Below are 41,394 nucleotides of genomic sequence, written 5' to 3'. Positions count from 1 at the left end.
TTGAAGATGACAACGTTGATAGGCTATAGATGTAAAGGCAGTAATGTCAAAGTCGAGTAGTACTAATAGCCCGTAAGCTTATGTGTATCTCCCTCTACGTTATGTAGAGGGAGGGCAACTTTCTAAATTTAGTTATGTATTTGTTAAGTTATAATATACAATATTAGTTATAGGATCCTTTTGGGAATTTATAACAACCGCTTTAGGGTGGTTATTGCGGCGGGGCTCACCTCTTCCCATTTCGAACAGAGAAGTTAAGCCCGCTAGCGCAGATGGTACTGCCACATGGTGGGAGAGTATGTCGCCGCCCTTCTTTTGAAAGCCTGATTACGCAAGTAGTCAGGCTTTTTTTTTGGTTTACAGTGAGTAGTGAGTGGTGAATAGTGAGTAGTGAATAGTGAGTAGTGAATAGTGAGTAGTGAGTAGTGAATAGTGAATAGTGAGTAGTGAATAGTGAGTAGTGAATAGTGAATAGTGAGTAGTACCACTCACCACTTACCACTCACCACTTACCACTCACCACTTACCACTCACCACACAACAAATAAAAAAAAGCCGTTTAAATCGATTTAAACGGCTTTTTTTATTTTTTAAGCTCTATGGTAGTATAACTGTAGTTATTACTTCAACAGGGTCGCCAGGGTGTAGTTTGGGCACAATAGCGTGATAGGTAACAAATTTTGGTCGCCCACCCCAGTTTTGTAGAAAGTCTACGTGGAGAGTATATCTATTATAGCGATTTCTGGTGTATATATATTTGATGTCCGCTGTGTTTGATTCTACCCAAAACTGGCCAATGATTAAGTCAAAGTTTCTAAAATCAATTTCAGCATTACAACCTTGAACTAGCTTTCTGTAGTCATAAGGGTTATTGATAATTAGAAATTCGTTGTCGCGTAGGCTTGGAACATATAAATTGTCTTTGGTGTTAAAACATCCGTATTGCTCTAAGTTTTCTGTGCGGATTAATACGTCTCGGTCGTAATCATCGGTTAAGGAACAAGCTGCAAAGAGCAGGGAAGATCCTAGGAGTAAACAGTATTTTTTGATCATAGCTTTTTATTTTAATTGTTGGGGAATAATACAAACTGGGATGGGGTTTATTTTGTGCTGGTTGATTCGATTTAATCGTGTATAGATAGCAAATACTTCTCGTGCTCTACCTTGGAAATCTGCTATGGTTTTGCCTTCTTCTGCGGCAAGCATGGCTACTTCTAATTCATCATAGGAAGCTCCTAATTGATCTTCATCCGTGCGATCATCTCCGAATAAACCGTCTGTAGGTTTGGCTTGGATGATGCTGTTGGGTACGTTTAGATATTCGCCGATTAAGCGAACTTGTGATTTTAACAAATCTGCGATGGGACTAATATCAACACCGCCATCGCCGTATTTAGTAAAGAACCCCACACCAAAGTCTTCTATTTTGTTACCTGTCCCCACCACCAAGTATCGATGAATACCTGCATAGTAGTATAGCGTAGTCATGCGCAATCTAGCTCTTGTATTGGCTAAGGTTAGCGCAAGCAGTTGTTGGTCCTCTATAGTTGGCACTTGTTGTTTAAATAGTTCAAATGTCGAGGTTAAATCCGCTGTTGTAGAGGAAACATTCGCATAGTTAGCCTTCAAAAAAGCAAGGTGTTCTTGTGCGCGATCTACTTGTGATGCGGCTTGGTGAATGGGCATCTCTACACAGAGTAAAGGCAATCCTGTTCGCGCGCACAGCGTAGAGGTTACTGCTGAATCTATGCCTCCCGATATTCCGATGGTAAATCCTTCGATGCCACTCGCTAAGGCGTAATTCTTTAGCCATTCAACAATGTGAAGGGTTACTGCTTCGGTTTGAAAGTTTTGATTCATCATAGAAAAATTGTGATTGAGTTGTGGTTCTTCTTTTTATATTTGTAAGGATCAGAAAAATATCAAGTATACTATGTTCAAAATTAGTAAAATATCTTTATCCTGCTTAGCGGTTTCCAGTTTTTTTGTACTGGGTTGTGGCGACTCTAAAAGCAAAGTAAACAAAGAAGTGGCACAAATCCCTATGGAAGTAACTGTAGCGCGCTTTGATCAGGATTTTTATACAGGAAAAGACGAAGACTTTCAGCTGTTAAAGGCTAAATATCCTTATATGTTTCCCGCTGGCGTTCCGGATGCTGCTTGGCTTGAGAAAAAGCATGACACTATTTTTAAGGAGCTCTATCAAGAAGTCAACAAAAAATATGCCGATCTGAAATCGCTACCAGAAGATTTAAAGAACTTATTTCAGTACATCAAATACTATTATCCGGAGGAATCCGATCACAAAAAGATTATAACGGTCCTATCGGAAGTTGATGTAGCGGCCAAAGCGATTTATGCCGATACGTTGGCGTTGGTTAGTTTGGATACGTATTTAGGTAAAGATCACCATTTTTATAAAAGTTTTGCAGCTTATACGCGAACAACATTCGAACCTGTGCAGATTTTGCCCGATATGGCGGAGAGCTTTATCATTCAAAAGTTGCCCAAAACAACTGATCGTACGTTTTTAGGGGCAATGGTTCAGCAAGGGAAATTGGTATATGCAAAAGAGATGTTGTTGCCAAATGCACCTAAAGAGACCCTGATGACTTACAACAAAGAACAGTTGGATTGGTGCTTAGCGAATGAATCTCAAGTTTGGCGCTATATCATCGACAACCAATTGTTGTTTGATACGGATGTCAAATTAAGTGCACGCTTTATTGATCCTGCACCTTTTAGCAAATTTTATCTCGATATTGACGGCGAATCACCTGGACGTGTTGGGGTTTGGATGGGATGGCAAATTGTTCGTTCATTTATGGAAAATAATAACGTAACTTTGCAGGAACTTTTTGCAATGGATGCGAAAGATATTTTCGAAAAATCAAAATATAAACCGAAGAAGTAATGAGTAAAAAGCACATTTCTGATATCAATATTAGAGTAGAGTTAGATGAGAATCGCGTTCCGGATAAATTGACGTGGACAGCAAAAGACGGCGGTGTAGATCGCGCTAAGTCTAAAGCAATGTTACTCTCTATTTGGGATCATGCGGCACAAGAGACGTTGCGTATTGATTTGTGGACTAAAGATATGCCAGTAGACGAGATGAAGAAATTCTTTCATCAAACTTTAGTCGCTATGGCTGATACCTATGAACGCGCAACAGAAGATGAAAAAATGGCAGCAACTATGCGCGACTTCTGCGATTATTTTGCAGAGAAAACAGAATTGTTAGACAACGAATAGAAAAGGGCGATTTACTCAAATCGCCCTTTTTATATTTATACGACCATGAGGTTACAACCTCGAATGTCCGCCTGATCAAATCGCCCTAAAATTTCAAAGCTTCCATCTTCGTATTTCTTACCTAAATCTTGCGTAGCAATGAAGGAACACGAGTTGATATTCGCTAAATCTATTACATTGACTCCCCCTGCTTTTCCAAAGGTTTCGATGCGTGTAAAAGGATCTTCTGGGTCTCGGATGACAATATCCATCCAGGTTGGGCATTGGAAAATGCCATCTCCTAGAGAATAGGCTTGTGAAAGAAGCTCTGTCATGCCGTATTCTGAGTGAATTTTAGTTACGCCAAATCCTTGGCATAACAACTGGTGTAACTCTTCGCGAATCATTTCTTTTCGTTTGCCTTTCATCCCTCCAGTTTCCATAATTATGGTGTTGTTTAACTCGAATTGGTGTTGCTCAACGATGTCTAATAAAGCATAAGTTACCCCTAGGAGTAGAATGTTTTTTCCTTGTTTGTCTAACGTTTCTAAGTGAGTGATTAGTTCTTGGTAATTGTGTAAATAGAAGCCACTCTCTGGGTGATTTGACTGCTTGATAAAGTCATCAGCCATGTAGATCAGCGAAGATCCTTCTCGTTCTAAATAAGAGGGCAATAACGCTAGAACAACGTAATCTTCAATAGGACCATAGAAGGAAGAAAAACCTTTTCTAAAGCTTGCTTCATAGTATTGCAAATCCGTTACATGATGTTTACTCGTAATTGCACCTGTTGTTCCACTACTGGTAAACGTAGTTTGAATCGGCAGATCACTGCTGAGAACTGTTTTGTTTTTAAAGAATTCAATAGGAAGAAAGGGAACTTGATCAAGGCTGCGAACTTCCGTTGGCGTTTTTCGAATCAAGTCACAAAATTGGCGATACACCGCATTGTGCTCATATTGATAGCGATATACTTTCATCGCTATTTTATGAAATTCTTTTCGGGTCTGTATGCTAATGATATCTTCAGGTGTAAACACAATTCACTTATTTGCTACAAAAATACAATAAAAAAAGCATCATTGTTGAAATGATGCTTTAGATTTATCGGGTACTGATTTGTTACTTCACGATTAATTTACGCGTGGCAGAGGCATTGTTTTCTTTAATTTTAATGATGTAAATTCCTGCTGTTACGCTATTCGGTAAAATTAATTCTTTCGTATTGAGGTTTGTGGAGAATATTTTTTTTCCTACCACATTGTAAATCTCAATTTCTTTGGCTTCATTTGTTTTGGTTTCTATTGTGATCTTCCCATTAATAGTAGCGGGGTTTGGATAAATAGAAAGACCTTCAATTGTTTTAACAACTGTTGCTTTAGTTTGGAATTCGCCCGTTGCAGGAACTTGAGCATAACTCAAGCTAGTAAGCAAGAAGAAAGTTCCAATAAAGAAGAGTTTATAAAAGTAGTTTTTAGTCATCCAAATGAAATTAATACTATAAAAGTAAGGAATATATCTTATATGATAAAAAAAATATTTGCTTTTTTAGGGCAAATATTTTTTCTTAACATAAATTAATGACTTATTATTATATTTAATTCAAAATAATTAAATTCTTATAGTCCTAGAGTCCAACCTTTTGTCCATTCTGGTGCATTCGCATTATTTCCAGCTCCTTGGTTTTCTCCTTCAACAAATACTGCATTTACATCTGCTGCTTCACCTGCTGTGTTTTTACCTTTTGCTTTTTCAGTAACATCAATTAGTTTTACATTACTTACTAATAATGAACCATTGGCCACATTGGCAATTGTTTCGTCATGTTCTACATCAAAGGCTAATTTCCAACCGCTTAACACTACGTTTTTCAGTTGTCCTTTAGTTCCTTCACGTAGTTTCATTGCTGTACCTTCCCCTTTTTTGGCTGCGATTAACGTAATTCCATCAATTGTAGGGTTTGAATACGGTTCTGCTGTTCTAGTTTTAGAATTGTTGTCGGCTTCGAATCCTTTATCTGCAGTACCTGATTGTTTAGCATACCAGAATTTGTTCTCTTGTCCATTCCATCCTTCTGTCCAGTCGAATTGATCATCGTCATTGTGAGAAGAAACTAAGTATTGTGCACTTACTGTTCCACCAAACCACTCAAATCCGTCATCTGAACCTTCGTGAGCTTGTACATATTCAATTTTTGTTCCGCTTCCTACTCCGAATAAAGACAATCCGTTGAATTCTTTTTCGCTGTTAAAGTTAGCTCCTGCATACTCAATTCTCAAGTAACGGATCGATCCTGAGTTGTCATTTGCAACATCTCCACCATAGGTTAAGTCTGATACTTCAGCTGTTGCTGTTTTTGCTTTGTTGATTGGTGCTTTACCACATACAACTAAACCTCCCCAGCTACCTCTTTTCTTTTCCAAAGCAGTCATTACTACTGGATTGGTGTTAGTTCCTTTTACGAATATTTGTCCTCCTTGTGCAACTGCAATATAAGAAGATGTTCCTCCCGTACCAACGATTTCAACTCCTTCTTCAATATTTAAAGTTGCTCCATCTTCTACAACTAGTTTTGTTGATAAGTTGTATTTTTTATTTTTCTCTAACGTTAATGTCTGTCCTTTTTTCAGTGTTTGACCAATGTTTTCTGTTGGGTTTGGACCTCCTCCGTTGTTGTTCGAATTGTCGTCAGATGAACAACTAACGAATAAAACTGATGCTAAAGCAATTGATAACCCTGATTTGAATAATCTTTTCATAAAGTAATTGTGTTATTTTATTTTATCTGTTACAAAGATTGTGTACTAAAATGAACTGATGGTTAGCGCTTTATCATTGAATTGTTATGATAGTTAGGTTGTATATTAATGAATTGTTATGAAAAAGTAGAGATTGAATTGTACACTTCCTTCCTATTTGTTTATGCTGACATCGATCTATTGAGAATTACGTATACAAAATAAATTAAAGTTCTTTATTGCTTAGTATATTCACCTGTTTTGCTTGTTACTCCTCTATTTTAGCTTTTTTTTTCGTCTATTTTTATAAAAAATAAGCGAAAGAAGAGCGATGTGTTATGGAGAGAGAAGTCGTGTTTTTTGAGTTAAATAATTAAAAAAGCCTTTACGGATGCGATGGTGTTCTATGGAATGCAATAGACATATAAGGTACTCTAGCGAGTTTTTAGTTTGAAATAGAAAGTAAAAATAGGAATAGCTTACTACAAACGCACTGGAGGAGCTCTTTGTGCACATGACAGTTGGTTTGGATATTTTAGACCAAAGGGCTATAAAAATAAATTATAATGATAAAAAAATAATGTTGACAGTCCTCATCTTACTGATTTATGGATGCAAGGGACAAGAAAAAGAGATATCAACTGAAAGGAAACAGGATTTAGTTAATCAAGAAAAGGAAAAGGTACATTGGCAAGATTTGCCACAACAGGTATCATATGCTGAGCGAACAGAAGTTAAGGAAATGAGGACAAAAGAAAATCAACAAAAATTAGCAAAAATATGGGATGGATTCTGGAGAATTGAAACAATAGACTGCACCAAAGAATTTCTTACCATGGAAGAAATTAACTTAACTAATGATCTCTATTATCAAGGTTTAAAGTCTCTGGGATTTCGATTTCCAAGTGAAGCGGTATTTGCAAGTCGAATTAAAGAAATTTTCGATGTTGATATTTATGCAGATTACACGGATAATCCTCGAATTATTAAGATGGAAGATTATTTAATTCTTAGGGTAAAAACTTATCCGCTAAAATTTCACAAATTGGTTCCAACCTTAGATTTTGCTTATGATAATTATGTTTTTGACCTCAAAAGACATTTTTTAACGTCCATAGAATCAGCAAATGCATTTAGTAAATTAGAACGAGATGACTTTGATGAACTTTATTATATCTATTTTGGTAGCCCTTATGAATTAGCATTAAATAATTTTATTTTCCATGATAATAAAGCAGCATTTGTGTATTTGAACAAATCGATAATAGAGCGTTTTGACGATGATTTTGGCTATGAGAATTTTTCAATGGAATACGATCATTTTTATCAAGAGATTTTAAGGAATCGTTTGCTCTGGTATAAGTCTACAGTGGAGAATACCCGTGAAGGCTGGGATTACCGCATGTATGATCGCCTGTTTTTTTGTCGCGGATTTGATGGGAAGTTGATTGTCAAGAAAAAGATGCTCGCTGCAGCCGTTGCGTTAGCCAAAGAAGATGAGGCTTATATCCGCGTTCCGTTAGACTACTATTTTACTCAGATGACAACGGAGTATATTCCCAATGAATACGCAGCAGATCAAAGTGAGGTAAGCAATTACTTTAAGGAACGCGAACCCTACTATACCCCCGAAGAACGAGCGATGATCTGGGTGTATACCTCACTTTTAGAGTTGAATCTCCCTCCTAGTGAAACACGACCAGCTCCCTATATGTTTATTGGATTAACGCTGAATTATCCCGAATTAGCTCAAGTGGCAGAACAGCACAACTACTTTGGTGAAGATATGTCAGAAGTATTAAATATACTCGATAGAAACAACGGTTGGTGGTAGGTTGTATTTTGTTTGTTGGGAGCACTCACATGAAATAACACTAAGGATGACATAAAAAAAAGCCTGCACTTGAGGCAGGCTTTTGTGAACAGGAATATTCTTTTTTTTAGAAAGTATATTTGAATCCTAAGCTAAAGTTTTGTCCTAATTTGTACGATTGCACTAAAACATCTTGTGTTAGGTTTTCTTGTTTTCTCTCAATTGCGGGATCCAATAAGTTCTTTGCGTTAAAGCTCATACCAAATCGCTTAGAAAAGTCGTACTTGAAAGCAAAATCCAAGAATCCAAAGGCTTTATCCACTAAGTTTCCACTTTGCTCTGTTCCCAAAGAATACAGCTTGTCAGAAAAGTGTGCATATGAAAGTGTTGCCATTAATTTTTGATCATTTGCCCATTCTTTGATGTAGGAGATGTCCGCGTTTAACAATAAATCAGAGGCTCCAGTGAAACTAGCATTGTCGTGGGTAAACGAAGTGCTTAAATACTTGTTTTCGCTATTTACCTTTTCATTGTCTAATTTCTGGTATGTTTTCATGATTGATGCGTTGATACCACCGGTAATTTTGTTCGTTAGGGCATCGTCAAAGCTGAATAAATTTTTGCGCACTTCGATTTCCAATCCTGTTGCATAACCATAATCGCCCGTATTGGCATAGGTAATATCATTCGAAGAAGAAGCGGATACAATTTCGTTGATTGGGTTTTTGATGTATTTTCCAAAAACAGTAGCAGAGATCACTTCGTCTGTTTGTGGGAAGTACTCCCATTTTAAATCCACGTTGTAATCATCTGAAGCGTATAAATCGGGGTTACCTACTTTAATTTCCGTTACATCTTCATAAATAAAACGTGCTCTTTCTTTGAATTGAGGTAGAGTATAGGTTTTCGACAAAGCAAAACGCAAGTTGTTGTTGTCGTTTACTTCATACTTTAACGATAAGCTTGGTAAGAATGCGTTTTTAGTAAATTTATTACTTGTTTTATCTGAATCTAATTGCGTTTGCCAAGAGACATCTTGTGAAATTGTCTCAAAACGCGCTCCGATGGAACCGGAAAGTTTAGGTGTCAATCGATATTCTACGTTTACAAAACCAGCGTGAATCAAAAGATCTCCATCATAGGTTTGCGGCAACATTGCGTTTGGTGTTCCCGATCCACCACGGAAGGTGTATATATCGAAATATCCTTGTGCAAAATTCGATTGATTAAAGAAGCTATCTAGTGCATTAGGGTTTATATCATTGTTGTAATCGCTGTTGATTTGAAATACAAACTGCGTAGCTTTAAAGTTTCTTTCTTTTTTTCTGAAGTTATATCCAACGGTTAATTTACCGTCGTATAGATTTTCCTCATTCTGAGCAAATTTATAATCAGCAGCAATATTTGCAGCGAATTCATTTTCTTTTAAATCCTCAAAATAGCGGTTGTTGTCTGATCTAGAGTTAATAGAGAAGGCATAGCTGTCGCTGTTTTTTAATTTGTTCAGCGTATATTGTTGTCTATCTGGTGTTTGAGCAGAGATGTTGTTGAATGCTGCACCCCAGTTTACATCAATTTGATCAGTCATTTTGTGGTTACCTAATAGTTGGTTCACCATTAAGCGGTCTTGACGATAGGTTTGTCTATTTACATAAGTATAATCAGAATTGTCAAGTGTAATGTCGCGCATATACCCTGTATAATCCTCATTTTTCTCTTTTGAATCGTTGACAAATAAGAAATTGTATTTGATCGCGTTTGATGCATTGATATCAAAATGAGCATTTACCATTCCCGTAGTATTAGTGCTATATTCGAATGCCTCTAGATTAAGGTCTTTGGTAAAAGAGTTCTGTGCTTGAGCTGTTCTAGTGATTCCTTCTTTGTGTTTGAAGTTATTGCCAAAAGAAGCAGTTGCAAATAAATGTAAGGCTGATTCAGAGCCGAAGAAGAATGATTTTCCTGTATTGATGTTCAATCCAGCTCCCCAAGGACTGCGCGTATCGGTTTGGGTAGAGTTTTTGAAGTTGTACCCATTTAATGCATTTCCTGGTATTTTCTTATCCGAAAAACCGAAGAAGCTGCGATCCGAAAGTGTTTTAAAGTTATCTTGTTTTAATGCGTTTGTATTGACATTAGAACTTAAACCTACTTCTACATAACCTGCTCCTGTGTGATTTTTAGACCTAATATCGATATTTCCTCCTGCAAAATCTCCATAATTACGTGCAAAATACGTTTTGTCAATGGCAATGTATTCTACGATATCTGTAGAGAAAATGTTTAGATCAATATTTTTCTTTTCAGGGTCATTCGAGGCAAGAGGTAATCCGTTTAACAACGTACTGTTGTATCGATCTCCTAGTCCGCGAACAAAGATAGTACCTGATCCTTCTTGTTTGGCTACACCTGTTGTTTTGGCAACGGCACTAGCAACATCACTTACTCCTTTTCTTGAAAGTTCTTGTGAACCGATGTGTTGCTTCATTTCTACCGAACGTTGTTGTTCGATTAATAAGGTTGCTTCTCGCGATTTTGATCGCGTAGCTTGTACTACAACCCCTTCTAATTGTACACTTTCTGAAATTAAGTCAATGGTTACTTCTACAGTTTCATTTGGTTTAACCACGATGGTTTGATCTGCAGAAGTATACCCCACGTAATTAAAGGTCAAGGTTTGTGTTCCTTCTGGTACTTCTATGGTAAAAAAACCATCTAAATCTGTATTTACCCCTTGTGTTGTTCCTTTGATACTAACTGAGGCAAAGGCTAGTGGTTCTTTGGTTGCGGAATCTTGTAAAAGTCCCTTAATAGTTCCATTGGCTGCTCCAACTATCTGGCTAATAAATAATAGAGCGAATAGTAACTTTGATTTCATAATTCTTATTTTATTTAAGCTAGTGCAAAGAACTAGCGCAAATATGTCTTATGTGTTACCGCTACTTTAACACATTTTACAGTAAACGTTATTAAATAGTTACCACATTAAATAATTGTAAACTTTACTTAACATAATGTATTATCTTTATCTTTGAACTGATTTAAAACACACACATACAAAGGATGAAAAATTCTGACATTAGAGTCTTATTAGTTGATGACGAGCAAGATATCATTGAAATCATCAGTTATAATTTGGAGAAAGAAGGGTATCAAGTGAGTACAGCAAGAAATGGGAAAGAGGCCATAGAAAAAGCGAAAAAAGAGCTTCCTCATCTTATTATTTTGGATGTTATGATGCCTGAAATGGATGGGATGGAAGCTTGTGAAAACATTCGTAAGATAGACAGTTTACAAAACGTTATTGTTGCGTTTTTAACAGCGAGAGGCGAGGATTATTCACAAGTAGCGGGATTTGACGCGGGTGCGGATGATTATATCACTAAGCCTGTGAAACCAAAAGTTTTAATGAGTAAGATTAAAGCGTTATTACGTCGATTAAAAACAGTAGAAGAAACGGAAAGTGGCGATGTGATTCAAATTGGAAATATTGAGATTAATCGCGATGAATACAAGATTTTAATCGATGGAGCGGAATTGTCTCTACCGAGAAAGGAATTTGAATTATTGTATTTATTAGCATCCAAACCAGGCAAAGTATTTACAAGAGAGGAAATTCTAGATCGCGTTTGGGGCAATGAAGTGGTTGTTGGTGGGCGAACGATTGATGTACACATCCGCAAGTTAAGAGAAAAAGTTGGAGACGATTGTTTTAAAACAATTAAAGGAGTAGGATATAAATTAGATATGTAGTTCAATGTCCATACGCTTTAAAAAATCGTACAAATTTGCTGTTAAATCAGCGCTATTAATAACTATATGTTCCCTTGTTATTACACTGCCCTTTGTTTTTTTAGTCAAAGAAGGCTTAGGGATACTTTTAGTGATTCACACTATTTTAGTGTATTTCGCTTCTTTTTTTGTGATTCAGTATCGCGTGGAGCATTTTATTTACCGTCGAATCAAAAAAATCTACGACAAAGTATCGCTACTTGAGCATACAGATCTTCGCTCCAGTGCTGTGACCACAGACATGAAAACGCTAACAGAAGAAATTGAGAGATTTGCGACCAATAAAAAGATTGAGATTGAATCCTTACAAGTTAGAGAAGAATACAGACGTGAATTTTTAGGTAATATCTCCCATGAATTAAAAACGCCTTTGTTTATGATTCAGAGCTATTTGGAAACTTTGAGCGATGGTGCAATTGACGATTTAGAGGTACGTGATCGTTATTTGGAGCGCGCAGAACAAGGCGTAGACCGCTTGATCTATATTGTACAAGATTTGGATATGATTGCCAAATTAGAATCAGGTGATCTTCATTTAAATGTTGTGGAATTTGATTTAATTGAGACAATTCAAAATGCCTTTGATTTCTTGGAATACAAAGCCAAAAAGAAGAATATTTCTCTGCTTTTTGACATGGGGTATAAAAAGCCAATTTATGTAGTAGGCGACAAAGAGCGCATCGGACAAGTGATCACTAATTTGATTGAAAATTCCATTAAGTACGGCAACGAAAGAGGAACAACTGAAGTGAGTATTGAAAACCTAGTGAAAAACAAATTGATTGTGCGCATTACAGACAACGGTTTGGGCATTCGGAAGGAGCATATTCCGCGCTTGTTTGAGCGTTTTTACCGCATAGACAAGAGTGGAGCACGCAGTGTTGGTGGATCGGGATTGGGATTGTCTATTGTGAAACACATTGTCGAAGCGCATGACGAACATATATATGTAGAAAGTAGCTACGGCTATGGTTCGGAATTTTCATTTACCTTAGAGAAAGCCGTTGACATACCTACAGAAAATGCAAGTTAATTTGTGATCCCTATAAAAAGGTTTTACTTTCGTTATATTTATTTAATTTTGCGTCGAATTTAAACAAATAACCCTGTGGGAAGTAAAAACAAATTAAAGCGATTTAGAGAAAACGAAACGTTCGGTAATGTTTTCCAACCAACAAGAGAAGAAATGATTGCCAACTTGCCTCAAAAAGGCAAATGGGCATCGGAAGTATTTAAAAACAATAACCCTATTGTTTTGGAATTAGGCTGTGGAAAAGGAGAATATACGGTAGAGTTAGCTCGTCGTTATCCCAATACAAACTTCATTGGTATCGATATCAAAGGTGCCCGTTTTTGGCGAGGTGCTAAAACAGCGGTTGAAGAAGGATTGACCAATGTTGCCTTTTTGCGCACCCAGATTGAATTGATCGAATTTGCCTTTGAACAAGGAGAAGTGAGTGAAATCTGGATTACTTTCCCTGATCCACAAATAAAATATAAACGCACTAAACACCGCTTGACTAATACGGAGTTTTTACAGCGTTATAAAAATATCTTGACTGCAGATGGCGTAGTGAATTTAAAAACAGATAGTGAATTCATGCATGGCTACACTTTAGGTTTATTACACGGTGAAGGACATGAGGTGATTTATGCGAATCACCATGTGTACAAAAATGAAGGTGCCCCATCGGTAGTAACTGAAATTCAAACGTTTTATGAATCCCAGTATTTAGAACAGAATAAGGCCATTACTTATATTCAATTCAGAGTTAAATAAAGAATGGATCATTATTTTATCTTATTAATTATCGGCTTTTTAGCAGCAGTGATTGGTGTTTCCCTTCCGGGATTACTGAATATGACTGCTGTTAAAGTAGCTCAAGAAAGAGGGCGACAGGCCTCCATCATGTATATAGCGGGTGCGTCCTCTATTATATTTGTTCAAACCTATATCGCTATCTTTTTTGCTAAATTAATTGATTCTAGCCCGTTTATTACAGAAATTTTACACGAAATTGGTTTAGTGATCTTTGGATCCTTGACCTTGTATTTTTTAGTGTTTGCTAAGCGAAAAAAGAAGGAGGAAAACCAGGCGGTTAAGCGTTTAAAGCATCCTTATATTTACGGGGCACTCTTGGCGTTAATCAATGTGTTTTCTATTCCGTACTACGTATTTCTTAGTGTGACCTTAGCTGCCTATCACTACCCTATCTTTGATTGGGCGTACACCGTTGTTTTTTCTATCGGTGTTGTTCTAGGCTCTGGGTTGATGTTTTATGCCTATATTTCTGTGTTTAAGAAAGTGGCAAATGAAAATGCCTTTCTCTTGAGAAACATCAATTATGTCATTGGTACAATAACAGGAATCATCTGCTTGATTACGCTTTATAAATTATTGCGATAGTGACGGATTCAGCCAATTTTTTTGAACGAGTGTATGCGGTGGTACGCGAAATCCCTGAAGGGAGAGTAACTACTTATGGGGCCATTGCCAAAGCAATTGGTGCACCTCGATCTGCAAGAATGGTAGGCTATGCCATGAACGCCTCTCATTTTGACGATTCTGTTCCCGCCCATCGCGTTGTCAATCGACTCGGAATGCTTAGTGGAAAGCATCACTTCGATGGTACGAATCTAATGCAACAACTGCTAGAAAGTGAAGGGGTTGTCGTATTGGATAATCAAGTGCAAGACTTTAAAACAATCCTTTGGATTCCCGCCGTCCAATTCTAGTTTATGCAATCGGAAAGTTGATACTAAAATAGGTGGACTCGTCTTTTCGGTTAAAGGTCAAATATCCGTTGTGCATTTCAACGATGTTTTTCGATAAGGGTAAACCAATACCAGCCCCATCTTCACGTGTAGTGTAAAAAGGAATAAAAATCTTCGCTTTAATTTCTTCTGGAATCCCTTTTCCGTTGTCTATTATATCGATCCACAAGCGATTGTTTCGTTCAAATAAATGAATTTCAATCCTTTTTTCCTCCAAATTTTTTACTGCATAAATGGCATTGGTCAAAATGTTGATGAAAACTTGTTCCATTTGCTTTGCATCCCAAAAGAGGGACATTTGTGTGTCAATGCTCGTCTGTAGGGCAATGTTATACTGTTGAAAGAGAGGTTTGAGAATCGCTGCGCTATTGGTAAGGATTTCTGCGCTATTAACCCATGCCTTTTGCGGGCTTGGGAGCATGGTTAATCTGCGGTAGTTATCGATGAATTGACGCAAGTGATCTGTGCGATTTGCAATAGTTTGAATGCTCAACTTTAAATCGTCCATATCATCTGCCGTTAAGTGCTCATCTTCTTCTAATATTTCCAACGTGTTATGCGCTAGGGAGTGTATTGGCGTCAGCGAATTCATTATTTCATGAGAAATGACCTTCATCAAATTTTCCCAAGTGTCTTTTTCTTTTTTATCCAATACTTTTTGAATAGAATCCAACAAAACAATATAGAACTCTTGATTCTGACTCGTCGTGATAGATGTTTGCAGGATAAAGGTTTGTTTTTCCTCTCCTTCGATACGCATATCCAGAGAATTCTTCGACTCTTTAAACTCTAGTTGTTCTAAGTGTTGTGTTAAATTAGGTAGTAAACGCGAAAGGTTGTTCCACGACTTTACTTTGGGAATATCAAATAGTTTAGCAAAGTAATCGTTAATTAAGAAGATATTCCACGTTTCTTTATCGCGTTCAAAAATAACAATTCCCGTTTCTAAGTTGTTCAAAATGTTGAGGTAGACCAATTCCTTGACTTCATTTTGTTCCTGTTCATTTTGTAGCTTTTGGTAGAGGGTTTGCAAGTTGTGAAAGGTTTCATTGGCTTGTTTTTTATTGGATTTAAGAGAAAAATCGTCGTAAATCATTGCCAGAACTAACCGATCGATAATGCTGTAGTATTTGCGTTGATAATTGTAGAGTTCAATTAGACAGCCTATTATAACGAGAATGGAAATAAAAAATGTGTAGCTGTACTGTTGTACAAACAACCAAGTAGCACCCAAAGACAAGCCGAGGATGAGCAAGATGCGCATAAAAACTTTGAAGTGAAACGACTGCATAGGGTTTGTTTTAGTTTTTAATATTATATTTTTCGAGCCTGCGATATAAAGCAGCGCGCGATAATCCCAATTCTTCAGCAGCTTGACTGATATTGCCATTGGATTTCTCCAGTGTTTTGATGATCGTTGTTCTTTCGATATCTTGCAGGGTTGAGTCATCTAGTGGCCCTTCTTTAATAGCCGATGCTGAGATACCAAAATCGTGTAAATGGAGTTCGTTTGCTTCTGTTAGAATTAAGGCGCGTTCTACGCGATTTTGCATTTCTCTAATATTTCCGCGCCATTCATAGTTGCACAGAGACTCCAAGGTATAGGCGTTAATTTTCGGTTTTTCAATTTGATATTTGGCTGCATATTGTTCCATGAAGAAATCCAATAAAGCAGGAATATCTTCTTTGCGTTCTCTTAGTGCAGGTAATGGTAATACGACCGTATTGATTCTATAGTATAAATCCTCGCGGAATTCTTTTTGAGCGACTTCTGTTTCAATATCGGCATTGGTAGCCGTAATTATGCGTACATCAACAGGACGTGGTTGAGATTCACCCAATCGAATAACAGACTTGGATTGGATCACTTGGAGAAGTTTTGCTTGTAAATGTAGAGGTACGTTGCCAATTTCATCCAGGAAAATGGTTCCGCCATCTGCAGCTTCGAAACGACCGGCTGTATCTTGTTTGGCATCGGTAAAGGCCCCTTTGGCATAGCCAAACAACTCACTCTCGAATAGATTAGCATTGAGCGATCCCAAATCGACATGGACAAAAGGTTGATTCTTTCGCGTCGAATTTTGGTGGATGTAGGAGGCAAGCACGTATTTACCTGTTCCATTTTCGCCCAAAATCAACGTGTTGACTTCCGTTTGTGCTACGCGTTGTGCCATGCGATATGTTTTTTGAATCGCTGGAGCACTGCCCTCGAAATAAGGAGGCTCCTTCTGAAGAGTTGCCGTTGATTCTAGTTCTTTCTTGCGCCTCTGTTGAACTGCTCTCTTTACAATGTCAATCAAATGGTCGTTGTCCCACGGTTTTAAAATATAGTCAATCGCCCCAAGTTTTATGCCCTCGACAGCACTCTCCACATGGCCATACGAAGTCATCAAAATGATCTGTGCCTGTGGATAGCTAGATTTGATTTCCTTAAACCAATAAATCCCCTCTTTTCCATCCTCAAAACCCACGCGGTAATTCATGTCTAAAATGATAACATCAACAGGTGTTTCCTGTAGTATTTCGAAGATCTTTTTAGGGTTGTTGTTGGTCAAAACCGATTCGAAATGACGCTTTAAAAGCAGTTTAGCAGCAATTAAAACCTCTGTATTGTCATCTAAAACTAGAATGGTTGCATTTGTTTTTCTCATGGTGATGGGCTGTATTGTTTGAAATCGTACATTTTAGTGTTCAATACCGAACACATTAAAAATAAAACATTTATTAATTTGTTGATTTTCAGCTTAATGATTGTGTTTTCTTTCGTGGCATACTTTTGTTATTCTACTTGTAAAAGAAAGCATTATGGACAAGATTCTGCCCCGTAAAAATAAAAAAAAACAAAAGATTTTACTAATTATCGGTGGAGTCCTCCTCTTGGGGCTGACATCCTATATAACTTTTTTTCAAGATATTGTACTTAATGTGTCTAAAAAGGGAATTCGTATTACGGAGGTGAAAGAAGGGGTTTTTGAAGAGTACATCTCTTTTCAGGGTAAAGTAGAACCGTTGCAGTCTTTGTTAATTAATATTGCTGAAGGTGGGGCAGTTAGTGAGATATTTGTAGAAAATGGGACAGTTATTCAAAAAGGCGATCCTTTGGTACTGTTGCACAATCCCAGTTCTGAACTGGCGTATATGTCACAAGAATCGTCTTTGATTGAGCAAATGAATAATTTGAATGTCAATTTGATGAATATACGCAACCAAGAAATTGGCTTGATGAAAGATTTAATCAGCATCGAATACGAATACAAAAATGCAGAGCTACAATATACGCTGAATAAAAAATTATTTGATCAAGAGATTTTATCTTTGAATGAGTGGAATCAAACGGTTGAAAGTTTTTCCTATCAAAAAAAGAGAAAAGCCTTGATGGAGCAAAGTGTGGAGAAGGAGAAACAATCCAATCAAGTGCAGGTTCGACAAATCAATCAGTCGATTGCTGTAATTCAACGTAGCTTGGACAAACTAAAAGAGAACAAGCAGAATTTTTTGTTGAAAGCGCCGATTTCTGGTCGATTGTCTTCGTTTGAACCTATGCTGGGAAAAACGTATAACGCAGGTGAAAGCATAGGGAAAATCGACGTGTTAGAAGGCTATAAATTAGTGGCTAATGTCGATGAGTTTTACTTAGATCGCGTTGTTGTTGGTCAAAAAGGGCAAGTGGATCTTAAGGGAACAATGGTGACAGTTGAGGTGATTAAGGTTTTACCAGAGATTATCAATGGGCGATTTGAAGTGCAGTTAAACTTTAATAGTGATACAGAATTGAAATTACAAGAGGGCAATAGTATGGGAATCAAGTTGTTTCTTTCAGGAAAAGAGAAACGTTTATTATTGGCTAAGGGGAGTTTTGCTACGGATACAAAAGGAGAATGGGTGTATGTCATCAAAGAGGGAAAAGCAGCAAGACGACAAATAGAAATTGGCCGTGAAAACCCCGCTTACTATGAAGTAATTTCGGGCTTATCTCCGGGAGAACAGGTTATTATATCAAGTTATAAAGATTATCTAAGAGTGAATTATTTACAAATAAAAGAATAAGTATGGTAATATCAATTAAACAATTGTCTCGTATTTTTCAAACGGAAGAAGTAGAGACAACCGCTTTGAATGAAGTATCCTTAGAAGTTAAAAAGGGAGAGTTTATTTCAGTGATGGGACCTTCGGGATGTGGAAAATCAACGTTATTGAATATCATCGGATTATTGGATGATGCCTCTTCAGGGAGTTACCGTTTATTGGAAAAAGAGATGGTAGGTTTAACGGAGAATCAACGCGCTGTAATCCGAAAAGAAAACATCGGGTTTATCTTCCAGAATTTTAATTTAATCGATGAACTTTCAGTTTATGACAATATTGAATTGCCTTTGATTTACAACAAAGTTCCCAGTGGAGAGCGCAAAAAACGCGTGATGGAAATCGCAGAGCGATTGAATATTGTACACCGCTTGAAACACTATCCCCAACAACTTTCGGGTGGTCAACAACAACGTGTGGCTGTTGGTCGAGCGTTGATCAACAATCCCAAAATTATTTTGGCCGATGAGCCAACAGGAAACTTGGATAGTAAGAATGGTGCAGAAGTAATGGAATTGCTAACAGAGCTACACCAACAAGGAGCAACCATTATCATGGTAACGCACTCTCATCACGATGCTTCCTATTCGGAACGCACAATTTTGATGAAGGATGGTATGATTTTATCCGAAAAAATCAATACCAAGATCGTTGATGTATTTACGGTATAAAAATAAAACTATGATACGTTTTTTTCTAAGCTTGCTCTTACTGTTATGTAGTTTGTTGCTACAGGCACAAGCCAAACAAACGCATACCATCACAGGGCAAGTTTCTAAACTAGTGGCAGCTATGCCTATTGAGATTCAGGTTGATGCTACTTCGGATGCAACTACTGTTCGCGTAGAAGGGGCGCAAGAAGATATAGAACACGTTGCTGTAAGACAAGTAGGGACAACCCTTTATGTTGATATGAACACAAAGAAAAACAAAAAAAATGTGTATCTCACTAGAGTGAAGGTATTTATTGCCCAATCCAAGATTGTAGAGTACGACCTTAGTACCACTGTTCGCGTAGAAGTAAAGGGACGTGCACAAGGCAGTAGCGTAGCAATTAAAGGTGATTCAGCTTCTTCTTTAACTGCTGATTTTTCGGCATCGAGCTTGTCGATTAATTTAGACTCTGCTTCCAAATACAAAGGAGATATTACGGCAAAGAACATCAAAGTCAATTTGGACAGTGCTGCAGGAGTAGTTGTTACAGGAGATGTGGAAAATCTGTCGATTAATGTAGATAGCGCCGCAAAATTTGATGGTAAAGGACTCAAGGCAAAATATGTGAAAGTAGAGGCAGATTCGATGGGCAAAGCTGAAGTTTATCCCATCGAAAGTTTAAATGCCTACGCAGATTCCATGGGTAAAGTGGTCTATTACAATACGCCAAAAGAATTAAAAAAATACACCGATTCTATGGGATCTGTAAAATCGAATTAAGCAGGTACTATGTTGTTCAGTTGGTTTACTACATTTAGGAAAAACATCCAAAAATCAATCTTGTTCTTTTGTTGGACCATTTTAGGTTTGGCAATAGGGATAGCGTGTTTGTTGCTATCGCTTTTCTTTTTACAAGACGAATGGAGTTATAATAAATGGATGGCCAATGTAGAACAATACTATGAGGTTAATGTGACGGTTGGCGAAGAGGCTAATGCCATTGTTGTACCCGCTGCCGTAGGTCCCCAATTGCTACAGCAAAAACAAGTGGAAAATTACTGCTACTATGCTTTGGATTATATTGATTTTTACGCAGAAAGTAAGTTTCACCAAGCGGTAGTAGGGAAAATATTAAATACGCAAACTACGTTTTTTGATTTTTTCAATTTTGAATTTATTTATGGCAGTGTGGATGAAGTAGTATTGCATCCCATGCATATAGCGATTTCTGAAGAAGTGGCTCAGCGATTTTTTCCACATCAAAATCCGATTGGTCAAACGCTATCGTTGGCGCATAGTCCGTATCAAGTGGCTGGAGTTTATAAGCTAACAGACAAAGCAACGATTATGCCCGATGTAGTCTTGATGAATATGGATTGGAATGAGGAGGTAAATCCCTCTTTATGGCAAGAAAACGGCGGGGGACTGCTCGTAAAAGTGAAACGTAAGGAAGACTGCGCAGCGATCGCCTCTAGTTTGGTGACTTTGGTTGAAAACAATGAGGAAAGAGTCTTTGAAAATAGCGAGAAGGTAGAGCAATACAACGTTTATCTTTCTCCGTTGAAAGAAGGGCGATTCATTTCGAAACAAACGGCTTTATTAGAGGGGAAAACCAAATTAGAAACCCTGTATTTACTCGTGGGCTGTTCGGTTTTAATTTTTTTGTTGGCCATATTGAATTACATCAACTTGAATCAAGCGGGTATTTTATCGCGTATAAAAGAATTTCACCTACGTGCCATGCTGGGGAGTTCTAGCATACAGTTGATGTTGCAAATCGGTTTTGAGACTTTGTTAAACGTGCTAATGGCTATGGGAATAGCGCTGATGCTCGTTGAGTTCAGTATGCCGATTTACAATCTGTTCTTGCATAAGACCATCGGGATTAAGCATCAAGTGCTTTGGAGTGGAATTGTTCTCGTTATTTGTTTTGTCGTGTTTTTAGCTGGGGGCATACTTTCCCTATATACTAGGCGACTGGTTCATCAGTTACATCAAGTGAAAACAGGTCCAAAGAAAAGTAAAAGTTTGCGATTGAGAGAGGTGAGCTTATTCATTCAAATCACCATTGCTTTTTTCTTTGTTGTCGGCGGATGGATCATTTCGAGACAGGTACATTTTATGGAAGAAAAACACCGGGGCTTTGAAGGAGATCAAGTGGTACAAGTGAAATTATTCACGCAGCAAATCCGCCGTAAATTCTATAGAAACGACAAGTTAACCCAAGAAATTCAAAAGATTAAAGGAGTTAAGTCAGTTGCTTTATCTACCATTGCCTACGAAGATAAATCCATTAAAACCAAGTATACTGCCTATTATGGTATGCGCAAAATCCCCGATTTTGTGATGGAAGGGATAGACAACGCCTATATTGATATGGTGGGATTTAAGAAGATCGCCTATCAGCCCATCGAAGTAGATAGCTTACCCAAGGTGTGGATCAACGAGAAATTTGCTGAAAAAATGGGGGTAACACCAGAGGAAGCACTGGGAAATGCTATTTCTTATGACCGAAGTACCTATCTGATTGAAGGTGTAGTGAACAATTTTTTTAGCACGGGTTTTGAAGAAGCCGTACAGCCGATAGTATTGTTTCAATGGAAAGATATTGAATTTTTACCCTACGGGATTAATTACCTCTCTATCGAATTAGATCAAGCAGTAAATCGAGCAGAAACCCTAGAACGTCTGCAGTCGTTTTGGATTGTAAATGTCGATTATGAATATCCCTTTCAGCAGCAAACCCTCTCAAAGCAATTTGAGTCCAACTATCAACACATCAAATCGCAAAAACGCATGTTTCTGATTTGGAATGTAGCGGTTGTATTCATGGCTTTATTTGGCTTGTATGCCAGTTTATCCCTCTATCTGGAGCAAAAACAAAAAGAAATAATTATTCGAAAAATAGTTGGGGCAAGTCCACGAGAACTCTTTTTTCTCTTGGGAAAACCCTTTTTTATCACGGTTGTCTTGGCTTGTATTACGGCCGTTTATCCCGTGTATTGGATAATGAACGCTTGGTTGAATAAGTTTAAGTATCAACAAGAAATAGAAGCTTATCCCTTTGTGTTTTCGTTTCTCCTAGTGGTTGGATTGGTCTTTTTTATTATCCGAACAAAAGTGCGCATTGCGACAAAAGGCGATTTTATTAAATGCATTAAATATGAATAGTTTATGTTAAATAACTGGTTTAAAATTTACGTGTATCACAGCAAGAAAAACAAGGTGTATTTCTTATTGACTATTTTGTGTTTAGCTATTGGAATAACCGCAGTATTGCTGTCATCCCTCTATTTAAAAGAAGAAAAATCATTTGACCAGTGGAATGAAAATAGAACGTCCATTTACTTAGTAGGGAACAGCGGTGGAAAAGTGGTGATGAATCAACATCCTTTTGCTTTGGTGGATAAACTCCAAGAGGAGTATCAAGTCATGGAAGATTATTTGCTGTATAGCAATTATAGTGAAGAGATCATTGTTTATAAGGACAAGGAAGAACGATCAGAAAAAGTATTCAAAAGCAGTCAACGTTTCTTTGATTTTTTTCCTTATCCCTTGGTATATGGGACCAAACAAAGTGTGTTTCAGCATCCCAATGAAGTGGTGTTAGAACAAGAAAAAGCAGCCGTGCTATTTGGAAAAGGGGTAAATCCCGTGGGCGAGCAACTAAAAATAAAGGAGGAGTTGTATACTGTCGTAGGCGTATATGCTATAGGACACAGAAGAAGTAGCTTTATGCCAGAGATCGTGCTCAATACCTATCAGTTTTTATCCATTGATCAACAAACCATTTGGGATCGACCAGCGCATAATCTCCTGTTGAAAACAGCGAAGAAACAAGAAACAGCAGCAGCGATTAAAGCATTGTACCTCAACTATTACTATGAACCCTTGGCAGCTAGATCCAATATGAGTTTAGCGGATTTTTTAAAGCAATATGAGGGAATTATTGGTATGGATATTCTTTTAGAACCCTTAGATCAGTTGCATCTTCAAAGTGAAAAATCCATAGCGAGTAGTATACCCGAACCTGTGGTTAATAGTAAAATGCTGAATATTATCCTTGGATTATCTAGTTTGATGCTGCTATTGTCCTTGTTTAACTATGTGAACTTAGCACTTTCTCAAACCTTATCCAGAGCCAAAGAAGTTGGGGTACGCAAGGTATTAGGTGGGGTGAAAAGATCGATTATCAAGCAGAGTTTATATGAGACCACAATCACTGTTTGTATTGCTTTTGTCTTGAGTATTTTTCTGTTTTTGTGGTTGTTGCCCTTTGCCAATTCTTATTTAAACATCAATATCGTTGTGCAGTGGGGTGATATGGCGCTCTTGTTTGTGGGTAGCTATTTTTTGATCTTGCTGATTGCAGGGCTAATTCCCGCCTTTTATATTGCACAATACCGCGTGCTAAAGGTGTTAAAAGGCGATTTCAATCGCAGTCGCTCAGGGAGTTTCATTAAAAATACTTTTTTAGTGATACAATTCGCCATTGCCTGTTGGTTTATTGTGGGCACTTATATGGTGTATAAACAAGCCCATTACATGGCAACAAAAGATTTGGGATTTTCCGGAGATCAGGTGATTAGCTTTCCCTTTCTAGCTGATGTAAACGATGGAAGTAAAGCACAAAAATACGAAGTATTCAAACAAGAGGCGTTACAGATCAAAGGTGTCGAACAAGTGGCTGTAGCCGGTGTCGAATATGCAAGTATGGGAGGAGCAAGCACGGCCTTGTTTTTCAACCACAAGGAAAAAGAACATCTAATTGCGTTAGAAATGAAGGCAGAAGCCAATTATTTTGAAATGATGGGCATCCAGTTAAAAGAAGGACGCTTTTTAGATCGAGCCTTGGCCAACGACAGTATCGAAAATATTTTAATTAACGAGAGCTTATTAAATATTGTTGGTGAAACGAGTATAGAAGATCTTAAAGTCGCAAATAAAACAGTTGTAGGCGTACTTAGAGATTTTCATACCGGAGGATTGGAATATTCGATTACTCCTTTGATATTTAGCTTACCCAAAGCAACAGATAATTATTTTTTCAATGTAACCATGAAAGTGGACGTCACGCAAATGGAGACCCTTGCTCCCGCTTTAGAAAAGTTGTGGGATACCTTTAATCCAGAGGCGAGAGAACCTTTTAGCTATGAGTTTGTCGATCAAAAATTCGCCAAAACCTTCGAGAAAATTAACACACAGAAGCAAATCCTATTAGGATTGAGTTTGATTGTCATCTTTATTGCGCTATTTGGATTGTTTGCTGTGTCCTCTTTTACCATCGGAACGCGATTAAAAGAAGTGGCTATCCGTAAAGTATTAGGCGCTAGTACAGGCGAATTGATTAAAAAACTGTCCTACCAATATTTGATTTACTGTGTGATCGGTTTTGGTGTTGCTGTTTATCCCAGTTATTATTTATTGAATGCCTGGTTGAGTGATTATACCTACCGCATCGAAATAAGTTATGAAGTTTACGTTGTTTGTCTGATTCTTATTGTCATACTTACCTTGCTTATTGTGGTGAGTAGAGCGTATCAGGCTACCCGTGTGAACGTTTTAAAATATATTAAATACGAATAATAATGCTAAATAATTGGTTTAAAATAGTCGTGTATCACAGCAAGAAAAATAAACTATACGTTTTATTTAATTTGTTGTGTTTGGCATTGGGTATTACTGCTGTGTTGTTATCGACGCTCTATTGGCAGGAAGAGACGTCTTTTGATCGTTGGAACGCAAATAAAGAAGAGGTGTATTTTATCGAGAGTCGAAGTGACAACCATTCGTTCGGTTCTCAACCCTATGTCTTGTCTAGTTTGCTCAAAGAACATCATAACTTTGTTGAAGATTATTTACTGTATAGTGGATACTTTTCAACGCATGTTATGCACAATAAAAAAGCGTATGCCATAGAGAAAATCCTACAGACTAATGCTTCTTTTTTTTCCTTTTTCCCTTATAAGATTATCTATGGATCACCTTCGAGTATATTTAAAAATCCAAAGGAGATTGCGTTAGAAAAACAAAAATCATCAGTTGTTTTTGGTGAAGGTGTCAATCCAATTGGCGAACAGATTGAGGTAGATGACGAGTGGTACACCGTTGTAGCGGTGTATGATTTGGAAGGTAAACGCAGTAGTTTTATGCCAGATGCCGTTGTCAATGATCATCAATTCATACCTGAAGATTTAGTCGGTAATTGGAATTATAGTAGTTCTTCTGTGTTAATCAAGACCAAGGAGGGAGAGAAACTTGCCCAAGCAGCAGATCAGATTTATAGCCAATACTATCTCCTGCCTATGGCTGAAAAACAGCAGCTTTCTTTAGCAGAGTTTGAGAAAAAAAACAATGGTATTTACAATCAAAAAACAGTGATACATCCCTTAAAGGGATTGCATTTTGAAGATGCAGGAAATGTAGTTACCCCAGAAGCCAATGTCAAAGGCACAACCCTTTATGTGATTGTAGGCTTGTCGTGGGTGCTCTTTGTTCTATCGCTGTTTAACTACGTCAACTTGTCCCTTTCGCAAGCGGTTTCGCGAGCGAAGGAAGTAGGGATTCGCAAAGTATTAGGAGGATCAAAGCGCAAGATTATACAACAAGCTTTATTTGAAACCTCTCTTACCATGCTGCTTTCTTTTGTAGGAAGCTTCTTTATGGTACTGTGGATTTTGCCTTTCGTCAATTCGTTTTTAGGAACGCATATTGTCGTTCACCTGCGTGATGCCCTCTTTTTGTTTGTTGGTGTTTACCTCTTGGTTTTGTTGCTGGGGGGATTGATTCCTGCGCTCTATCGATCCAACTACCAAATACTTCCTGTATTAAAGGGAAATTATTATCGGAGTCGTTCAGGAAGTGTCCTGAAAAATGCGTTTTTGATTCTACAGTTTGCCATTGCCTGTTGGTTTATCTCGAGCACGTATATCATGTACCAACAGGTCCACTATATGACAACCAAATCCTTGGGTTTTTCAGGGGATCAGGTGATTAGTTTTCCCTTTTTAGAGGAAGAACCGATAGAAATAGAGGAAAGACATCAGGCGTATCAAGCTTTTAAACAGGAAGCGCTGAGAATAAAAGGTGTGGAACAAATGGCCTTTACCGATTTAGACTATGGCAGTGAGGAGCGAAGTCGTTATATGCAGCTATTTGAATATGAAGGGGAGAATTTGAGAGTAGCAGTTCACAATGTCGAAGCGGGGTATTTGGAAATGATGCAAGTGGGATTGAAAGAAGGGCGTTATCTGACGAATAAATTCGCTAGTGATAGTATTCAAAATGCCGTAATCAACGAAAGCTTATTACGTCAATTGCACAAAGATAGTATAGCGGGATTGGTTGTCAATGGAACAACCATTGTAGGCGTCGTACAGGATTTTCACACTGCAGGATTTGAATATGAAATAAGCCCAAAGATGTTTGTGTTGCCTTCCCAAACTTTCTTTCACTTTACTCAAGTGAGTATGAAGCTAGATGTACATCAGCTTGAAACTATCCTACCTGCGGTTGAAAAACTATGGGAGACCTTCCATAAAGGAACGGATAAGTCTTTTGAGTACAGTTTCATGGATCAGAAATTTGCAAAAAACTTCGAAAAGATAAAGATACAGCAACAAGTGATGATGGGGTTAAGTTATCTGGTCATCTTTATTGCTTTATTTGGACTTTTCGCTGTTTCCTCCTATACCATAGGCACCAAATTGAGAGCGATTGCCATTCGCAAAGTATTAGGAGCAGAAACAAGAGGTTTAATTCAAGACTTGTCTTATCAATACCTGATTTATTGTATGATCGGTTTTGGACTATCTGTCTTCCCCAGTTATTATTTATTGAATGCCTGGTTGAGTGATTATGCGTATCGCATCGAAATAAGTTATGAAGTTTACGTTGTTTGTCTGATTCTTATTGTCATACTTACCTTACTTATTGTGGTGAGTAGAGCGTATCAGGCCACCCGTGTGAACGTTTTAAAATATATTAAATACGAATAAGGATGTTAAAAAGTTGGTTGAACGTTTATTATTATCATTGGTTCAAAAATAAAATCTATTTTGTTTTAACTGTTTTAGGGTTGTCCTTTGGTATATCGCTACTTACACTTGCTGTGCTTAACTATCATGATGAACACGCGTATGAACAATGGAATCCCAATAAAGATCAGCTTTTTATGGTTTTACATGATTCTGGTGATTTTGCGTATATCAATCAGCCTTTTCCGTTGGGAAGAACGCTAAAAGAAAACTATGCTTTTGTTGAGGATTTTATTTACTATACCGGATACGATGAAGGGACAATTGAAAAAGACAAAGTGTCTTATACGCTGAAAAAGATTTTTTTAAGTCAACGTAATTTCTTTGATTTTTTTCCTTTTTCTTTTGTTTATGGATCAGCAGCAACTGCTTTGCAAGATCAAAATAGCCTTGTTTTAGAAGAGCAAAAAGCTATTGAGATTTTTGGACGTGGAGTTAATCCTTTGGGGCGCGAAGTGTACATGGAAGAAGAGTGGAGAGTTGTAACAGGGGTTTTTACGCTAGACGGTCAAAAAAGCAGTTTTATGCCCGATGCAATCGTAGCAGGTATGGATCAACTCGTTGCCGCTAAAACAAATTGGCAAGAGCAGTACTTTGGATTATTGATCAAGACATCTAAGCCCGATCAGGCCTTAGTGGCTATTCGCGAAACGATGGATCAACATTACTTTATACCTATGGCCAAAGAAGGTGGAATCACGGTTGAAGAATTGAAGGAAAATCAGCTGCTCAATACTCCTATAGTCCTGTCAGATCTCGGAGGAGTACGTCTAAGTAAGTATGGGAAATTGAGTCCAGAAGGCAGTGCAAACCTACATATGATGTATATCTTTTGGGGATTAGCAGTTGTAATTTTTAGCTTGGCACTCATCAACTTTATCAATTTTTCTATTACGCAGTTTTTATTGCGAATGAAAGAGCTAGGACTAAGGCGAATTCTCGGAGGGAGCTCAAGGTATATTGTACAGCAAATAGTAGTAGAAACGGCCTTAACGCTGACTATTGCTTTGGTAATAAGCTTCTTTTGCATGGGATTGATGTTGCCCTATGTCAATCAAATGGTTGACGTACAGCTGGAGATGCCGATAGGCGTGTTGAGTATTTGCTTTCTTTTGTTGTTGATCAGTATGTCATTACTCACGGGAAGTATTATTGCTTTTTATGTAACTAAACAGCCCATTATTTCCATTTTGAAGGGCAACTTTATAGCCTCAAAAAACGGTAGAGTACTCAAAAAGGTATTTTTAATCCTTCAGTTGGCTATTGCTTCCTTTTTCATTAGTAGTACGTTTATTTTTAATCAACAAGTACACTATATGCTAAACAAAGATCTAGGTTTTAAAGGGGATCAAGTGATTAGCTTTAGTTTTAATGAAGAGTTGAGGTGGACAAATAATGATTTATTGTTAGAAAAATATGAAGTGCTCAAAAATGAAATGCAAAAAATTCCAGGAGTCGAGGGTATATCTGCCTCTGATCAGGTTTTTGGGCGTAGTTCTTCGGCTTCAACTTCGGGAAAACTAGAGGGGAAAGAATTAGTGTATACGGTGGTTCAAATTGATTTTGGCTTTTTTGAACTGTTTCAAATTCCCCTAGTTAAAGGTCGAGATTACAATCCAATGTTGGCGTCTGATTCGATTCAACACCTTGTCGTGAATGAGACTTTTGTTCGAGCAATTGATGGTGGAGATCCCTTGGGAAAATCACTCAAAGCTTTAGGACGTTCGCATAGTATAATTGGTGTAGTAAAAGATTACAATTTTAAAAGCCTTGAAGAAGAAGTCACCCCTACTGCTTACTATTACATGAATGGAATAGAACACAAGATGGGAAGTATTGAAAAGATATATGTAAAAATAAAGGCAGGAGATAAAATGGAACAAACCATACAAGCTGTTGAAAAAACGTGGAGTAAATTTAATTTAAACCCCGATATACCCTTTCAATACGAGTTTGTCGATCGCCAGTTTGCCAAAACATTTGATCAAGTGCTCCTTGAACGTCAAGTGTTTAATTTTCTGAGTATTGGCGTTGTTTTCATTGCTTTATTTGGGCTCCTAGCTCTCGTTACTTTTGCGTTAAACGGCAAATTAAAAGAAGTGGCTATTCGCAAAGTATTAGGGGCTAATACACGAGAATTAATTCAAAAGCTATCCTTCCAATATTTGATGTATTGTATGATCGGTTTTGGATTGTCCATTTTTCCCAGCTATTACTTGCTAGAACATTGGTTGAGTGAATATGCTTACCGCATTGATATAGGATGGGAAGTGTTTGGATTAAGTTGTAGCTGTATTGTGCTTTTGACTTTGTTAGTCGTATTGCAAAAAACGCGAAAAGCGGTGCATCTCGATGTGTTACACTATATTAAATATGAATAAAACTAGATATAAAATGAAAAAAATAGTATTTATCTTCCTATTAATGGGAAGTGCCGTATTGGCACAAAAACAAGAAAAAAGACAAGTCATCGATTTTGAACAGGTCAAAGTATCACAAGGGATCCACCTAGATTATACAGCAGGAGGATCCACGACTGTTGCAGTAGAAGTAGAAGACGAAAAGGACATGCAATACGTCAAAACTGAAGTCAAGAATGGCGTGCTTCAAGTGTATATCGACATGCCAAGAGGAGTTTTCAATTATAAAATGGGACGTGTGCACGTAAAAGTGAACCATTCATCTCTAACAGCAGCCCATGTTTCTTCTTCTGCGGTATTTACGCTAACAAACAAAGTAAAAGCAAAACAATTCAGCATTACGACCAGTAGTTCAGGAAAGTTTATGGCAGATGTAATTCAAGCAGACAATTTAACGGTTACAACAAGTTCATCTTCTAAAGTAGAGGGCAAATTTGAAATTGCAAATAGTACAACAATAGAAGCAAGTTCCTCTTCAAAGATCGATATGGACCTAAAAGCCAATAAAGTAGAATTTATAGTGAGTAGTTCGGCACGAGTGGAGGTAGAAGGATCAGCTAGATCGGTTGATGCTAAAGCGTCCAGCTCAGCTAAAATCGACGGAAAAGACTTTGCAATTCAAACGTTGAATGGCAAAGCAAGCTCTTCAGGAACTATGAGTTTTACGGTAGCAGACGAGGTAAAAGGCAAAGCAAGCTCTTCAGGTAAGATCAATGTTTATGGCAATGCCAGATTAGTAGAGACCTCTAAATCATCTGGGGGTAAAATTGAAAAACTAAATTAATTCACTGTATGGTTTCCAATTGGTTAAAATTATATTTCCGATATTTTAAAAAGAATATCTGGTTATCCTTGCTCAATATTTTGGGGTTAGCTATCGGTATGGCCACACTGATTATTGTGCTTTTCTATTGGAAAAACGAGCATAGCTTTGACCAATGGAACCCCTATAAAAACAGAGTGTATGAGGTAGAAGGAACAGCAGATTCCTATTTTAAAAATTGGTTTCCTGCTCCTATAGCCAATCAACTCGATCAAGCTACCTCTATAATTGAAGCCTATAACTTTAGCTATATGTCTTTCAATATGATGAGTGTAGTAGTGGAGGGGAAAGCTGATTTCTTATATGATATTGACGAACGTCAAGCGAATTTCTTCGAATTTTTTCCTTTTACAGCAGTCTTTGGTAGTGCGGAAGCGTATAAACAAAATTACAAAGACGCCTTAGCGCTAGAAAAGAATGAAGCAGAGCGATTGTTTGGTGTAGGAATTGATCCAATTGGAAAACTCGTACAACTAGACAATGGAAAAGTACTAACGGTTCGCTTTGTGTTTGAAATACCTGGAAATAGTTCCATTAGGTTTAAGGGACTAACCTCTTATGTAACAGAAAGTCAAATTGCCTATAATCGAGCAGATAATTGGGGAGATCACAACTATAGGTTACTCCTTAAATTAAAAGAAGGAATAGGAATAAATGAAGTGGAAAAGCAGTTACAGGATGTTTTTTACAAAGAGATTACACAGTTATATGCTCAAGATGAAGGAGTTTCAGTTGAAGAGCTGAAAGAAAAGATGCAGGGATTTATGGTGTTGAAATACAATGAACTGAGTGGAGTTCACCTCAATCCAGAATCGAGTGGATTAGGAGCAGGACCAGCGGCAAATAAAATTGTAAATATCATGTTGTTTTCTGCCATTTTACTCTTGGTGTTAGCGCTTGTCAACGCTATCAATCTTGCACTCGTACAAAGCTTTAAGCGCGCTAAGGAAATTGGTATTCGAAAAGCTATCGGAAGTACGCAGCGTCAGTTGTTAAAACAGATGATGTTTGAAGCGGGGATCACAACCTTGTTTTCTTTTGCAGTTGCCTTGGTTCTCGTTGAATTGGGCATGCCTTATTTTACTATTTTAGTAAGTCGAACCCTAACAACGGATTTTTTGTCCTTAGTGCCTGTTCTTGGTCTACTTTTGCTTGGGGTATACCTATTATTAGGTGTATTACCTAGTCTTTTTGTAGCCTCTTTTGATGCAATTAAAGTATTGAAAGGTAATTTTTCTCGAAGTAAATCAGGTTTGCGTTTGCGTAATGCGCTATTGGTTTTTCAATTTGTGATTGCGTTTTTCTTTTTGTCTACGGCCATTTTTGTTCAACAACAAGTCAGCCATCTCTTACAAGAAGATTTGGGCTTTAATGGCGATCAAGTGGTCAATATTCGCTTTAAAGTCAAAGACGAAAAACAACACAGTGCCATCTATCAGCGCATAGAAGCAGATCTACAAAAAATAGAGGGAGTTAGGGCCATCACAAACCATTCTATGTTGATGGGATCGGGCTATGGCAGTAGTTCAAGTAATATGATTGGAGAAGTATCTTTTCAAAGTGAAAACGTCCCTGTAGGCTATGATTTCCTTAAAGTATTCGATGGACAATTGGTTGAAGGACGATTTTTCGATCGCGCTTTCGCATCAGATAGCATCAATAAAATTGTCGTTAATGAAACCTATAAGAGAACGTTTAATTTTTCAGATGGAATTATCGGGAAAAAGATGAAGTGGAACGGACGGGATTTTGAAATTATTGGCGTTGTAAAAGATATGAAAATAGAAGGATTTAGTCAGGAAATTCCCCCCGTAACCTATTTTATGCCTAACTCAGTAGGATGGTTTTCGGGACTGATTGAAACAATTTCCGTAAAAATTGATCCTGAGAACGTACAACACACCCTAACTCAATTGGAAGCTTTTTGGACGAAACGCGTGGAACAGACGTATCCCATGCAATATGAATTTGCCAATAAAGAATTTGCTGTGAGCTATCAGAAAACCTTATATGAACGAACGCTTTTTTTGTGGTTAATGGGGGTGTCGATGTTTATTGCTCTCTTTGGATTGATGGCTATTGTGTCCTTTAGTATCGAAAGCCGATTAAAAGAAATTGCGATCCGAAAGGTACTAGGCGCGAGTAGAAAAGAACTCATCTTTAATCTATCGGCGCGTTTCATGGTTTACTGTGTGTTCGGATTTGTATTATCTGTTTATCCTGTTTACTATTTGTTGCAATTGTGGTTAGAAGATTTCGTTTACCGCATTGACTTGTCCATCTGGCCATTCTTGTTTGCTTTTATTGGGTTAACGTTCTTTTCCATGCTGTTGGTTTTTTGGAAATCCATCAAAGCAACGCGTATTTCAACATTAAAATACATAAATTATGAATAAGAAGATTTGGACGTTAATTGCTGTATGTTGTACCTCCTTCCTCTTTGCACAAGAAAAGTGGACGCTAAGTGATTGTATGCGCTTGGGAGAAGAAAATAGCTATGAGTTGATGCTAGCACAGCTGGAAAAGAGCACGGTGGAGGTACAACAGCGCAGTATGGCCTCTTATTTCTTGCCAAAAGTCGGATTGAATGCCTCACAGAGCTTTAATTATGGATCGGCGATTAATCCAACGACCAACACCCGAGTAAGCTCAAATATTCAATCCTTACAAACGTCAGTAGATGCGTCGATTAGCTTGTTTGATTGGTCGGATTATCTCGATCGTCAGAGCCGAAAGTTAAACACCTCTTATGCCAACCTTCAAGAAGAAGAGGTGAAGTATTACTACCAACAACGTGTCTTGGATTTATTTTTTCGCATTATTGGAACCCAAGAGTACTATACTTTGCAAAGCCAACAGTTGAAAAATAGCCAGCTCAATATGGAACGCGTGATCAAAGAAGTTGAGGCAGGGGCCAAACCCCAAAGCGATCAATATGACATTGAGTATATCTTTGCCAATGAACAAATTGGAATACAACAAACCGTCAATGATTTACACAACCAAAAATTACAGCTCCTTCAGCTGTTGGATGTTAAAACGGTTGAAATTACCGATTTTGAACTGGTGTTTGAACGGGAATTTGTTGGATATAATTCGGATTATGAGTTCAATCCCATCTTGGAAAAAGCAAAGCAGTATCAGCTCATTTTAGAGGCGGAAAGAAAGGCTTTACAAGCAAAGAAATACCCTCGAATTACCGCCAATTATCAGTGGGGAACTTTCTATTCAAAACCCTTTAATACCAGTTTGGATTGGGAGGTGGCTTCGTTTTCTAGACAGTTTGGCGACAATAAAAGTCACTATGTCGGTATTGGTTTTAACATTCCCCTTTTTCAAGGGGGGGCTATCACGAGGCAGTTGCGAAAAAACAAAGTTGATAGCGAGCTAAATACGCTGAAAATTCAGGACAAAGAGCGATTTATTCAAAAAGAAAATGACCAATTAATCCAAGAAATCGATCAGATTGAAACCCTAAACCAACGCTTGAGAAACAGTATCGAATTAGCACAAAAATCCTTTCATACAACTCAGGTAAAATACGAGAATGGCAAGGCGGATATTTTCTCCTTTAATGCAGCGAAAAATCAACTGCTCACTGCAGAATTTGCCCTTATTCAGAACGAAATAAAACGCGTTTTTTTAGCTAAAAAAAGAGCGCTTAATTATGCGAATCACCTATAAGGCCAAGTGTACTAGGGAATTGCATTTAGAATATATTAACATCATAATTTCAAATATAACTGCTATATTTGCGTTAGTCAAGATTTATAGTAAAATATTGAAAACTAATCGCATATAATGAAATTAGATAGAAAAGATATTTTGAAGGCATTAGAGACTATTTCTATTGCTGGAGAAGGAAAAAATATGGTTGAAAGTGGGGCAGTAAACAACGTTATGACCTTTGGAGATGAGGTTGTTGTTGATTTAATTTTGTCAACGCCCGCTTTGCACATCAAAAAAAGAGCCGAAGTAGATGTGATGAAAGTGATTCACGAACAAGTGTGCGACAAGGCAAAAGTAAAAGTAAATATTAAAGTAGAAGCACCTGAAAAACCAGAGATAAAAGGAAAAGCAATACCAGGTATTAAAAATATCGTTGCGATTTCTTCTGGAAAGGGAGGTGTTGGTAAATCTACTGTTACAGCAAATATTGCGGCAAGTCTAGCTAATATGGGCTTCCGTGTAGGGGTGTTAGACGCAGATATCTACGGTCCGTCAATGCCAATTATGTTTGACGTAGAAAACGCAAAACCCATTTCAGTTGAAGTAGATGGGCGCTCAAAAATGAAGCCTATTCTTTCTTATGGGGTTGAATTGCTGTCTATTGGATTTTTTACCAAAGCAGATCAAGCAATCATTTGGAGAGGACCTATGGCAGCTAAAGCATTAAATCAGATGATTTTTGACGCAGATTGGGGCGAATTAGACTTCTTACTATTGGATTTACCTCCAGGAACAGGAGATATTCATCTGTCAATCATGCAATCACTACCTGTTACAGGAGCCGTTGTGGTATCTACACCACAAGCCGTTGCACTTGCAGACGCAAAAAAAGGAGTGTCGATGTTTACTTCAGACAGCATCAATGTACCCGTGTTGGGAATTGTTGAAAACATGGCTTATTTCACACCAGAAGAATTGCCAGACAACAAGTATTATATCTTTGGAGAAAACGGAGCGAAGAACCTGGCGCAAGACTTACAAGTGCCTTTCTTAGGTGAGGTGCCTATTGTTCAAAGTATTAGAGAGGCAGGGGATTTCGGTCGTCCTGCAGCACTACAAAGTGATACGATTGTTGCTAAAGTATTTGAAGAGATTACTAGAAATGTAGTTGAACAAGTGGTATTGCGCAACGATTCCTTGCCGCCAACAGAGGCAATTAAAATTACGACTATGGCTGGGTGTTCAGCTGTAGGGAAAAAATAAAACCATTTTATAGACTAAATATATGGCATCAGAAACTATCAGAGAAAACGTTATGAAGGCGTTAGACGAGATTCGCCCGTTTTTGCAAACCGATGGCGGAGATATTACCTTAATTGATATAGAGGATGACAAGCACGTAAAAGTTCGCTTAGAAGGAGCGTGCACAGCTTGCAGTGTCAATCAAATGACATTGAGTGCTGGGGTTGAAACTACAATTAAAAAATATGCACCCGAGATCGAGTCGGTAGTTAATGTTGGATAAAAATAACAAGTCAACTATTTGCTAGAGAGTATATTATCTTTCATTTAGTTGACTTTTATCATTTTTAATAAACATTACAAAGGATACCTTTGTATTAAAGAACTACACCATGATTGAAACCGATATAATTATTATTGGAGCTGGACCAACGGGTCTATTTGCTGTTTTTGAAGCAGGTTTGTTAAAGCTTAAATGTCATATCATTGACGGATTGCCTCAACCAGGAGGTCAATTAACTGAGCTTTATCCTAAAAAACCTATTTTCGATATCCCGGGATATCCTACCGTGGGAGCAGCAGAATTAATCGATAATTTAATGGAGCAAATCAAGCAGTTTCAACCGGGTTTCACCCTGAATGAAGTTGCTGAAACAATCGAAAAACAAGAAGACGGTACGTTTATCGTTACCACTAATAAAGGAACAAAACACCACGGAAAAGCAGTGGCTATTGCTGGAGGTTTAGGTTCTTTTGAACCGCGTAAACCAGAACTGGAAAACTTGGCGTATTACGAAGATAAAGGCGTTGAGTATTTCGTGAAAAAACCAGAAATGTTCGCTGGAAAACACATCGTAATCGCTGGTGGAGGTGACTCTGCCCTAGATTGGAGTATTTTCTTAGCTGATGTGGCAGAGAAAGTTTATTTGGTACATAGACGTAACGAATTTAGAGGGGCTTTAGATTCTGTAGAGAAAGTACAAGTCCTGAAAGATAAAGGGAAAATTCATTTAATCACCCCAGCAGAAATCGTTGAACTGAAAGGAACGACTAAACTAGATGCTGTAGTAGTGGAATGCGAAGGCGAACGCCGTGATGTTCCTTGTGATTACTTTATTCCTTTGTTTGGGTTAACACCTAAATTGGGTCCAATTGCAGATTGGGGATTGGAAATTGAAAAAAATGCGATTAAAGTAAATAACGCATTGGATTATCAAACGAATATCCCTGGAATTTATGCTATTGGTGATATTAATACCTATCCAGGAAAACTAAAGTTGATTCTATGTGGATTCCACGAAGCGACTTTAATGTGTCAAAGTGTGTATAACATGTTGAATCCTGGAAAGAAATTCGTCTTGAAATATACGACGGTTTCTGGGATTAATGGATTTGATGGAACGCGAAAAGAAGCGGAAAAAGCTGTTGTTAAATCAATTGAATAGTCATGTCAGATATTAAAATTACAATTATTGATAGAGAAGGTGTAAAACACGAGGTTGATGCGCCAACAGATATGAGTATGAACGTCATGGAAGTTGTTCGTGCTTATGAACTAGCACCCGAAGGAACTATTGGTATTTGTGGTGGAATGGCTATGTGTGCTTCTTGTCAGTGTTATGTTCACAACGCTGATGAAGTTGATGTACCAGAAATGAATCCCGATGAGGAGGCAATGCTTTGGGAAGCACTAAACGTCAAAGACAATAGTCGTTTAGGATGTCAAATTGCAATTGTTCCCGAACTGGAAGGGTTAATAATTGAATTAGCTCCTGCAGAGTAGATTGTAGTGTGTTAGAGAAACGATCATCTCGTTTTGATATCCACATACCAAAATAAGAAAAGCGACGGTGAAAACCGTCGCTTTTTGTTTTTAGTGCTATAACTGTCACCGTAAACCAAAAAAAATAGGCACTCATGTGCCTATTTTTAATTATTCTTCTGTGATGGTTTCTGTTTTCTTTCTTTTTGCCAATTTGATGATAATTGGCAAAGTAGTAGCAAGAACCAAGAACAAGACAATGTACTCGATATAATCTTTCAAGTTGATGCCGTAGCTTTCCAACAACCAAACTTGTAAGTAATGTCCTGCAAAAATCAACGTAGTTGCCCATAAAAATGAACTAATAACGTTGTACAGCATAAAACGCTTAATATCCATGCGGACAATTCCCGCGATAATCGGAGCAAAAGTTCTAACAACAGGCAAGAAACGAGCAAAGATAATCGCTCTTCCACCGTGTCTTTCAAAGAATACTTTTGATTCGTATAGATATTTTTTCTTGTAAATGAAATTGTCTTTTACATTGTAAAGGTAATTGCCACTCTTGGCGCCAAACCAATAGCCAAAGGAGTTGCCGAGAATTCCGGCTACAGCGACTAAGGTGGATAACAGAGCAACGTTTAAAAAGTCGCTTTCTATTGGGAAAATTTCTTGCATTAATGCCGTACTGTAAATACCAGCCAAGAACAGTAAACTATCCCCTGGTAAAAAGAATCCAGCAAATAATCCTGTTTCAGCAAATACAATAAACAATACAACATATATTCCAATAGAGTGACCCGCAATCTCTAAATTGATATAGAACTCAGGATTGATTAATTGTGATAAATGAAATTCGTCCATAGTTTGTTTTTAGTGTGTCTTTATTTTGTTTTATCGTGTTTTTTAATTTTCAATCTGCAGGGTGTTTTCCTCCTCTTTGCTTTCAAACTTATCGATTGAGGCAGTTGATAATGCATTACCCAAAACGTTTGTCATACTTCTACCCATATCGCAGAAGTGATCAATAGGCAAGATAAATGCAATTCCTTCTGGTGGGATATTAAACATTGCGCAAGTGGCCACAATAACAATCAAGGAAGCACGGGGTACACCCGCCACACCTTTACTCGTAATCATCAGCACTAAAAGCATTAGAATTTGGTCGCCTAAGGTCATCGGAACATCGTAAATTTGGGCGATAAATATACTGGCAAATGTCAAGTACATCATACTGCCATCCAGATTAAAGGAATACCCCAAAGGCAAGGTAAAGGATACGATTTTAGGCGAACAACCAAATTTGTTTAGTTGCTCCACCAATTTAGGGAAAACTGCTTCGCTACTTGTTGTAGAGAATGCAATTAGTAAAGGTTCTTTGATTGCTTTTAGCAAACGCCATACATCTTTTCCTAGAATTAGGTAGCCCACTAAAATTAAAACGGCCCATAAAACAAGTAATCCAACAAGAAAGGCGAGTAAGTACTTGGCATAGGTGAAGAAAATACTCAGTCCATATAGAGCAACTGCACTGGCAATCGCACCTAAAACCCCTAATGGAGCTGCCCACATGATGTAGGTTACCATTTTAAGCACGACTTCCGAAATGCGGTCGAATAATTTGATAATGACTTTTCCTTTTTTTCCAATACTTGCTAAGGCTATGCCGAAAAATACAGCAAATACCACAATTTGTAAGATCTCATTGTGAGCAAAAGCATCGAATATACTCTTTGGAATTAAGTGCTCAATAAAGGATTGAAGACTTAATGCATTCGTACGCGTTAATAGATCATCCGCAGAGGAGGTGTTGTCTAAATTGAAGTTTGCATTTGCTCCTGGTTTAAACCAGTTTACTAAAACTAAACCAATTCCAAGAGAAACCAAGGAAGCGGTAATAAACCATCCCATTGCTTTTCCTCCGACGCGACCCACCATTCTCATGTCACCCATTTTGGCAATTCCAACCACTAAAGTACAGAAAACCAATGGTGCTATGATCATTTGAACCAACCGAATGAAGATCGTCCCTAGTAATTTGATGTTTTCTGAAAAACCAGAAATGTAGTCTGGAAGTGAATAATGAATGATACTCCCAAAAATAACCCCTAAAACTAAGGCGATGAGAATAGCAATAAAAAGTTTATTGTTTTTCATAGATGAAAAAATTTGTCGGTGAAAATAGTTATTATTTTTATAATAATTCTATGTTTTAGATAAAAATAACACTTCAAATTGCATTCCAATATTTCGGATAATGGAACTTTTTTCTCTTTTTTCTTTCGCTTTCGATGAATAAAAAACGGGGTTTTAGTTTTGATTTGCGGATGAATTACAAAATAAATAAGAAAAGAAAACCGCCTTATTAACACTTCTATCGCATTCTGTCGTAGTTTAGAATCAAAAGAAAAGAGTAAATTTACGGCTTAATAAACCTACTCAATATGAAAAAAATAGTTTTGTTTGCCTTGAGTTTAGCGTGTTTTACTACGTTCGCTCAAGAAGTGATGACAAAAGAACTCTTGTGGAAATTAGGGAGAGTAAGTCCTGTTGGAATTTCAAAAGATGGGAAAAGCCTTGTTTACAAGGTGACTCATGCCAAGATGGAAGAAAATAGCTTTGATACTAAAACCTATCAAATGCCTATTGGAGGTGGAACACCCGTTGAAATAGAATCGCATAAAGATGTGGTAAACAATACCGCTATTTCACCTGATGGGAAGTATATCTTGTTTGATGAAGCAGTTAAAATCAATAAAGTCTTAGGAAAAGATTTATACCCAGCCATGGAGCATTCCGATGCCTATGTGTTTGATGGATTGGATTACAGACATTGGGATACGTGGAATGACGGGTCCCACAACCACGTGTTTTACGCACCCAAAGACAAACAAGACAACAAAATTGACATCATGAAAGATGAACCCTATGATGCTCCGCAAAAACCATTTGGAGGTTCGGAGGATTATATTTGGGCACCGGATGGAAAGTCAATTGTCTATGTGTCTAAAAAGAAGTTTGGAACGGATTATGCCTTGAGTACAAACACCGATTTATACCAATATAATTTAGAAACACAACAGACAAAGAATCTAACAGAATCAAATGTTGGTTATGACACGCATCCAACGTATTCTCCTCAAGGACATTTGACTTGGTTGCAAATGAAACGCGATGGATACGAAGCTGATAAAAACGATATTATTGTGCGTATTGGTGAGGTAGAGCAAAACCTAACGGCAAATTGGGATGGTACAGTAGATAGCTATAAATGGAGCAAAGACGGAAGCAAAGTGTATTTCGTTGCAGCAGTAGGTGGTACGGTACAACTGTTTGAAGTGAATTTCCCAGGGTTAAAACGCATCGCTCCAGTAGTGAGACAGTTGACTGACGGAAACTTTGACGTTACAGGTATCGTAGGATTTGATGGAGATAAAGTGATACTCACTCGTACAGATTTCAATCATGCGACGGAAATTTTTTCTTACGATCTAAAGAAAAAAACATGGAATCAACTAACTAAAGTAAACGACGAACTGTATTCAAAAATTGCGATGAGCAAAAGTGAAAAGCGCATAGTGAAAACAGTAGACGGAAAAGATATGGTGACTTGGGTAGTCTACCCGCCGAATTTCGATCCGAATAAGCAATACCCTACTTTGTTGTACGCGCAAGGGGGACCACAATCGGCTTTATCTCAATTCTATTCTTTTCGTTGGAATTTCCAATTGATGGCTGCTGAAGGCTACATTATTGTAGCGCCAAACCGCAGAGGGATGCCTGGACATGGAGTAGAGTGGAACGAGGCAATCAGTAAAGATTGGGGAGGTAAACCCATGCAAGATTACCTAGCCGCTATCGATGATGTAGCAAAAGAAGCATATGTTGACAAGGAGCGCTTAGGTGCAATCGGTGCAAGTTATGGGGGATATTCTGTATTTTATTTGGCTGGTATTCACGAAAATAGATTTAAGACGTTTATCTCACACTGTGGGGTATTTGACTTAGTAAGCATGTACGGAACTACAGAAGAAGTTTTCTTCCCTAATTTCGATACAGGTGGAGCTTATTGGGAAAAAGACAATAAAGATGCACAAAATGCAATTCAAAACTTTAACCCAATCAACAATGTGGATAAATGGAACACGCCGATCTTAATTATTCAAGGAGGAAAAGATTATCGCGTGCCAATCGGACAAGGACAAGAAGCATTCCAAGCCGCGCAGTTGAGAGGAATTAAAAGTAGATTCTTATACTTACCAGAAGAAAATCACTGGGTAGTTCAACCGCAAAACGCTCAAGTTTGGCAAGGTGAATTTTTCCGTTGGTTAAAAGAAACATTATAGTCAAAAA

Annotated in this window: 33 protein-coding genes and 2 rRNA genes; 25 read left to right on the top strand and 10 right to left on the bottom strand. The window is 37.7% G+C overall.

All coding sequences use genetic code 11. The annotated features are described in order from the left end of the window. Together H4K35_RS11225 and rrf are read left to right on the top strand one after the other, a co-directional pair. Nucleotides 1-87 (top strand): 23S ribosomal RNA (locus H4K35_RS11225); the annotation flags it as partial. 116 nt (nt 88-203) lie between these two features. Next, nucleotides 204-313 (top strand): 5S ribosomal RNA (gene rrf, locus H4K35_RS11220). 284 nt (nt 314-597) lie between these two features. Here the strand turns inward: rrf and H4K35_RS11215 are convergent. Both H4K35_RS11215 and nadE read right to left on the bottom strand, forming a co-directional pair. Beyond that, a complete protein-coding gene (locus H4K35_RS11215) occupies nt 598-1,053 on the bottom strand; it encodes a hypothetical protein (protein ID WP_182628001.1) in 456 nt (151 codons plus the stop codon). Nucleotides 1,054-1,059: 6 nt separating this feature from the next. Further along, nucleotides 1,060-1,863 (bottom strand): NAD(+) synthase, encoded by an 804-nt coding sequence (gene nadE / locus H4K35_RS11210; protein ID WP_182627999.1) that lies wholly within the window; start codon nt 1,861-1,863, stop codon nt 1,060-1,062. A gap of 70 nt (nt 1,864-1,933) precedes the next feature. Between nadE and gldB the strand changes: the two genes are divergently transcribed. Both gldB and gldC read left to right on the top strand, forming a co-directional pair. Further along, nucleotides 1,934-2,914: a gliding motility lipoprotein GldB gene (gldB, locus tag H4K35_RS11205; RefSeq protein ID WP_182627997.1), complete on the top strand. Its 981-nt coding sequence runs from the start codon at nt 1,934-1,936 to the stop codon at nt 2,912-2,914. Then, nucleotides 2,914-3,255, top strand: coding sequence for a gliding motility protein GldC (gene gldC, locus H4K35_RS11200; RefSeq protein ID WP_182627995.1), 342 nt, complete (start codon nt 2,914-2,916; stop codon nt 3,253-3,255). The genes gldB and gldC overlap by 1 nt, the downstream gene beginning before the upstream one ends. A 35-nt stretch (nt 3,256-3,290) precedes the next feature. Here the strand turns inward: gldC and H4K35_RS11195 are convergent, their stop codons facing one another. The 3 genes from H4K35_RS11195 to H4K35_RS11185 form a co-directional block, all read right to left on the bottom strand. Then, complete coding sequence (locus H4K35_RS11195; RefSeq protein WP_182627993.1) at nt 3,291-4,274, bottom strand: acyl transferase; 984 nt, start codon at nt 4,272-4,274, stop codon at nt 3,291-3,293. Between the two features lie 82 nt (nt 4,275-4,356). Further along, nucleotides 4,357-4,716, bottom strand: a complete 360-nt coding sequence (locus H4K35_RS11190) for a T9SS type A sorting domain-containing protein (RefSeq protein ID WP_182627991.1) — start codon at nt 4,714-4,716, stop codon at nt 4,357-4,359. Nucleotides 4,717-4,853: 137 nt separating this feature from the next. Continuing rightward, nucleotides 4,854-5,993, bottom strand: coding sequence for a hypothetical protein (locus tag H4K35_RS11185; protein WP_182627989.1), 1,140 nt, complete (start codon nt 5,991-5,993; stop codon nt 4,854-4,856). 559 nt (nt 5,994-6,552) lie between these two features. On the opposite strand from H4K35_RS11185, the gene H4K35_RS11180 reads away from it, so the two are divergent. Further along, nucleotides 6,553-7,806 (top strand): hypothetical protein, encoded by a 1,254-nt coding sequence (locus tag H4K35_RS11180; protein ID WP_255492439.1) that lies wholly within the window; start codon nt 6,553-6,555, stop codon nt 7,804-7,806. Nucleotides 7,807-7,912: 106 nt separating this feature from the next. Here H4K35_RS11180 and H4K35_RS11175 read toward each other — a convergent pair whose 3' ends face one another. After that, complete coding sequence (locus H4K35_RS11175; RefSeq protein WP_182627985.1) at nt 7,913-10,663, bottom strand: TonB-dependent receptor; 2,751 nt, start codon at nt 10,661-10,663, stop codon at nt 7,913-7,915. 185 nt (nt 10,664-10,848) lie between these two features. On the opposite strand from H4K35_RS11175, the gene H4K35_RS11170 reads away from it, so the two are divergent. The 5 genes from H4K35_RS11170 to H4K35_RS11150 all read left to right on the top strand — a co-directional run bounded on the left by H4K35_RS11170 (nt 10,849) and on the right by H4K35_RS11150 (nt 14,313). Next, a complete protein-coding gene (locus H4K35_RS11170; RefSeq protein ID WP_182627984.1) occupies nt 10,849-11,538 on the top strand; it encodes a response regulator transcription factor in 690 nt (229 codons plus the stop codon). A 4-nt stretch (nt 11,539-11,542) separates the two neighbouring features. Further along, nucleotides 11,543-12,610 (top strand): cell wall metabolism sensor histidine kinase WalK, encoded by a 1,068-nt coding sequence (locus H4K35_RS11165; RefSeq protein WP_182627982.1) that lies wholly within the window; start codon nt 11,543-11,545, stop codon nt 12,608-12,610. Between the two features lie 75 nt (nt 12,611-12,685). Next, nucleotides 12,686-13,357, top strand: a complete 672-nt coding sequence (gene trmB, locus H4K35_RS11160) for a tRNA (guanosine(46)-N7)-methyltransferase TrmB (protein ID WP_182627981.1) — start codon at nt 12,686-12,688, stop codon at nt 13,355-13,357. Between the two features lie 3 nt (nt 13,358-13,360). Further along, nucleotides 13,361-13,984, top strand: a complete 624-nt coding sequence (locus H4K35_RS11155; RefSeq protein ID WP_182627979.1) for a LysE family transporter — start codon at nt 13,361-13,363, stop codon at nt 13,982-13,984. After that, the gene (locus H4K35_RS11150) at nt 13,984-14,313 is read left to right on the top strand and encodes an MGMT family protein (protein ID WP_182627977.1); all 330 of its coding nucleotides are present in this window, start codon (nt 13,984-13,986) and stop codon (nt 14,311-14,313) included. The genes H4K35_RS11155 and H4K35_RS11150 overlap by 1 nt, the downstream gene beginning before the upstream one ends. Nucleotide 14,314: 1 nt before the next feature. Here H4K35_RS11150 and H4K35_RS11145 read toward each other — a convergent pair whose 3' ends face one another. Both H4K35_RS11145 and H4K35_RS11140 read right to left on the bottom strand, forming a co-directional pair. Next, nucleotides 14,315-15,643, bottom strand: a complete 1,329-nt coding sequence (locus H4K35_RS11145; RefSeq protein WP_182627975.1) for a PAS domain-containing sensor histidine kinase — start codon at nt 15,641-15,643, stop codon at nt 14,315-14,317. A 10-nt stretch (nt 15,644-15,653) separates the two neighbouring features. Continuing rightward, a complete protein-coding gene (locus H4K35_RS11140) occupies nt 15,654-17,003 on the bottom strand; it encodes a sigma-54 dependent transcriptional regulator (protein ID WP_182627973.1) in 1,350 nt (449 codons plus the stop codon). A 154-nt stretch (nt 17,004-17,157) separates the two neighbouring features. Here H4K35_RS11140 and H4K35_RS11135 point away from each other — a divergent pair, with 154 nt between their 5' ends. The 14 genes from H4K35_RS11135 (at nt 17,158) to H4K35_RS11070 (ending at nt 37,062) form a co-directional block, all read left to right on the top strand. Next, nucleotides 17,158-18,399, top strand: coding sequence for an efflux RND transporter periplasmic adaptor subunit (locus tag H4K35_RS11135; protein ID WP_182627971.1), 1,242 nt, complete (start codon nt 17,158-17,160; stop codon nt 18,397-18,399). A gap of 2 nt (nt 18,400-18,401) precedes the next feature. Next, nucleotides 18,402-19,106 (top strand): ABC transporter ATP-binding protein, encoded by a 705-nt coding sequence (locus H4K35_RS11130; RefSeq protein ID WP_182627970.1) that lies wholly within the window; start codon nt 18,402-18,404, stop codon nt 19,104-19,106. A gap of 10 nt (nt 19,107-19,116) precedes the next feature. Beyond that, nucleotides 19,117-19,869, top strand: coding sequence for a DUF2807 domain-containing protein (locus H4K35_RS11125; protein ID WP_182627968.1), 753 nt, complete (start codon nt 19,117-19,119; stop codon nt 19,867-19,869). Nucleotides 19,870-19,878: 9 nt separating this feature from the next. Continuing rightward, a complete protein-coding gene (locus H4K35_RS11120; protein ID WP_182627966.1) occupies nt 19,879-22,260 on the top strand; it encodes an ABC transporter permease in 2,382 nt (793 codons plus the stop codon). A gap of 3 nt (nt 22,261-22,263) precedes the next feature. Then, nucleotides 22,264-24,675: an ABC transporter permease gene (locus H4K35_RS11115; RefSeq protein ID WP_182627964.1), complete on the top strand. Its 2,412-nt coding sequence runs from the start codon at nt 22,264-22,266 to the stop codon at nt 24,673-24,675. Between the two features lie 2 nt (nt 24,676-24,677). Beyond that, complete coding sequence (locus tag H4K35_RS11110; RefSeq protein WP_182627962.1) at nt 24,678-27,086, top strand: ABC transporter permease; 2,409 nt, start codon at nt 24,678-24,680, stop codon at nt 27,084-27,086. Nucleotides 27,087-27,088: 2 nt separating this feature from the next. Then, entirely contained in the window at nt 27,089-29,506 is a 2,418-nt protein-coding gene (locus tag H4K35_RS11105; RefSeq protein WP_182627960.1) for an ABC transporter permease, read from the top strand. A 13-nt stretch (nt 29,507-29,519) separates the two neighbouring features. Further along, entirely contained in the window at nt 29,520-30,329 is an 810-nt protein-coding gene (locus H4K35_RS11100) for a DUF2807 domain-containing protein (RefSeq protein ID WP_182627958.1), read from the top strand. 8 nt (nt 30,330-30,337) lie between these two features. After that, the gene (locus H4K35_RS11095; RefSeq protein ID WP_182627956.1) at nt 30,338-32,764 is read left to right on the top strand and encodes an ABC transporter permease; all 2,427 of its coding nucleotides are present in this window, start codon (nt 30,338-30,340) and stop codon (nt 32,762-32,764) included. After that, on the top strand, nt 32,757-34,052 hold the full coding sequence (locus tag H4K35_RS11090; protein WP_182627953.1) for a TolC family protein: 1,296 nt from the start codon (nt 32,757-32,759) through the stop codon (nt 34,050-34,052). Before H4K35_RS11095 ends, H4K35_RS11090 begins: the two co-directional genes overlap by 8 nt. A gap of 117 nt (nt 34,053-34,169) precedes the next feature. Then, on the top strand, nt 34,170-35,300 hold the full coding sequence (locus H4K35_RS11085) for an Mrp/NBP35 family ATP-binding protein (protein ID WP_182627951.1): 1,131 nt from the start codon (nt 34,170-34,172) through the stop codon (nt 35,298-35,300). Nucleotides 35,301-35,322: 22 nt separating this feature from the next. Further along, nucleotides 35,323-35,562 carry a NifU family protein gene (locus H4K35_RS11080; protein WP_182627949.1) on the top strand — a complete coding sequence of 80 codons (240 nt, stop codon included), beginning with the start codon at nt 35,323-35,325 and terminating at the stop codon, nt 35,560-35,562. A 109-nt stretch (nt 35,563-35,671) separates the two neighbouring features. Then, nucleotides 35,672-36,724, top strand: a complete 1,053-nt coding sequence (locus tag H4K35_RS11075; RefSeq protein ID WP_182627947.1) for an NAD(P)/FAD-dependent oxidoreductase — start codon at nt 35,672-35,674, stop codon at nt 36,722-36,724. Nucleotides 36,725-36,726: 2 nt separating this feature from the next. Further along, nucleotides 36,727-37,062: a 2Fe-2S iron-sulfur cluster-binding protein gene (locus H4K35_RS11070; RefSeq protein ID WP_182627945.1), complete on the top strand. Its 336-nt coding sequence runs from the start codon at nt 36,727-36,729 to the stop codon at nt 37,060-37,062. A gap of 150 nt (nt 37,063-37,212) precedes the next feature. On the opposite strand, the gene H4K35_RS11065 is transcribed toward H4K35_RS11070, so the two are convergent. Both H4K35_RS11065 and H4K35_RS11060 read right to left on the bottom strand, forming a co-directional pair. Then, nucleotides 37,213-37,905, bottom strand: coding sequence for a DedA family protein (locus tag H4K35_RS11065; RefSeq protein WP_182627943.1), 693 nt, complete (start codon nt 37,903-37,905; stop codon nt 37,213-37,215). Between the two features lie 42 nt (nt 37,906-37,947). Beyond that, nucleotides 37,948-39,198, bottom strand: coding sequence for a dicarboxylate/amino acid:cation symporter (locus H4K35_RS11060; protein ID WP_182627940.1), 1,251 nt, complete (start codon nt 39,196-39,198; stop codon nt 37,948-37,950). A 287-nt stretch (nt 39,199-39,485) separates the two neighbouring features. Between H4K35_RS11060 and H4K35_RS11055 the strand changes: the two genes are divergently transcribed. Then, entirely contained in the window at nt 39,486-41,387 is a 1,902-nt protein-coding gene (locus H4K35_RS11055; protein WP_182627938.1) for a S9 family peptidase, read from the top strand. Nucleotides 41,388-41,394 lie beyond the last annotated feature (7 nt).

The sequence above is a fragment of the Myroides sp. NP-2 genome (genome assembly GCF_014145665.1).
GTDB lineage: Bacteria > Bacteroidota > Bacteroidia > Flavobacteriales > Flavobacteriaceae > Flavobacterium.
Note: the sequence above shows the minus strand (reverse complement) of the source record. Positions and strands in the feature narration are given on the sequence as shown.

What these genes read in the sequence shown, in the direction of transcription:
- H4K35_RS11095 (WP_182627956.1), top strand. Translation starts at nt 30,338, where the DNA reads ATGGTTTCCAATTGGTTAAAATTATATTTCCGATATTTTAAAAAGAAT.
- H4K35_RS11135 (WP_182627971.1), top strand. Translation starts at nt 17,158, where the DNA reads ATGGACAAGATTCTGCCCCGTAAAAATAAAAAAAAACAAAAGATTTTA.
- gldC (WP_182627995.1), top strand. Translation starts at nt 2,914, where the DNA reads ATGAGTAAAAAGCACATTTCTGATATCAATATTAGAGTAGAGTTAGAT.
- H4K35_RS11105 (WP_182627960.1), top strand. Translation starts at nt 27,089, where the DNA reads ATGTTAAAAAGTTGGTTGAACGTTTATTATTATCATTGGTTCAAAAAT.
- H4K35_RS11170 (WP_182627984.1), top strand. Translation starts at nt 10,849, where the DNA reads ATGAAAAATTCTGACATTAGAGTCTTATTAGTTGATGACGAGCAAGAT.
- H4K35_RS11060 (WP_182627940.1), bottom strand. Translation starts at nt 39,198, where the DNA reads ATGAAAAACAATAAACTTTTTATTGCTATTCTCATCGCCTTAGTTTTA.
- H4K35_RS11145 (WP_182627975.1), bottom strand. Translation starts at nt 15,643, where the DNA reads ATGCAGTCGTTTCACTTCAAAGTTTTTATGCGCATCTTGCTCATCCTC.
- H4K35_RS11165 (WP_182627982.1), top strand. Translation starts at nt 11,543, where the DNA reads ATGTCCATACGCTTTAAAAAATCGTACAAATTTGCTGTTAAATCAGCG.
- H4K35_RS11115 (WP_182627964.1), top strand. Translation starts at nt 22,264, where the DNA reads ATGTTAAATAACTGGTTTAAAATTTACGTGTATCACAGCAAGAAAAAC.
- H4K35_RS11055 (WP_182627938.1), top strand. Translation starts at nt 39,486, where the DNA reads ATGAAAAAAATAGTTTTGTTTGCCTTGAGTTTAGCGTGTTTTACTACG.
- H4K35_RS11085 (WP_182627951.1), top strand. Translation starts at nt 34,170, where the DNA reads ATGAAATTAGATAGAAAAGATATTTTGAAGGCATTAGAGACTATTTCT.
- H4K35_RS11100 (WP_182627958.1), top strand. Translation starts at nt 29,520, where the DNA reads ATGAAAAAAATAGTATTTATCTTCCTATTAATGGGAAGTGCCGTATTG.
- H4K35_RS11065 (WP_182627943.1), bottom strand. Translation starts at nt 37,905, where the DNA reads ATGGACGAATTTCATTTATCACAATTAATCAATCCTGAGTTCTATATC.
- H4K35_RS11130 (WP_182627970.1), top strand. Translation starts at nt 18,402, where the DNA reads ATGGTAATATCAATTAAACAATTGTCTCGTATTTTTCAAACGGAAGAA.
- H4K35_RS11080 (WP_182627949.1), top strand. Translation starts at nt 35,323, where the DNA reads ATGGCATCAGAAACTATCAGAGAAAACGTTATGAAGGCGTTAGACGAG.
- H4K35_RS11075 (WP_182627947.1), top strand. Translation starts at nt 35,672, where the DNA reads ATGATTGAAACCGATATAATTATTATTGGAGCTGGACCAACGGGTCTA.
- H4K35_RS11110 (WP_182627962.1), top strand. Translation starts at nt 24,678, where the DNA reads ATGCTAAATAATTGGTTTAAAATAGTCGTGTATCACAGCAAGAAAAAT.
- H4K35_RS11155 (WP_182627979.1), top strand. Translation starts at nt 13,361, where the DNA reads ATGGATCATTATTTTATCTTATTAATTATCGGCTTTTTAGCAGCAGTG.
- H4K35_RS11180 (WP_255492439.1), top strand. Translation starts at nt 6,553, where the DNA reads ATGTTGACAGTCCTCATCTTACTGATTTATGGATGCAAGGGACAAGAA.
- H4K35_RS11140 (WP_182627973.1), bottom strand. Translation starts at nt 17,003, where the DNA reads ATGAGAAAAACAAATGCAACCATTCTAGTTTTAGATGACAATACAGAG.
- H4K35_RS11120 (WP_182627966.1), top strand. Translation starts at nt 19,879, where the DNA reads ATGTTGTTCAGTTGGTTTACTACATTTAGGAAAAACATCCAAAAATCA.
- H4K35_RS11090 (WP_182627953.1), top strand. Translation starts at nt 32,757, where the DNA reads ATGAATAAGAAGATTTGGACGTTAATTGCTGTATGTTGTACCTCCTTC.
- H4K35_RS11175 (WP_182627985.1), bottom strand. Translation starts at nt 10,663, where the DNA reads ATGAAATCAAAGTTACTATTCGCTCTATTATTTATTAGCCAGATAGTT.
- H4K35_RS11190 (WP_182627991.1), bottom strand. Translation starts at nt 4,716, where the DNA reads ATGACTAAAAACTACTTTTATAAACTCTTCTTTATTGGAACTTTCTTC.
- H4K35_RS11125 (WP_182627968.1), top strand. Translation starts at nt 19,117, where the DNA reads ATGATACGTTTTTTTCTAAGCTTGCTCTTACTGTTATGTAGTTTGTTG.
- gldB (WP_182627997.1), top strand. Translation starts at nt 1,934, where the DNA reads ATGTTCAAAATTAGTAAAATATCTTTATCCTGCTTAGCGGTTTCCAGT.
- H4K35_RS11215 (WP_182628001.1), bottom strand. Translation starts at nt 1,053, where the DNA reads ATGATCAAAAAATACTGTTTACTCCTAGGATCTTCCCTGCTCTTTGCA.
- nadE (WP_182627999.1), bottom strand. Translation starts at nt 1,863, where the DNA reads ATGATGAATCAAAACTTTCAAACCGAAGCAGTAACCCTTCACATTGTT.
- H4K35_RS11070 (WP_182627945.1), top strand. Translation starts at nt 36,727, where the DNA reads ATGTCAGATATTAAAATTACAATTATTGATAGAGAAGGTGTAAAACAC.
- H4K35_RS11185 (WP_182627989.1), bottom strand. Translation starts at nt 5,993, where the DNA reads ATGAAAAGATTATTCAAATCAGGGTTATCAATTGCTTTAGCATCAGTT.